Genomic DNA, 57671 nt, shown 5'->3' on the forward strand with positions numbered 1-57671 from the left:
CCGGCGGCGATCCCTTTGCCGAGGCGCTGGGCGTTCCGCACAAGGCACTTATCGAACTTGACGGAAAGCCGCTTCTTGCGCGTGTGGTGGGAGCTTTGCGCGAGGCAGGTATCGAGCGCGTCGGCGTCAGTTGCGACGACGGGCCAGTGGCGGATCTTGCTTCCGCCCTGGGCGCGGAAGTCCTCTTAGCTGGACGAGGCCCGAGCGCGAGTGTGGGGCTGGCGCTGCAGGCACTGGGTACGCCTCTTGTTGTCACCACGAGCGATCACGCGCTGCTGGAACCTCAATGGGTTCGCGAGTTGATCGGGAAGAGGGGGCCGGATGCAGACGTTTCGGTCATGCTTGCGCGCCGTGATGTGGTCGAACAGGCGATGCCTGAAACAAGACGGACCTATTTGCGCTTTGCCGACGGTCAGTGGTCCGGATGCAACCTCTTCTACCTGCAGACGCCCGCTGCGGTGAAAGCCATAGATACTTGGGCGATGGTGGAGGCCGATCGCAAGAGGCCGTGGAAAATCGCAGCACGGCTTGGGCCGGGCACGCTGATTTCCATGCTGCTGGGGCGTCTGACGCTTCAGGAAGGGCTGGACAGGCTCGGGAAAAGGATCGGCATATCCGCGCAGCTAATCGCGGCGAGCGACGGGTTGGCGGCGGTAGATGTCGACAAGCAGGCCGATCTGGAGGTGGTACGCGAGTTGCTTGCCCACCGGCGCTAGCGAAAGGACGGAGCGCGGCGGGTTACCAAGCGCCCGATATTATCAAGGACTGCCTTAGCTGCCCGCACTCTCGATCAGGCCTCTCCGCCGGCCCGGAATATTCGCACCGGCGGAGAGGGTAATAGCCTTATTCGCCGAATGTGCGCTGCCACCAGCCACGCTTGGGCTTGGCATCCGCCTTCGGCTTCTCAGCTTCAGCTGCTTCGGACTTGTCGTTTTCGGCTTCGGCTGTCTGAGCAGTCTGTTCCGGTCCAGCCACGACGGCCATGTCTTCCTTGACCTGCTCCGCCACTTCCGGCGCGGCCTTCTTTCGGCGCGTACGCTTCGGCTTTTCAGCGGAGGCTTCGGCCTGAGTTTCGCCTGATGCTGCCTCGTCAGAAGGTGCCGTGTTGGCATCGGCCTTCTTGCGCCGCGTCCGCTTGGGCTTTGGCGCCTCGTCACCTTCGCTGGTAGCCTCGGTGGTCTCGGTATCGGCCTTCTTGCGGCGGGTCCGCTTGGGCTTCGGCTTCTCTTCAGTTTCTTCCGCAGCGGTCTCGGCCGATGCTTCGGTCTCCGCAGCCTCATCCGTTTTCTTGCGCCGACGCGGAGCCCGCTTCTTGGGCTTTTCGTCGGCTGCTTCCTCGGCGGTTTCCGGGGCGTCGTCAGGCCCTGCGACGACGGTCATGTCCTCGACGATATGCTCGGAGACCTGCTCCAGCTTTTCGGCATCCTCGGACGTCACTTCATCGCCATTGGGCTTTCCGCGACCACGCCCGCCCCGACGGCGGCCACCGCGGCGACGGCGCTTCTTGGGCCGATCTTCCCCGTTATCCTCGTCGGTTTCCTCTTGGCCGTTGTCATCGGAATCGTCTTCCGAATCATCCTGGTCGTCGTTCTGATCCCGGTTCTTGTTCCGGCCGCGGCCGCCACGCCGGCGCCGCCGTTTCTTGTTCGAACGACCATCGTCGTCACGGTCGGAATCATCGTCCGAGGTGTCGACATCGTCATCCTCGTCCTCATCTTCGTCTTCGACCAGCGCTTCGAACTTCGGTGCATCTTTGGGCTTGGGGCCGTGGCTGGACGCAGCCATTTTCGCGCCTTCGTCTTCGCCTTCAGGCACCACTTCGACGATCACGCCGTAACGCTGCTCGATTTCCACGAGCTCGTTGCGCTTTTCATTGAGCAGATAGACGGCGGCCTCGGTGCTGGCCGCAAGACGGATCTTCGTGCCTTTGCCCTTGGCCGCTTCTTCTTCGATCAGGCGCAGCGCCGACAGGCCTGCCGAACTGGCCGTCCGGACCAAGCCGGTCCCGTCGCAATGCGGGCACTCGCGGGTCGTCGCTTCGAGAACACCGGTGCGCAGACGCTGGCGGCTCATCTCCATCAGGCCGAAGCTCGAGATGCGGCCCACCTGGATGCGAGCGCGATCGTTCTTGAGCGCATCCTTCATCGCGCGCTCGACCTTGCGCGTGTTCGAGTGATGCTCCTGGTCGATGAAGTCGATCACGACGAGGCCGGCCATGTCCCGGAGGCGCAACTGGCGGGCAATTTCCTTGGCCGCTTCCAGATTGGTGTGGAGCGCGGTCTGTTCGATATTGTGCTCCTTGGTGGAGCGCCCCGAGTTGATGTCGATCGAAACCAGTGCCTCGGTCGGATTGATCACCAGGTAACCGCCCGATTTGAGCTGCACGACCGGATCGTACATCGCCTTGAGCTGGTCTTCTGCGCCATAACGCTGGAAGAGCGGCACGGGGTCGGCGTATTGCTTCACCCGCCGCGCGTGGCTGGGCATGAGCATCTTCATGAACGCCTTGGCCGATTTGTAGCCCTCGTCGCCTTCGACAACGACTTCCTCGATCTCGCGGTTGTAGATGTCGCGGATCGCGCGCTTGATGAGGTCGCTATCCGAATGGATCAGCGCCGGTGCGGCCGAGGCCAGCGTCTTCTCGCGAATTTCGTCCCACAGACGGGCGAGATAGTCGAAATCGCGCTTGATCTCGGTCTTGGTGCGCGACAGGCCCGCGGTGCGAACGATCAAGCCCATGCTCTTGGGCAGGCTGAGATCGTTGACTACCTGCTTCAGGCGCTTGCGATCGCTGGCGGAATTGATCTTGCGGCTGATGCCGCCGCCATGGCTGCTGTTCGGCATGAGCACTGTGTAACGACCGGCGAGGCTGAGATAGGTGGTAAGTGCCGCGCCCTTGTTGCCGCGCTCTTCCTTGACGACCTGAACCAGAAGTACCTGGCGGCGCTGAATGACATCCTGGATCTTGTATTTGCGGCGCAGCGCCATGCGGCGGGCGCGCGCATCGTCCACTTCCTTGGCGCGGCTGCGACCACCGCCTTTGCCCTGGCGACGGCCGCGACCACGGCGACCGCGGCCTTTCGGCTTGTCCTCGCCATCGTCATCTTCATCGCTGTCGTCGTCATCGTCGCCGTCGACATCGTCGCCATCGACATGGCCTTCCTCGATGGTGGCGACATCGTCCTTGTCCGAGGTGTCGACCTCTTCCAGGCCATCTTCGGCGAGATCTTCGGCTAGGGCTTCCGAGCTTTCGTCGTCGGCGTCATATTCGTCGCCCGGCATTTCGCCGCGCTCTTCCTCTTCGGCGCGGAGACGTTGCTCTTCCTCGGCTACTTCCGCTTCAGCGGCGAGCAGGGCTTCACGGTCTTCCTTGGGGATCTGGTAATAGTCAGGATGGATTTCGCTGAATGCGAGGAAACCGTGGCGGTTTCCGCCGAAGTCCACGAAGGCTGCCTGAAGCGAGGGTTCGACCCGCGTGACCTTGGCTAGATAGATATTTCCCTTGATCTGCCGCTTGTCGGCAGATTCGAAATCGAATTCCTCAATCCGGTTTCCCTTGAGGACTGCCACCCGGGTTTCTTCCTGGTGGCGCGCGTCGATGAGCATGCGCGTTGGCATTGATTAGTCTCCATGCGCGAGTGCGCGGGCGATGCCCGCTGCAGCTTTCGCGCGTCAGTGTTGGAAATCCGCTGTCCCATGATGGATCTGCGGGATTTGTGAACCGGCTCGCTCTCTCTGCAGAGGTCCGGGATTTCGTGTCTGCGAGGACTTCCTTCCGCAACTCTTGCGCGGTCCGTCCCGCCATGGCTGCGAAGTGCTGGCGCACCTGCATCACATGCGTCGGGAGGGAAAGGGAATTGTCCAGCATCAACCTGTTCATTCTTTGCCGCCACCGGAATGGTGGAAGCGTGAGCCGGATCAAGTGACCCTCTTCGTCACGAATGAAGCGCGCCGATCGGAGGCACTTTGGGTTCGGCTTCCCAATTCGCTAGCACCGTGGGTATCCAACGGCAACTATATTGCACTGTCATGTGCTTAGCCCCTAACCACTGCCGGTCATGACGCGGCGCCTCAAGCTTCTGTCGATTTTCCTGGTTCCGGCGGTATTGATCGCCGGCCTCGTGCTGCTCGCGAACGGCAATGGCCTTGCGGGGAAGGGCGCAGGGTTCATCATGCGGACCGATTTGCCCGGCTACGAAGATGGGGCGGCGCTGCCGGATGTTTCGGGAGCCGCCGATCTGCCGCTGGTCGTAATCGATCCTGGCCACGGCGGTGTCGACCCGGGGGCGACATCGGGCGGTTATGTCGAAAAAAAGCTCGTGCTGGCGCTTGCCATGGCTTTGCGTGACGAGCTCGAGGGTCAGAAGATCGCGCGTGTAGCGCTGACCCGCGACGACGACAAATATTTGCTTCATAACGAGCGCTACCGGATCGCGCAGCGCCTTGGCGCCGACCTTTTTCTTTCAATCCATGCCGACAGCGCAGGCGACAGCGCGGATGTAACCGGCGCGAGCATCTATACGCTTTCCAACGAGGCATCGAGCCGGGCGGCCGCTCTGTATGCCGCTCGGGAAAACGCGTCGGACACCATCGGCGGGGTCGATCTTTCCAAGGAGAGCGACAGCGTCACCAACATCCTGGTGGAACTTTCCCAGCGCCGTACACAGGAGCGGTCGGATCAGTTTGCGCGCCTCATCGAGCAGGAAGGGGAGGGGGTGATCCAGTTCCATCCCCAGGCGCGGCGTTCGGCATGGCTGGCGGTCCTGCGCGCGCCCGATATTCCTTCCGTTCTTTTCGAAAGCGGCTTCATCTCCAATTCGCAGGATGCCGAAAGGCTTGCTTCGCCCGAAGGACAAAGGCGCTTCGCCCAGACGATGGCACGCGCCATCAGGATATTCTTCGTCCGCCAGTCGGAAAGCTGAGAACGGATGATTCTTGTTCTGGCAATGTCCAGATTACAAGTGCTAGAGGCGTCGTCCATATATGGTTGCCATTCCCGATCTTGCATATGTCCGCCAGCGCCTGACCGGCGATCCCGTGCACCTGTTCACCTGGATGAAGGAAAATTGGCAGGACAGCCGCCGGCTGCGCGTGTTGACCTACCTCATCGGTATCGGGCTTATTCTGTTGGTACTGGCTTGGGCATCGCTGGCACGAAATTTGCCCGAAGCGGATTCGCTGCTCGAATACGAAACGCCGTTGCCCACGGTCGTTCGCGGCGTGGACGGGGAAATCGTTCATTCCTATGCGCGTGAACGGCGCGTTCAGCTTCAATACGTTGATTTCCCGCAGCCGCTGGTCGAGGCTTTTCTGTCGGCGGAGGACAAGACCTTTTTCAGCCACAGCGGTGTCGACTTTACCGGCACGCTTAATGCGGTGTTCGATTACGCCACCAAATATGGCTCGGGAGAGCGGGCTGTAGGCGGATCCACCATCACCCAGCAGGTAGCGAAGAACCTTTTGCTCGGTGACGAATATTCGGTAACCCGCAAGCTCAAGGAGATGATCCTTGCGCAGCGCATCGAGCAAGTCCTGACGAAGCAGGAAATTCTCGAGCTTTATCTCAACGAAATTCCGCTGGGACGTCGCAGCTTCGGCGTACAGGCAGCGGCACGCGCCTATTTCGATAAGGACGTCGGTGATCTCGACCTGCACGAGACGGCGTTCCTCGCGATCCTGCCCAAGGCGCCCGAGCGATACGGCCGCGCGCGGTACGAGGATCTGGCAGTATCGCGCCGCAATTTCGTTCTCGACCAGATGGTGGCCAACGATTTCGTCAGCGCGGGTGAAGCTGCTGCAGCGAAGAGCGAGCCGCTCGGACTGGTGCAGCAGCGCTCGGAACGGTCTGCGGATGCGGGCTATTTCCTCGAGGAAGTACGCCGGCAGCTGATCGACAAGTTTGGCGAAACTGCCGAGGATGGCGGCAACAGCGTTTACGCTGGCGGTCTATGGGTGCGCACATCGCTCGACACCGAGTTGCAGGATGCCGCCCGTGATGCGCTGCGCGCGCAACTGCTCAGCTATCACGGCAATCGCGGCTACACCGGGCCGATCGCAACGCTGAATCCGGAAAACGGAGATTTGCACGGCCAGCTTGCCTCCTCGAATATCTCGATCAATTACAAGGACTGGCAAATCGGCGTAATCACCACGGGTGGGTCCGGCGCCAAAGTCGGCATGACCGATGGGCAGGACTACGATCTATCAGGCGCCCCGTCGTCGGTGAAAGTTGGCGATGTCGTGGCGGTCGAAAAATCGGGCTCGGGATATGCCATTCGCGGCGTGCCTGAAGTGTCCGGCGCCTTCCTTGCTGAATCGCCCAAAACGGGCCGCATCCTGGCGATGCAGGGCGGCTTCGACAGCCGCCTTGGCAGCTTTAACCGCGCTACGCAGGCGCTGCGGCAACCTGGTTCGACCATCAAGCCCTTCGTCTACGCCTCTGCGCTCGATCACGGCATGACGCCAGCTACCATGGTGCCCGATCAGACATTCTGCGTTTGGCAGGGTGCGAACCTCGGCGAAAAGTGCTTCCGCAACTTTGGCGGCGGCGGCGGGGGTGAGCACACCATGCGCTGGGGTCTGGAGCAGAGCCGCAATCTGATGACGATCCATATCGCCGACGATACCGGCATGCAGAATGTGACCAAGACGATCAAACGTCTCGGTATTGGCGATTATGAACCATATTATTCTTTCGCGCTGGGCGCAGGGGACACGACGGTTGCCAATATGGTCAACGGCTATGCGGCGCTTGCGAACTGGGGCCGGCAGCATGAAGGTTCGGTGATTGATTATGTCCAGGATCGCCGGGGCAAGGTGATCTTCCGCAGCGACAATCGCGAATGCAGCAGCTGCAATATGGACGAATGGGACGGCCAGCCCATGCCGCGCTTCGAGCCGGGCGGCAGGCAGGTGCTAGATCCGCGGACAGCGTTCCAGGTAGTCCATATGCTGCAGGGCGTAGTCACGCGCGGTACTGCCGTGCGGCTGCGCAGCCTGGAGCTTCCTCTGTTTGGCAAAACCGGCACGACAAATGGTCCGACGAATGCATGGTTCGTGGGCGGCACACCGGACATCATCGCAGGCATGTATGTCGGATTCGACCAGCCGCGTAATCTCGGCGGATGGGTGCAGGGGGGCAACACCGCCGCGCCGATCATGAAGCGGTTCATCGAAAGCACCCGCGAACGCTGGACCTCGGACGATTTCATCGCGCCCCCCGGCATCCGGATGGTCAAGATCGACCGCCGGACCGGCAAGCGCGTGTTCGAAGGAACGCCGTCAAATGATCCGAAGGCTGCGGTTATCTGGGAGGCATTCAAGCCCGATACCGAACCGGCCCGGTCGACCCGCTCCGATGAACTGGCTGCGCGTCGCAGCGAAATTCTTGATCTGATACGCCGTGCGAGAGAGGGTGTTCGAGCCCCACGCCGGGCAGCGCGTGAGGAAGTTCAGGAAGATTTCGTCGAAGACCAGGGCGGCATCTACTAGACTTAGCCGGCGCGGCTGCGCCTTCGCTTTACAATCAACGCCCGCACGCTAGGTGGGCGGACATATCGTTTTGAGGAAATGTCTATGCGTGCCGAGGGGCAGGCCTATATCGACCGTATCGAAGCTGCGCTGGCGCTGGTGCGCCAATCGCTCGACTGGGAGCGCGCATTGCGCCGTCTCGATGAACTCGACGCACGCGTCCAGGACCCGACGCTGTGGGACGATCCCAAGCAGGCGCAGGCGATCACACAAGAGCAGAAGCGTCTCGAGACCGCAATCAACACCGTGCGCGAGATTGAGAGCGAGATGAAGGACGCCATCGAATTCGTCGGCATGGGGGAAGATGAAGGCGATGATGAGATCATTCGCGAAGGCCTCACCAGCCTGGAAACACTTGCCGATCGCGCCGATCGCGACAAGGTCCAGGCGCTGCTTTCGGGCGAGGCCGACGGCAATGATACCTATCTCGAAATTCATGCCGGCGCTGGCGGAACGGAAAGCCAGGATTGGGCCGAAATGCTGTTCCGCATGTATGCTCGCTGGGGCGAGCGGCGCGGTTTCAAGGTTGAGACGGTCGAGCATCAGTCGGGCGATCAGGCGGGCATCAAGAGCGCGACGCTGCTGCTAAAGGGCGAGAACGCCTATGGCTATGCAAAGACCGAGAGCGGCGTTCACCGTCTCGTGCGCATCAGTCCCTATGACAGTTCGGCGCGCCGCCACACCAGCTTCAGCTCGGTCTGGGTATATCCCGTCATCGACGACGATATCGACATCGAGATCAATCCATCGGATTTGAAGATTGATACCTATCGTGCGTCGGGCGCAGGGGGACAGCACGTCAACACCACCGATTCCGCCGTTCGCATCACCCACCAGCCGACCGGCATTGTGGTGGCGAGTCAGAACGACCGCAGTCAGCATAAGAACAAAGCCACGGCGATGAACATGCTCAAGGCGCGGCTTTTCGAACGCGAGATGGCGGAGCGTGAGGCGGTAGCGTCCGGAGAATATCAGGAAAAAAGCGACATCGGGTGGGGACACCAGATTCGCAGTTATGTCCTGCAGCCCTACCAGATGGTCAAGGATTTGCGCACTGGCGTGACGTCGCCAACTCCGGACGATGTTCTCGACGGGGCACTGGATCCCTTTATTTCTGCCGCCCTCGCTCAACGCGTTACCGGCGAAACGGTCGAGGTCGAGGACGCCGACTGATGCGGTTTGCGCCGTTAGCCCTGACGGTGGTCCTGCTTGGTGCATGCTCGGGTGCGAACGATACCGGGTCGGTTTTTCCTGCGCCCGACAGGCCGGTTTCCCAAGCCGGATCCAATCAGTTCTCGACAGAGACCCAGCGCGACAGCCGGGGCGAGGCGCAAACGGTAATGGAGCTTGCGGAAATCCGGCCCGGAATGACAGTGGCGGATATTGGGGCCGGAAACGGTTACTATACGGTTCGTCTGGCCGAGCAAGTAGGCCCGGAAGGCCGTGTTCTTGCACAGGATATCGACCAGAAGGCGCTTGGCCGACTTGCCCGGCGTGTGGAGCGTTACCGTCTGGATAATGTCTCGATCAGGCAGGGCGAATTCGCCGACCCCAAGCTGCCGGATAACAGCTTTGATCGTATCTTCATGGTTCACATGTACCACGAGATCGAGCAGCCCTACGAGTTCCTATGGCGTATGTGGCCTGCCTTGCGCGCGGGTGGGCAGGTAATCGTAGTCGACATAGACCGCCCCACCGACGCTCACGGGATCGACCCACTGCTCCTGTCGTGTGAATTCAGCCGCGTCGGTTTTGAATTGGTGGCGTTCAGGGATGCTCCCGAATTGGCGGGGTACTATGCACAGTTCAAGGCAACGGCTAACAGGCCCAAGCCAGGAGAGATCAAGCCCTGCCGCAACGAAAGCATGGCGCAGGGCTGAGGCCGCATCGCGGTCGAATGCTGAAAGAGAGAAATTGCATGAGTTTCAAGGGTCTGACCCCGATTGTTTACGGTGGACGTGAAGTCTGGCCGCTAATCGAAGGTGGGAAAGGTGTTTCGGCCACGAATCATCTCAGTTCGGGCGCCTGGGCTGCGGCCGGCGGCATCGGCACCGTCAGCGCGGTGAATGCCGACACCTATGATGAGGACGGAAATCCCGTCCCGCAGGTGTATCCGCAGGCAACCCGCGTCGAACGCTTCGAGCAGCTCGTCCGCTACGGGATCGACGGCGCCACCGAGCAGGTGAAGCGCGCCTATGAAATTGCGGATGGCAAGGGCGCGATCAATATCAACGTGCTGTGGGAAATGGGCGGTGCCCAGCGGGTCATGGAGGGCGTGCTGGAAAATTGTCCCGGCATGGTCACCGGTGTGACTTGCGGCGCCGGCATGCCGTATAAGCTCGCCGAAATCGCCGCCCACCACAAGGTTTACTATCTGCCGATCGTAAGCTCTGCTCGCGCTTTCCGCGCGCTGTGGAAGCGGAGCTATTCGAAGGTCCCCGAATGGCTGGCAGCAGTGGTTTACGAGGATCCCTGGCTTGCCGGCGGACACAATGGCCTTTCCAATGCCGAAGATCCCACCAAGCCGGAAGACCCATACCCGCGCGTAAAGGCATTGCGCGAAACCATGCGCAAGGAAGGCGTTTCGGAGGAGGTCGCCATCGTGATGGCGGGCGGCGTCTGGTTCTTGCGCGAATGGAACGACTGGATCGACAATCCCGAACTCGGCAAGATTGCCTTTCAGTTCGGTACGCGCCCACTGCTGACGCATGAAAGCCCGATCCCGCAGGTGTGGAAGGACATGCTGCGCACGGTCGAGCCGGGTGATGTCCTGTTGCACAAGTTCAGCCCTACCGGCTTTTATTCAAGTGCGGTGAAAACGCCGTTCCTCTATGATCTGATGCATCGCAGTGAGCGCCAGATACCGATCTTCAAGCGTGACGAGGAAGAGGGCACCATCCCGCTGATGGACCATGGTAAAGCGAAATACTTCTTCGTTCACCCGGGCGACCAGAGGAAAGCCCAGGCATGGATGCACGAGGGCTTTACCGAGGCACTCAAGACACCGGACGATACGGTAGTTTTCGTCACTCCGGAAAGCGCGGAACAAATCCGCGCGGATCAGCAGGCTTGCATGGGCTGTCTTTCGCACTGCCAGTTCTCTAGCTGGAAGGATCACGACAACCACACCACAGGACGTCTGGCCGACCCCCGCAGCTTCTGTATTCAGAAGACGCTGCAGGATATCGCGCATGGCGGCGACCCGGACGAGAATCTCGCTTTCGCTGGACACGCAGCCTACCGGTTCAAGCAGGATCCCTTCTATTCGAACAATTTTACGCCAACGGTGGCGCAATTGGTCGAGCGGATTCTGACGGGAGATTGATTTGAAGGGGAAGGGCGCCAGGAATGACATTCGGGCGCCCTCTCTTTCGGACTGGCTGGCCGAGCCGCTGGCAATTCCGAAAATGGTGTTGGCACCTTATCGACGGCCGGTTTTGACAAGTAGAAAAGGGGCCGGCCGCGCTGTGCTCGTTCTGCCTGGAATGGCGTCTGGGGACCGCTCGGCGGGGCTTCTCAGGCATTCTCTCGCTGAAGCAGATTACTGTCCTGTCACTGGTAATCTCGGTCGCAATCTTACTGTTTCTCCTGAAAAATTCGCAGCACTCGAAAGCCGTCTTTGCGACATAGCCACGGGTTCGGACCGCAAGCCAGTCCTCATAGGCTGGAGTCTCGGCGGTTTCTACGCCCGCGTTCTTGCTCAGCGTCATCCTGACAAGGTGGCTATGGTGGCCACCATGGGAACTCCATTCTCAGGAAGCCGCAGGGCTAACAACGCGTGGCGATTGTACGAATTTCTGGCCGACCACTCCGTAGATGATCCGCCATTGCCCGATGATCCAGCCCGCAAGCCTCCCGTTTACACAATCGCGTTTTGGTCGGCGATTGATGGGATTGTCGCTCCCGCCAGTGCGCGGGGCAGAGAGACTGAATGTGACGAGGCGATCGAGCTTTCGGTCCGTCACTTCGAGATGGGCTGTTCCCGCTCCGCCGTCCGGACAGTCATCGAAACCGTCAGTTCCCGGCTCGAAAGACTGGAACAGTGAGCGGGGCATTTACATATATTACGAGTTCCTAATCACTTATTTACCATTGTTCGCTTAGAAGCTCCGGTGACTGAAGTTCAGCGGAGCCGATCAAGTGAATGAAACTCTGAAATTTCGATCCGCATGGGACGCGGTCTGCCGCTCGCAAGCGGTCGCCGAGTTTACGCCTGGCGGCCATGTGCTGTGGGCGAACGATCTATTCTGTTACGCGATGGACTATGATCTCGACGACATTGTCGACCGGCACCATTCAATGTTTTGCGAAACTGCCCTACGCAACTCGGAAGACTATAGGCTGTTCTGGGAGAAACTTGGCAAGGGCAATTACGACGAAGGTACCTATAGGAGAGTTCGGCGGGATGGATCTGCGATCTATCTCCGCGCCACGTACAATCCGGTGTTCGACGAGAATGGGCAGTGTGATCGCATCCTGAAGATCGCAGCGGATGTGACCAGCGAATTCGAGGAAGCCGCCGATACCGCTGGAAAAACCCAGGCTTTTGATCGATCCTATGCAGTCATCGAATTCGGGCTCGACGGCACCATCCTGTCCGCAAATACGAATTTTCTCGACCTGATGGGCTATCGCCTGGAGGATGTTGTGGGCAAGCACCATCGGATTTTCTGTGAACACAGTCATGCTGCGAGTGCAGAATATGCTCGGTTCTGGGAGCAATTAGGTCAAGGTCGCTTCGATGCCGGTCTTTACTGCCGTAAACGCCGTGATGGCAGCAATGTCTGGCTGCAAGCGACCTATAATCCGGTGATGAACGCGGACGGCAAGCCCGTCAAAGTCGTTAAGCTGGCAACGGATGTAACTTATCAGATCGGCCTGGAGCGTGAAGCCAAGGATGCGCTGGAAGACAGCCGAACACTGGAAGCCCGCATCGGTCAGCAGAATCAGCGCCTTGAGGAGACGATGAGAGAGGTCGCAAATATCGTGTCGACAATTGACGCGATCGCGAACCAAACGACTATGTTGGCCTTGAATGCGACCATCGAGGCTGCGCATGCGGGTGAAAATGGACGCGGTTTCGCGGTGGTTGCAAGCGAAGTGAAGAAGCTTGCGCAGGACACCCGGGACGCGACAACGCAAGCCGCGCGCATGATCAAGGGAAGTGGGCGGAAGGAATTGGCGGCCTAGCGCCAGAGCTGCATCGACCGGATCGCATCGGGCATTTTAATGTCCGTGTCGGGGCGTGATATTGTTCGTTCGACAATCCGCCATTTGTGCCGGACTTTGCTCTTCTGCCAAAGATCCATCAGCCAGGTTTCACCGGACCACTCGTCGGAACCCATGGTGGCATCCAGTGTCATCCGGGTGGCAAAAACCGCAATCGATCCGTGGCGTCGTACGTAGACTTCATCGAATCGATACCCATTGCAGCGGAAGCGTGTTGTCGCGGCTTCGAGCCAACTCGCACGGTCAAGTATCGCTGGACTTTTGGAACCCAGGAGAAAGATGAAATCGCGCGCGGCGAGCGATTTCATCTGGTTGCGGTCACGCTGCACCCAGCTGCGCATCCATTGATGTTCGAGAGCTTCGATGCGGGTTGCGAATTCATCCATGAGGCCAGCCGCTTACAGTATAGCTCGAGATCGGCAAGGCTTCAGGCGAGGCCGCTAAGCACCTGATCCGATGGCCGGTGACCGTCGGCCCACATGCGGATGTTGGCGATGACTTTCATTCCCGAATCCTCACGCCCTTCGCGTGTGGCACTGCCAATGTGGGGAAGCGTCATGACATTGGGATGCCGAATCAAGCGCTCGTCTACATGCGGTTCATCGGGATAAACGTCGAGCCCCGCACCTGCCAGTTTCCCGCTTTCAAGGGCGGCGATCAGTGCTTCCTGATCGACCAGATCTCCACGAGCCGTATTGATGAGGCTGGCCTCCTCTTTCATCAATCCGATACGCCGGGCATCGATCATATGGTGATTGTCCGGCCCCGCAGGACAATGAAGGGTGAGGATATCTGCCAGGGCAACAAGTTCGTCCAGATTGCCAATGTATGTCGCGCCAAACATGCGTTCCACAGCTTCCGGCAATCGCTTCCGATTGTGGTAAACGATCTGGAGTCCGAACGCGCGGGCACGATGCGCGACAGCTTGGCCAATCCGGCCCATACCGACAATGCCGAGAGTTTTGCCACCAAGCTTGCGTCCCAGCAGGGCGGTGGGGGCCCACCCGCTCCATTCTCCGCTGCGGATCAGTTCGACGCCTTCGCGAACGCGGCGGGGGACCCCGATGATCCCTGCCATCGTAAGATCGGCGGTATCGTCGGTGAAAACACCAGGCGTGTTGGTCACCATGATTTTCTGTGCGGCCGCGGCCTTGAGGTCGATATGTTCAGTCCCGGCCCCGAAATTCGCAATAAGGCCAAGATCTTCTCCGGCCTCGGCCAACATGTCTCCGTCGATCCGATCGGTAACCGTTGGGACGAGGACATCGCACTGCTGCATTGCCTCGACCAATTGTTCGCGGGTCAAAGGCATGTCGCTCGCATTGGTTCGTGCGTCGAATAGCGCGCTCATGCGATCTTCCACGGCAGGGCCAAGCCGCCTCGTCACGATAACGCGGGGTTTGCGAGCAAGACGCTTTTCGGGGGCGGAGCCGGGCAAATCTGACGTGTTCATACCAATGCCACCGCTACGCTCTTGGCGGCGGACGGGTCAAGCAGCGCTTGTGGCCAAAGATGTCCGAGGGTAAGGCAAGCTTATCATGATCAGCAAATTAACCTTTGTTTTGGCAGCTTTTGTGTTGGTAGTTACGCCGGCCCAGGCGCAGGATCGTGAGGTTCCTTACTGGGCCACGCTGCGAGCTAGCGAAATCAATTTACGGGTTGGGCCGAGTGCCGATTATCGGATCGAGTGGGTCTACCGCAGACCCGGTCTGCCCGTTAAAGTCATTCGCGTCATGGATGGTTGGCGCCTGATCGAAGATCCCGATGGGACGAGAGGCTGGGTCGCTTCACGGCTGCTGAGCCCTGATCTCGGCGTGATCGTAGTCGGTAAGGGTAACGCGACCATTCACGAGGACGCCGACGCTTCATCCAAGATCAAGTGGCGTCTGGAGCCGGGAGTGGTTGGCGCTCTGAAGGACTGCGCAAGCGGTTGGTGCGAAATAACGATTGGCAACCGAAGGGGATGGGTACGGGCAAACCGTCTTTGGGGTGATGGCAAGCCATAGGGGCACCGACAATAACGGAAAGGGCGGTTATCAAACCGCCCCTTCTTTTGCACATAACAGGCGTGAAATTTAGTTGAGCGGGGCCATGTTTCCGGTGCCGGAATTTTCGATCCGGCGGATTGTCGCGGTTTCCGCGCCGTCGCCACTTGTCGCCTCGAAGGTTCCGTCTGCTCCCGGGGTACCACCGGTCCAGCATTCCTCCGGCTCTGCGCCCTGCGGATCATAACAAAGCTGGCTTCCCTCTTGACGCCAGGTCCCGCGCTCGAGCTCTGTGCCCTGGAGATCGGTATCGACATAGGTGCCATCGGCATTGACCTGTTGGCGAACAACTGTGCCATCCTCCATCGTCATTTCATATGTCCCAGCCATCTGGCTGGCTGACGCTGTGTCGGTTGTCCCTACCTCGGTTGCATTCGTCGGTGCCTCGACAGTTTGCTCGGCCTCGTTCGATCCGCACGCGGCCAGGAACCCGCAAGCAGCGACTACAAGAAATCTCTTCATGATATCTTCCCTTCTGCCCGCACCAACGCTGTCGGTGCGGGGAGGGTCCCGACTACGTCAGAAGAGTTCCACGGCTACTGCCGTCGCTTCACCACCGCCGATACAAAGGCTTGCCACGCCGCGCTTTTTGCCCTGCCGCTTCAGAGCGTTCAGGAGGGTGACGATAATCCGCGTACCGCTTGCTCCGATCGGATGACCCAAAGCCGTGCCGCCGCCATTGACGTTGATCTTGTCGTGAGAGATACCAATGTCGCGCATGGCGAACATGGCGACGCAGGCGAAAGCTTCGTTGACTTCCCACAGATCCACCTCGTCGGCCGACCATCCTGCTTCGGCAAGTACCTTCTCGATAGCGCCGATCGGAGCTACGGTGAACTCTGACGGTTCCTGGGCGTGTGCAGCCATGGCAATGATCTTAGCTACAGGCTCCTGCCCGTTTTCTTTGGCCACGCTTTCACGGCTCAGGACCACGGCAGCAGCACCGTCCGAGATCGATGAGGATGTGGCTGCCGTTATCGTTCCGTCTTTCGCAAAGGCGGGGCGAAGCTGGGGGATCTTGTCGGGATTGCCGCGGCCTGGCGCTTCGTCCGTATCGACCGTCGTTTCGCCTTTGCGAGATGTGTAAGTTACCGCAGCTATCTCATCGGTAAATGCACCGCTCTCGATTGCTGCATTGGCCCGGCGCAGAGATTCGATGGAATAATCGTCCATCTGCTCCCGCGTGAGTTGATACTCGTCCGCGGTATCCTGTGCGAATGTCCCCATCGCACGGCCTTCTTCGTAGGCATCTTCCAAGCCATCGAGGAACATGTGATCATAGGCAGTGTCATGCCCGATCCGCGCGCCGCTGCGATGTTTCTTCAAGAGGTATGGCGCATTTGTCATGCTTTCCATTCCCCCTGCGACCACGTAATCGATCGCCCCGCTGGCCAACGCTTCAGCTCCCATGATGACGGTTTGCATACCGCTACCGCACACCTTGTTTACAGTCGTAGCCTGAACCGATTTCGGCAATCCTGCCTTGATCGAAGCCTGGCGCGCCGGTGCCTGGCCCAGGCCGGCGGGGAGCACGCATCCCATATAGGTGCGATCGAATTGATCGACAGGAACGCCAGAGCGTTCGACCGCAGCCTTGACCGCCGTTGCGCCAAGATCGGTGGCGGATACCGCGGCAAGGGCGCCCTGCATGCTCCCCATCGGGGTCCGAGCGTAAGAGAGGATGACGACTGGGTCGGATGCGCTGAACTGGGGCATGCTTGTGCTGGTCCTTTTAGTCTGGAATATCTCTCAGGGCAGATAGGATGTGCGTCGCTAGGGCGCAACACGAAGCGGGAGTGATCTATATGGCTGGTGACCAACGAACTGCGATGGAAGATATGCTGCGCAAGCAGCGCGCGGTGGCGACGCGGTCTCGTCCGGAGGATCTGTCAGCCCGCAAGGACCGGCTTGGCCGGGCAATCAAAATGCTGAAAGATCACGCCAACGACTTTGGCAAGGTGATGAGCGCGGACTTCGGAAATCGATCGCCGAAGCAATCGATGATCACAGACATTACCAGCACTGTGAATTTCGGAAAATATTGCCGCAAGCATATCGATAAATGGACGAGACCGGAAAAGCGCAGCGTTCAATTTCCTCTCGGTTTGCTGGGCGCAAAAGCGGAGGTGCGGTACGAGCCCAAGGGGGTGGTCGGAATTCTCAGCCCGTGGAATTTTCCCGTCAATCTGACCTTCGGACCATTGATGCAGGTTTTCGCAGCCGGCAATCGGGCGATGATCAAGCCGAGCGAGTTTACACCCAAGACCAGTTTGATGATGAAAGAGTTGGTGGAGGAATATTTCTCCCTTGACGAATGCGCTGTCTTCACCGGCGGCGCCGACGTGGCGGCCGCTTTCTCCGAACTGCCGTTCGATCACCTGGTCTTTACCGGATCGACTGCAACCGGGCGCAAAGTGATGGAATCGGCGGCGAAGAACCTCGTGCCGCTAACGCTGGAACTTGGTGGCAAGAGCCCGGTACTGCTCGGCGAAAGTGCCGATTTCTCCACTGCAGGAGAGCGCATCGCGCTTGGGAAAATGATGAACGCGGGACAGATATGTCTGGCCCCGGACTATCTGTACGTTCCGGAAAGCCGCCAGGACGAGGCTATTCACGGTGTCTGGCAGGCGACCGCCACTATGTATCCCAGCCTTCTCGAAAACGAAGATTATGCCAGCCTTGTCTCCGATCGGCATTTCGATCGCTTGCAGGAAATGGTTGCGGATGCGCGCGACAAGGGCGCCGAGATTATCGAGGTAAACCCTGCCAACGAGGATTTTTCCTCAAGCAATGCGCGCAAGATGCCGCTCACGATCCTGAAAGGCGTGACCGAAGACATGAAGGCCATGAACGAGGAAATTTTCGGGCCAGTGCTTCCAGTGAAGACATATGCCCACATCGACGAGGCGATAGATTATGTGAATGAGCACGACCGTCCGCTCGGGCTCTATTATTTCGGCAAAGACAGCACAGAGCGGGAGCAGGTGCTCACCCGAACGATCAGCGGGGGCGTGACTGTAAACGATGTCGTTTTCCACGTCTCAATGGATGATTTGCCATTCGGCGGCATCGGCCCGAGCGGTATGGGGAGCTATCACGGCGTGGAGGGCTTCCGCGAATTCAGTCACGCCCGCAGCATCTACACTCAGCCAAAGATCGATGTGGCAAAATTGGGCGGATTGAAGCCGCCCTACGGTTCCGCCACCGATTAGAGGCTAATTAAAGCGTAAAGTAAGGCAGTTTCTGCGCGGCGCGGGAAAGCGCGCCGCGCGTTTGTCTTCGGCTCTCATTCATCGCGGTCTGCAAGAGCAAATTCCGCGAAGCTGACCGTGATCGCTTCCCAGTAGGCCAGATTATCCATGAACAGCGCTTCGGACATTCCGCCTGCTTCTAGGTCGATGTCCATCTCGATCGCAGGGTCGCCTTCATGGTCGAGGTATATTCTTCCGAAACGGTTCGCGGCGGCATAGCTATTCATCTCTTCCAATGTCGGGCTCTTTTCCGGGTCGAATGCCGTGTAGAACTGTACCGACTTGCAATCTGTGCCGTCATCTTCGCAGCTGAAAGGCAGTATAACGAATGTGTAGCCTGCCATGCCCGTCTTGATGGAGCGGTCGTTGCCTTCACCCTCTAGCTTCGCCTGATACCCGTGATCGTGAAGGACTTCGGCAATCTGATCGAGGTCGGCCGTAACGTTCTTCGCCAAGGTTGGGGTGGCGATAAACAGCGATGCGGCAACCACGGAGAAGGATAGGCATTGTTTCAACATTCATTCATGTCCTCTAGCTTCGGATTTCGCGCCTCATCGTGCTGAGGTATTAACACCGGTTCAACATCGCTTGTGAAAATCGCAGGAAACACATCGGGGCAAGCCCTTGCGCCATCGGGGCGAGGGGCCTAGAGGCTGGCCCGAAACCTATTCCCAGACGGAATCATACGTGGTCGATCTCGAACAATATCTTCCGATCCTCATTTTCCTGTTCATCGCAGCAGGGCTTTCTGCCCTGTTCGTGTTCCTGCCCATGGGTGTGTCGCGCCTTACAGGCGCGCATCAGCCGAATGCAGAAAAATACAGCGAGTACGAATGCGGCTTTCCTGCATTCGAAGATCCGCGCAGCCAGTTCGACGTTCGCTTCTATCTGGTGGCGATCCTGTTTATCATCTTCGATCTCGAAGCGGCGTTTCTGTTCCCTTGGGCTGTTAGCCTGGACCTGACCGGATGGCCGGGCTGGATCACCATGATGGTGTTCCTCGGCGAATTGATCGTCGGCTTCGCTTATGCCTGGAAAGTCGGCGCGCTGGAGTGGGAGTAACCGCATGAGCCAGCAAATGACATCTTCACCTCATGGCCGTGACCCACTGGTCCAGCCAACTGCTCAGGCAGGCGAAGTCCGCCAGCCTGATGCGGATTATTTCAACGCCATGCAGACAGAGGTCAATGATAAGGGATTCCTTGTCACTTCGACCGAGGACTTGTTTCAATGGGCGCGAACCGGTTCCCTCTGGTGGATGACGTTTGGCCTCGCTTGCTGTGCGGTCGAGATGATCCACGTTAACATGCCGCGTTACGATATGGAGCGCTTCGGCGTCGCTCCGCGCGCCTCTCCGCGCCAGAGCGACGTGATGATTGTTGCTGGCACGCTTTGTAACAAAATGGCCCCTGCGCTCCGTAAGGTTTATGACCAGATGTCGGAGCCCAAATACGTGATTTCGATGGGCAGCTGCGCCAATGGCGGTGGCTATTACCACTACAGCTATTCGGTGGTGCGTGGATGTGATCGCATCGTACCGGTTGATATCTATGTTCCCGGCTGTCCGCCGACGGCCGAGGCTCTGCTTTATGGTGTCATGCAGCTGCAGCGGAAGATCCGCCGCATCGGCACGATCGAGCGTTGAGGGTTAGAGTTATGGCAACACTCCACTCTGCACCGCGCTTCACCCTTATCGAAGGGCTGAAGGCGACACTGTCCCAAGCGCTTGGCGAGCACCTCATCGAGGCGCATGAAGAGCACGGCGAATTGCTTCTGCGTGTGAAGCGGGAAAGCATTGCTGACGCGCTCAAATTGCTGCGTGACGATCATGGCTATCAGCAGATGATGGAGATCGCCGGGGCTGACTATCCGTCGCGGTCCGAGCGTTTCGAAGTCGTCTATATGCTTTTGAGCCTGACGAAGAACAATCGCATTATGGTGAAGTGCACCGCCAGCGAAGATACGCCGGTGCCGACTGTCACGGGTCTCTGGCCGAATGCTGGCTGGCTCGAGCGCGAAGTGTTCGACATGTATGGCGTGCTGTTCGATGGAAACACCGATCTGCGCCGTATCCTCACCGACTACGGCTTTGAGGGGCATCCCTTCCGCAAGGACTTCCCGCTTACTGGTTATGTCGAGTTGCGGTATTCGGAAGATGAAAAGCGGGTTGTCTACGAACCGGTGGAGCTTGCCCAGGATCTTCGTCAATTCGATTTCATGAGCCCGTGGGAGGGTGCGGATTACGTGCTTCCCGGTGACGAAAAAGCAGATAAGCCCCCGGTCGATGAGCCGAAGACTACTGAGAAGCCTTCGGAGACCGGTGCGGGGAAAAAAGCCGACGACAAAGCTGCCGACAAGGTGAGTGCCGGGGCTCCGGCTGAAGAGGATGGCGGCACCGACGCTCCGCCACCCGAGCCAACTGAAGATCAGCCGGACCGTAAAGCCCGCAAGGGGAAGGCTACGGACACGGCAAAGGCCACGCAGCCTAAAAAGGCTCCTGCAGCTAAAAAGAAGGCGGCGCCTGCAAAGCGTTCCACTGCGAAGAAAAAGAAGGGCGAATGATGCGTTTTTTCCTTCTTCCTTTGACGGCGCTTGCGCTCTCGGCATGTTCGTCGGAACCTACCGGGCAGCAGGAAAGCGCGGATGATTTTGCAGGTCGTATAGGCCAGCAGGATGGCGGTTCGGCTGCCGTGGATCCTGCTGTACGGGCTGAGCAGCCGAATACCGTAGAGGCCTCTGTTCCTCAGGGCACTGACGTCACCCAGCTTGAACAGCTCGCCGATATCGGCGGGGTCGATTTTGGTCCCCGCGATGGAGGTTGCACCTTCATGGACGGAAATCGCGAAATCCTCATCGCATCGGGTCTCAACGAGCCGACATTGTCGGGTAAAGCGGTGGTCCGCGTTGGCGGTCGCCTTGTTATGCTGGACGGACAGCCAGGTGGATTGGCTGCCATCAGAAACGGCACGAGCTTCTCGGGTGAGGGTGTAGCCGTTCAGGTGGCTCCGGCAGAAGGTAGCGCACAGGCACGCCCGGCAAACCTTTCGGTCGCGTCGACCGATGGCAAGACTGCAACATATTCCGGCAATTGGATCTGCGCATGAGTAGTGCAATGCACATCGAGGAATCGCCGACCACTGGCGACGAAACGATCACCAATTACACGATCAACTTCGGTCCCCAGCATCCCGCGGCGCACGGCGTGCTGCGTATGGTTATGGAGCTCGATGGTGAAATCATCGAACGCATCGATCCGCATGTCGGCCTGCTGCACCGCGGCACAGAGAAGCTGATCGAACACAAGACCTACCTGCAGGCGCTGCCCTATTTCGACCGGCTCGATTACTGCAGCCCCTTGGCTCAGGAATACAGCTACATTCTCGCGATCGAGAAGCTGCTCAACGTCGAGGTGCCAGAGCGCGCGCAGTATATCCGCGTACTGTTCGCTGAGCTCACCCGCATCTGCAACCACATGCTCAACATCGGTGCGCACGTCATGGACGTGGGCGCGATGACGCCGAACCTTTGGGTGTTCGAACTGCGCGAAGACTGCATGAATTTCTTCGAGCGAATGAGCGGTGCGCGCATGCACCACGCCTACCTGCGCCCGGGCGGTGTCCACCAGGATGTGCCAGAGAAGCTGCTGGTCGATATCGGCGAATGGATCGACACGCGCCTGCCGGAACTGTTCGGGGATGCGATGAGCCTCGTGCTCGACAATCGTATCTTCAAGCAGCGCAATGTTGATATTGCCGTCGTCAGCAAGGACGATGCCGTGGCTTGGGGCTTCTCCGGCCCGATGATCCGTGCGGCCGGTATCCCGTGGGACCTGCGCAAATCGCAGCCTTATGACGTTTACGACCGGATGGAGTTCGACATTCCCGTCGGCACCAATTCGGACTGCTACGACCGTTTCGTGGTGCGTGTGAAGGAAGTTTACGAAAGCGCTAAGATCATCAAGCAGTGCCTGGCGCAAATGCCGACCGGGCCCATCGCAAGCACCGACCGGAAAGTAAGCCCTCCCAAGCGTGCCGAGATGAAGCAGTCGATGGAAGCGCTGATCCACCACTTCAAGCTCTACACCGAAGGCTTCCACGTGCCCGCCGGCGAAGTGTATGTCGCCACGGAAAGCCCCAAGGGCGAATTCGGGGTGTATCTCGTCAGCGACGGTTCGAACAAACCCTATCGCTGCAAGATCCGCCCGACGGCCTTCAGCCACCTGCAAGCAATGGATTTCATGTCGAGAGGCCACATGCTGCCTGATGCCACCGCCATCCTCGGCGCGATCGACGTCGTGTTCGGGGAGTGTGATCGCTAATGGCTGACCGTTCACCCGCACCCGATACCCCCGAACTGCGCGAGCGTTGGGGCGCTTTCGAGTTTACCGAGAGCTACCGCGCCAAAGCGGACAGGGCGATTGCGCGCTATCCGGAGGGGCGTCAGCGCTCTGCCGTGATGCCGCTGCTCGATCTTGCCCAGCGGCAGGTCGGCGAGGAAACCGATACGCAAGGTTGGTTGCCGCTGCCTGTGATCGAATACGTCGCCCACTATCTCGACATGCCGGTCATCCGCGTGCTCGAAGTTGCAAGCTTCTATTTCATGTATAACATGAAACCGGTGGGTAAGTATCATGTGCAGGTTTGCGGCACGACTCCCTGCATGCTTCGGGGATCGGACGTGCTCATCGAAACCTGCAAGAAGCGCGGCATGAGCAAGGGCCATGTCTCGGAAGACGGCCTCTGGACCCTCACCGAAGTAGAATGCATGGGCAATTGCGCCACCGCGCCGATGGTCCAGATCAACGACGACAATTACGAAGATCTGACGCCCGAGCGCCTCGACGAGATCTTGGACGAACTGGCCGCGGGCAAGCAGCCCAAAACCGGTACTCAGATTGAAGGCAAGCACACGAGCGAGCCGGAAGGCGGCCCGACCACGCTGAGGGAAATGGTCGACGCGAACTACGATTACCGGGGAGAATGGAAATGAGCGCTGACTGGCTCACCATCATACTCGCCATCGTGGGCGTGGTCATCGCGTGGAAAGTGCTCAAGGGCGTCGTCAAGACCGTAGCACTCGTGGCAATCCTGATTGTCGCAGCTATCGTAGTGTTCGGGGGAGGCTTCTGATGCTTGCCGATAAGGATCGCATCTTCACCAACCTGTACGGCTTCCAGGATTGGGGGCTTAAAGCGGCGCAGCACCGCGGCGACTGGGACGACACTAAGTCGCTCATCGCGCGCGGTCATGACAATATCATCGAGGAAATGAAGGCATCGGGCCTTCGCGGTCGCGGCGGAGCCGGCTTTCCTACTGGCCTCAAGTGGTCTTTCATGCCCAAGGAGAGCAAGGACGGACGTCCCAGCTTTCTTGTCATCAATGCCGACGAGTCCGAACCTGGTTCCTGCAAGGATCGCGAGATTATCCGCCACGATCCGCACAAGCTAATCGAAGGCGCACTGGTTGCCGGCTATGCCATGCGGGCGAGGGCGGCCTACATCTACATCCGCGGCGAATATATCCGCGAGGCCGAGACGCTTCAGGCCGCGATCGACGAAGCCTATGACGCAGGACTGATCGGCAAGAACGCGTCGAAGTCGGGCTATGATTTCGACGTCTTCCTGCACCGCGGCGCGGGCGCCTACATTTGCGGCGAAGAAACCGCGATGATCGAGAGCCTCGAAGGCAAGAAGGGCCAGCCGCGCCTCAAGCCGCCATTCCCGGCAGGTGCGGGTCTTTATGGTTGCCCGACCACGGTCAACAACGTGGAATCGATCGCTGTCGTCCCGACCATTCTTCGCCGTGGGGCGAGTTGGTTCAGCAGCTTCGGGCGCGAGAACAACAAGGGCACCAAGCTCTTCCAGATCTCGGGCCATGTCAACAAGCCCTGCGTAGTCGAAGAAGCGCTCAGCATTCCGTTCAGTGAACTGATCGAGAAGCATTGCGGCGGCATTCGCGGCGGCAAGGATAACCTACTCGCCGTGATCCCGGGCGGTTCTTCAGTCCCGCTGGTTCCGGCAGAGCAGATCTGGGATGCGCCGATGGATTTCGACGGGCTTAAGGAGCTTGGTTCGGGACTGGGAACCGCAGGCGTCATCGTAATGGACAAGTCGACAGATATCGTCCGTGCAATCAGCCGTATCAGCTATTTCTACAAGCATGAGAGCTGCGGCCAGTGCACGCCGTGCCGCGAGGGCACGGGCTGGATGTGGCGCATGATGGAGCGCCTGCGGACCGGCGATGCCGCGGTCGATGAAATCGACATGTTGCAACAGGTGACCAAGCAGGTGGAAGGCCACACCATCTGCGCGCTGGGCGATGCGGCTGCATGGCCGATCCAGGGTCTCATCCGCCACTTCCGCCCCGAGCTCGAACGCCGGATCGAAGAACATAATGCCAAGTTTGCAGAGGCAGCTGAATAATGCCTAAGGTCACCGTCGACGGAAAGGAAATCGAGGTTCCGGAGGGCGCCACCGTCCTTCAGGCTTGCGAGCTTGCGGGTAAGGAAATTCCGCGTTTCTGCTATCATGAGCGGCTCTCGATCGCTGGTAATTGCCGGATGTGCCTAGTCGAAGTGAAACCCGGACCGCCGAAGCCGCAAGCAAGTTGCGCGCTTCCTGCGACAGATGGGCAGGAAATTCGTACGGACAGCCAGATGGTCAAGACTGCGCGCGAAGGGGTGATGGAGTTCCTGCTCATCAATCACCCGCTCGATTGCCCGATCTGCGATCAGGGCGGTGAGTGCGATTTGCAGGACCAGTCGGTCGCCTATGGCCGCGGCGCAACGCGCTATGAGGAAAATAAGCGCGCCGTCACCGAGAAATACATGGGCCCGCTGATCAAGACGGTCATGACCCGCTGTATCCACTGCACCCGTTGTGTTCGCTTCAGCGAGGAGATCGCTGGGGTTGACGAAATCGGCGCAGTGGGTCGCGGCGAGGACATGCAGATCACGACCTATCTGGAGCAGGCCGCCGAACACGAGCTGTCCGCCAATGTGATCGATCTGTGCCCGGTCGGTGCGCTCACTTCGCGCCCGTACGCCTTCGAGGCAAGGCCGTGGGAACTCAAGAAGACACTCAGCATCGATGTATCCGACGCGGTCGGCGCAAATATACGCCTTGACAGCAGGGGGCGTGAAGTCATGCGAGCGCTCCCACGCGTCAATGACGCGGTCAATGAGGAATGGCTGTCGGACAAAGGGCGTTATATGGTCGACGGCCTCTCCAAGCGCCGCCTGGACAAGGTGTTCATGCGCAAGAAAGGCGGCCTGAAGCCTGTTAGCTGGGACGAGGCTCTCAAGGCGATCGCTAAGGCCAAGCCGGGCAAGGACATTGCTGCGATCGCTGGCGATATGGTCGATTGTGAGACCATGTTCGCAGCCAAATCGCTGCTCAAGGCTTGTGGTTCAAGCCTGATCGAGGGGCGGCAGACCGGCATGGATTATGATGTGTCGAACCTTGCTGCGGTAAATTTCAATTCGACCTTCGAAGGTCTGGAGCAAGCCGAGGCGATCCTCATCGTGGGCAGCCACATCCGCTGGGAAGCGCCGCTCGTGAACGTGCGTATCCGCAAGGCGGTGAAGCGTGGCTCGAAGGTGTTCGTTGTCGGCCCGCATTGGGACACGACGTATCCGGCTGAATTTCTCGGCACCGACCTTGCGGTCCTCAACGATCTTCCCGGACATATTGCCGATGCGTTCAAGGGCGCCGAGCGCAGCGCCGTTATCGTCGGCGGCGGCGCGCTGAAAGGCGCTCACGGTAAGGCTCTCGCATTGGCGAGCGAGTGGGGCGCGGATTTCAACGTGCTGCACTTTTCGGCTGCGCGCATGGGCGGGCTCATGCTCGGCTTTGCGCAGAATGGCGGGATGAACGACATTGTCGCTGCCAAGCCCAAGGTGGTAATTAGTCTCGGCGCGGACGAGATGGATTTCGAACCGTTTGCGGACGCGCTCAAGGTTTATATCGGCCACCACGGCGACAAGGGGGCGCATGCTGCCGACATCATTTTGCCGGCCGCCAGCTTCGCCGAGAAAGACGGGACCTACGTCAACACCGAAGGGCGCGTACAGTTCGCTGAGAAAGCTGTCTTCGCTCCCGGGGATGCGCGTGAAGACTGGACAATCTTGCGAGCACTCGCTGACGCACTGGGCGTTGCCGTCGGCTTCGACACCTTTGCACAACTTCAGTCGGCCATGATTGCTGAGGTGCCTGCATTGGGCGAAGAAGGCCTCGCCGATTATGGCGCGCTGCCCAAAGCCGATGCCAAGGCGAAGGCTCAAGGCACGATCGGTGCTTATCCGATCAAGGATTTCTACCTCACCAATCCGATCGCGCGCGCAAGTGCAGTAATGCAGCATTGCTCGAGTGAACTGCTCCACGGCGGCGAGCTGGCGGAGGCCGCAGAATGACCGAATTTTTTCAATCACTTGGCATGTCTTATGAATGGGCATGGGGTGTCGCGACGATCGCCGGTATCCTGCTGATTGCTTTGCCACTCATGCTGTCGGTGGCGATGATCATTTATGCGGACCGCAAAATCTGGGCGGCGATCAACCTTCGGCGCGGGCCCAATGTGGTCGGACCCTTCGGCCTTCTGCAGAGCTTTGCCGACGGCCTGAAGGTCATGCTTCAGGAAACGATCATACCGAGCGCCGCCAACAAAGGGATTTTCATCCTCGCCCCGATCGTGACGTTCACGGTGGCCCTTGCGGCGTGGGCGGTAGTTCCGTTCAGCGCCACTGCCGTGCTGGCAAATATCAATGTGGGCCTGTTGTACATTCTGGCGATCAGCTCACTGTCGGTTTACGGCATCGTAATGGCGGGCTGGGCGTCGAACTCCAAGTATCCGTTCTTTTCCGCCATGCGCGCAGCCGCACAAATGATCAGCTATGAAGTCTCGATTGGCTTCATTCTCGTTTGCGTGATCCTCTATGCTGGCACCTTCAATCTGAACGAGATCGTTCTGGCGCAAAAAGGCCACGGTTTTGGGATCGTGAACGGGTACTTCTTCAATCTGCTCCTGTTTCCGATGTGGGTGATGTTCTTCATCTCCAGCCTGGCGGAGACCCAGCGCGTTCCATTCGACCTGACGGAGGCCGAGAGCGAGCTCGTCGCGGGATACCAGACAGAATACAGTTCGATGAGCTTCGCACTATTCTGGCTTGGTGAATACGCCAACATCCTTCTTATGTGCGTGCTCAACGCTCTGCTGTTCTTTGGTGGATGGCTCCCTCCGATCGACTGGGCTCCGCTTTATTACGTGCCGGGTATCGTCTGGTTGTTGCTGAAGGCATTTTTCTTCTTCTTCATGTTCAGCTGGGTCATGGCGACCGTCCCACGCTATCGTTACGATCAGCTGATGCGACTGGGCTGGAAGGTATTCCTGCCGATCAGCCTGCTGTTCGTCGTTCTCATTTCCGGTTGGCTGATGGCAACCGGCCACTACGGAGCCGCCGCATGAGCGTCGCGCAACTCGTAAAATCTTTCACTCTCTGGGAGTTCGTGAAGGCGCATGCTCTCACCTTGAAGTATTTCTTCAAGCCCAAGGTGACGATCAACTATCCGTTCGAGAAAAATCCACTGTCCCCGCGCTTCCGCGGCGAGCACGCGCTGCGCCGTTATCCCAACGGGGAGGAACGGTGCATCGCTTGCAAGCTATGTGAAGCTGTGTGCCCGGCTCAGGCAATTACGATCGAGAGCGAACCACGCGAAGATGGCAGCCGCCGGACCACCCGTTACGACATCGACATGACCAAATGCATCTACTGCGGCTTCTGTCAGGAAGCCTGCCCAGTCGATGCTATCGTCGAGGGACCGAATTTCGAATATGCTACCGAAACCCGTGAGGAATTGCTTTACGACAAGGCAAAGCTCCTCGCAAATGGTGACAAGTGGGAGCGTGCCATAGCCGCGAACCTTGAAGCCGACGCACCCTACCGCTAACCGCGCCGCAAACGAATCCGGGGCATCATGATACAGACTATCGCCTTTTATATCTTTGCGGTGCTTGTGATCGCGTCCGCCGTGATGGTGATCACGGCCCGCAATCCGGTGCATTCGGTCCTGTGGCTGATCTTGGCCTTCTTCAACGCAGCGGGCCTTATGGTGCTTGTCGGTGCGGAATTCATCGCGATGCTGCTGGTCATTGTTTACGTCGGGGCCGTGGCAGTCCTGTTCCTGTTCGTGGTCATGATGCTCGATATTGACGTCGCAGCCTTGCGGGCCGGTTTCGTGAAGAACTTTCCGCTGGGTATCGTCATCGCTCTAATCCTCCTGGCTGAGCTCGTCCTGGGGCTAAGCGCTTATCGCGTGGGCGCTATCGAGCTCGGAACGGCTGCAGCAAGCGATGCGCCTGCGATGGTGGCAAGCAACACAGGTGCCATCGGCGGTTTGCTTTACACGAGGTATCTCTTCCTGTTCGAGGCCGCGGGCATCATTCTGCTCGTCGCGATGATCGGCGCGATCGTGCTGACCCACCGTCCTCCGAAGAGCAAGCGCGGTCATCAGGATATAGGCAAACAGGTTCGCCGTAATCCGGACGAGGCCACTGTTATGAAGCAGCCTACCGTGGGTGAGGGGGTCGAACTTTGATTGGCGTCGAACATTATGTCATCGTCAGCGCGATTCTGTTCGTGCTTGGCGTGCTGGGCATCTTTCTCAATCGGAAAAACATCATCGTCATCTTGATGGCTATCGAACTCATTCTGCTGTCAGTGAACCTCAATCTTGTCGCCTTCAGTGCCTTTCTCGGTGATCTTGTGGGACAGGTCTTTGCGATGTTCGTCCTGACAGTTGCCGCGGGCGAGGCCGCTATCGGGCTGGCCATTCTGGTGATTTATTTCCGTGGCCGCGGCACCATCGCGGTCGACGATGCCAACCGGATGAAGGGATAAGCATCCGTGCAGACCTCCATTCTTTTCATTGTCTTCCTGCCCCTGCTTGCTGCGATCGTGGCAGGGTTGGTCAACAAGGGTGCGCCGAGCGTCTTTGCTAAGGCGATTACCACCGGTTCGCTGTTCGTTGCCTGCAGCCTGAGCTGGCCGATTCTTCTCGGCTTCGTAAGCGGTAGTGCCGAAGCAACGGTCGTGCCGGTTCTCACATGGATGCAATCCGGTGAGCTCGCTTTCGACTGGGCTTTACGTGTCGACACGCTAACCGCGATCATGCTGGTTGTGATCACGACGGTATCTGCTCTCGTACACTTGTACAGCTGGGGCTACATGGATGAAGACCCGGATCAGCCCCGGTTCTTTGCATATCTCTCTCTGTTCACCTTTGCCATGTTGATGCTCGTGACAGCAGATAACCTGGTCCAGATGTTCTTTGGTTGGGAAGGGGTGGGCCTCGCCAGCTATCTGCTGATCGGATTCTGGTTCAAGAAACCAAGCGTCAATGCCGCCGCAATGAAAGCTTTCGTGGTCAACCGTGTTGGTGACCTTGGCTTCATGCTCGGAATTTTCGGCACGTTCTGGGTATTCGGAACAGTGTCTATCCCCCAGATCCTGTCTGCCGCACCTGGCATGAGCGGTGCGACGATCGGCTTCCTTGGCATGCGCGTGCATACCATGGATGTCCTCTGTATCCTTCTCTTCATCGGCGCCATGGGCAAGTCCGCGCAGCTTGGGCTGCACACCTGGCTCCCCGACGCAATGGAGGGGCCGACGCCGGTTTCCGCCCTTATTCACGCGGCCACCATGGTAACTGCTGGCGTGTTCATGGTCTGCCGTTTGTCCCCGATGTTCGAGACGGCTCCCGCTGCGCTGGCGATGGTCACCTTTATTGGCGCGGCCACCTGCATATTCGCGGCGACCGTGGGCACCACCCAGTGGGACATCAAGCGCGTCATCGCCTATTCGACGTGTTCGCAACTGGGTTACATGTTCTTCGCTGCGGGCGTGGGAGCCTATGGCGCTGCGATGTTCCACCTCTTTACCCATGCATTCTTCAAGGCGCTCTTGTTCCTGGGCGCTGGCTCGGTCATCCATGCGATGCACCACGAGCAGGACATGCGTTATTACGGTGCGTTGCGTAAGCATATCCCGCTGACCTTCTGGGCCATGATGTTCGGCACGCTCGCCATTACGGGCGTTGGCATTTACCATCTTGGGGCTGGCTTCGCCGGGTTCTGGTCAAAGGATGCAATTCTTGAGGTGGCTTACGGGCGTGGTACCGACCTTGGCAATTTTGCGTTCTGGATGGGAACACTGGCAGCCCTGCTGACGAGTTTCTACAGCTGGCGCCTGATGTTTCTCACCTTCTGGGGTAAACCGCGCTGGGCGGATAGTGAGCATATCCAGCACGCGGTCCACCACGGTCATGAAGAGCCGGAGGAGCATAATCCGCCAATTCAGGAAGATTCCGGGCATGATGTGAGTCATCATGTGCCGTCGGATGACTATGAGTCAGGCACCGCCGGGTATCACCCGCATGAGAGCCCAGTCAGCATGCTGATCCCGTTGGGCGTTCTGTCCCTCGGGGCGATCTTAGCGGGGCAGGTCTTTGCACCTACCTTCCTTGATAATGCGGCCTTCTGGAACGGCGCGATCTTCTACAATGAAGATCTGATCCATCGGATGCATAACGTGCCTTACCTTGTGAAGTACGCGGCATTCATTGTGATGGTCATCGGGCTGCTCGTGGCGTGGCTTGGTTATATCAAGGATACCTCGGTTCCGGGTAAGGCGGCCGAACAGCTTGGGCCGGTCTATCGGTTCTTCTACAACAAGTGGTATTTCGATGAACTGTACCACTACCTTTTCGTGGTCCCCGCATTTTGGCTGGGCCGACAGTTCTGGAAGCTTGGCGATATGGGGACCATCGATCGCTTCGGGCCCAATGGTGTGGCTTGGGTGATCGAAAAGGGCTCGGTCGGGGCCAAGCGGTTCCAGACCGGATATCTGTATAGTTACGCGCTGGTGATGCTCCTCGGGCTTGTCGCCGCCATCACCTGGGTGCTGTTCTGATGGAGTTTCCCATCCTCTCGATCATGCTCGCAGTGCCGCTCGTCGCGGCCATAGCCTGCCTGTTCCTCAACGCCTCGGCCGCGCGCATCGTTGCGCTGGTCGCTACTCTTGTCGATCTTGCGCTCGGAATTCTGCTTTGGCTCAATTACGACATCGGTGGTGCCCAGTGGCAGTTCACTGAGCGAGCGGGGCTCTTCGCAGGCTTCCAATATGCGCTCGGCATCGACGGCATTGCGTTGATGCTGATCATGCTCAGTGTATTCCTGATGCCCATCTGCATCTTGGCAAGCTGGACTTCGATCACGAAGCGTGTCGGCGAATATATGGCAGCTTTCCTGCTGATGGAAATGCTGATGATCGGCGTCTTTGCCGCTCAGGACATTTTCCTGTTCTACATATTCTTCGAAGCAGGCCTCATTCCGATGTATCTGATTATCGGGGTGTGGGGCGGCGACAACCGCATCTACGCATCGTACAAATTTTTCCTCTACACCTTGCTCGGCTCCGTACTGATGCTGATCGCAATGCTGTGGATGGTGAACGATGCAGGGACCACCGAAATTCCTGCTCTGATGCAGTATGATTTCCCGGCAGACGCTCAATTCTGGTTGTGGCTTGCCTTCTTCGCGAGTTTTGCTGTGAAGATGCCGATGTGGCCGGTCCACACTTGGCTTCCTGATGCTCACGTTCAGGCACCGACCGCCGGTTCGGTCATCCTTGCCGGTGTACTTCTGAAGCTCGGCGGCTATGGCTTTATCCGTTTCAGCCTGCCGATGTTCCCCGATGCTAGTGCAGATCTTGCTTGGCTTGTCTTTGCCCTGTCCATGGTAGCTGTCGTCTACACTTCGCTCGTTGCCTTGGTGCAGTCGGACATGAAGAAACTGATCGCCTACTCGTCGGTAGCTCACATGGCGATTGTGACGGTGGGCCTTTTTGCATTCAACGTACAGGGCCTTGAAGGCGCGATGATGGTCATGCTGGGTCACGGACTGGTTTCCGGAGCGCTGTTCTTGTGTGTGGGTGTGATCTATGACCGCCTCCACACCCGTGAGATTGCTCGCTATGGCGGTCTCAGCATCAACATGCCGAAATATGCCTTGTTCTTCCTGCTCTTCACCATGGCGAGCGTGGGCCTCCCGGGTACAAGCAATTTCGTTGGAGAATTCCTGGCGCTTGCAGGCATCTACGAAGTGTCGACTTTCGCGACGCTGGTGTGCACTACCGGCATCATCCTCGGTGCAGCCTACATGCTCTATCTCTACCGCCGTGTCGCGTTTGGCGAGCAGAAGAATGCTGATGCTGCCGCCATGACCGATCTTAACGCCCGCGAATGGGCCATGCTCGCCCCCATCGCAGCCGCAGTGTTGTGGATGGGCATTTATCCCGAAAGTTTCCTAGCTCCCATGCGTCAGGACATCGCCGCCCTCGAAACGCGCCTTGCTGGTGTCGCACCGCGCTATGATAGCCCTCTCAATCAGGGGACGCCGCGCGAACACGCTGCGAATTACGTAGCTCCGGTCCACGCCGAAGAAGGGCATGAAGGGGAGGGGGCGCACTAATGTCCTATTCGACATCCCTCTACCTGACCGGGCCGGAAATTGCTCTTTCCCTGTCGGGCCTGGTTCTTCTTTTAGTGACAGCTTGGACCGGTGAAAAAGCCGCACGCGCAATCACCATTGCAGCCGCGGCCGCTCTTTTTGGCGCCCTGTTCTTCAACGTATCTCTTTTCGGCCAAGGGGCGGCCGGCATTGCTTTCGGCGGACTGTTTCTGGCCGACGGATTTGCAGTCTTCGCCAAAAGCCTGGTCTATATCGCAACGATTGCCTGCCTGATCGTCGCTCCGCGCTATTTCGACGCGCGCGGACAATATCGCGGCGAATATCCCGTACTCATGCTTTTCAATGCCGTCGGCATGGGCATGATGGTTTCGGCAACAGACTTGATGACGCTGTACATCGGTCTCGAGATGTCGAGCTTGTCATCATATGTGCTCGCAAGCTTCGCACGGACCAATGAAAAGTCGAGTGAGGCTGGCCTCAAGTACTTCGTGCTTGGTGGGCTCGCATCAGGAATTATCCTGTACGGTGTGAGCTTGGTCTACGGTTTTTCGGGGACCACCAATTACGAGGGCATTCGCGCAGCATTCGCGCTCGATTTCTCCACGGGTGCGATGTTTGGTGTGGTCTTTGTGCTCGCCGGACTTGCTTTCAAAATTGCTGCCGTGCCGTTCCACATGTGGACGCCGGATGTGTATGAAGGTGCACCAACTCCAGTTACCGCCTTCTTCGCGAGTGCTCCGAAGGTCGCAGCGGTTGCCATGTTGGTTCGAATGGCGACCGGTCCCTTCGGTGGACAGATCGAGGCTTGGCAGCAAATCGTAATTTTCGCAGCGCTTGCGTCGATCGTGGTGGGGGCATTGGGGGCAATTGGTCAGTCCAATCTGAAGCGTCTCCTCGCCTACTCCTCCATCAACAATGTCGGATTCATTCTTATCGGACTTGCTGCTGCGACCCCGGAAGGAATGTCAGGCGTCCTGGTTTATCTTTCGATTTACGTCTTCATGACGATTGGCAGCTTCACTGCGTTGCTGATGTTGCGCGACAAAGATGGCAATGCTCTGACATCGTTCGATGACATTTCCGGCCTCTCGACAACGAGCCCGGCGCTTGCTTGGTGCTTGCTCGCCCTCATGTTCAGCTTGGCTGGCATACCTCCGCTCTTCGGTTTTTGGGGCAAGTTCGCAGTGTTTCAGGCGGCTGTACAAGCGGATATGATCGCCCTTGCTGCGATCGGCATCGCGGCCAGCGTGATCGGGGCATTTTATTACATCAAGTTCGTGAAGGTCATGTTTTTCGATGACCCGAAGGGCTCGGGTCCTGCGGCAGCTCCGATCTCTCACTGGATTGTTCTCGGTCTGAGCGTGTTGATAATTTCGCCCCTCGGCTACCTGTTGACACCTTGGCTTGGCGACGTGGCCGATATGGCGGCCCGGGCCTTGTTCATAGCGGTTTGATCCGGACGATTTCCGAAACCGGGAGCACTAACGCCGATCTCGCTTCTGCGGTTCGCGCAGGGGAGATTGTAGCTGAGGGCGATTGGATTGTAGCCGACCGCCAAACCACCGGACGAGGCCGACAGGGGCGTAGTTGGTTTGACGGTCTTGGCAATTTCATGGGTTCGACTCTCGTCCGTCTGAATGAGCGAGACCCGGCCCCTGCTAGTTTGGCGCTCACGGCTGCACTCGCGCTCTACGAGACTGTTCAGCCACTGCTCTCAAATGCTGCTGACCTCAAGTTGAAGTGGCCGAACGACCTCCTGCTTGGCGGCGCTAAAGTGGCGGGCATCCTTCTTGAACGTGAAGCCCAAGCGATCGTCGTAGGGATAGGGGTCAATCTGGCGATCGCGCCGGACCTTACCGACCGTCGCACGACCGCTCTTTCAAAATTCGGACCAGCCCCTGATCGCGATCTCTTTGCGAACTCACTCGTCAACCACTTCGCCCGTGAAGTCGAGAGATGGCGGACTTATGGGATTGAGCCACTGGTTCGCCGATGGGAAACCGTAGCACATCCGCCGGGCTCGGAGTTGGTCGTCAATACTCCGGGTGAGGAACAGATCAGGGGGACATTCGCCGGATTGACTGAAACTGGCGCCCTGCGCCTTCGTTTGTCCAGTGGAGACGAGCGTATCATTCATGCAGGCGACGTAATGCTCGCCAGTGAGGAAAGCTGAACCATGCTGCTTGCTGCGGATGTCGGAAATACCAACGTGGTCTTCGCCCTGTTCGACGGGCGTGAAATTAAGGCACGCTGGAGAATTGCGACCGATGCCAGGCGAACCGGCGACGAATATGCCGTCTGGCTGTTGCAGTTGCTTAATCTCGAGGGCTACGAGCGGGGCGCCATCACCCAGATCATCATCGGTTCGGTCGTCCCAAGATCCATCCATAATCTCACGGTGCTTTCACAGAAATATTTTGGCGTGGAACCCGTGATAGCCGGACAGGGGAATGCGGAATGGGGTTTCGAACTCGATATCGAACAGCCCAGCTCATTGGGTGCTGATCGTGCTCTCAACGCCTTGGCCGCGCATGCAAAATACGATGGCGACCTCATAGTGATCGATTTCGGTACTGCCACCACCTTCGATATGGTCGATTTCAATGGCGCCTATAAAGGCGGCATAATTTCGCCCGGGATTAATCTCTCCCTTGATGCTCTCGTCGGCAACACCGCGAAACTCCCCCGCATTGCGATCGAGAAGCCGGCTAGCCAGAGCGTCATCGGCAGAAACACCGAGCAGCAGATGCTGATTGGCGTCTTCTGGGGGTATGTCAGTTTGATCGAAGGCTTGATCGAAAGGATGAAGCGCGAAATCGGACGGCCCGCAAAAGTTGTCGCCACCGGTGGGCTGGCCTTACTTTTTGATGAGCACACCAATCTATTCGATGCCGTCGATAGCGATCTAACGCTCGACGGCCTTGCCATTCTAGCGGAGCGTGCATCCCCTTGAAAAAGAACTTTACCCCCGAAGACGAACTCCTTTTCCTTGCACTAGGGGGATCGGGCGAGATCGGCATGAATGTCAATCTGTACGGTTGTCAGGGCCGCTGGCTCATGGTCGATCTGGGCATGACGTTCTCTGGGGGACAGTATCCCGGCGTTGATCTGGTTTTTGCCGATCTCGAATTTATCGAGGATCGGGTGAAGGATCTGGATGCGATCGTGCTCACCCACGCTCATGAGGATCACATCGGTGCGGTGCCTTATTTCGCGGCCGATCTCGGTGTCCCGATATTCGCGACCCCGTTTACGGCAGAACTCGTGAGGAGAAAGCTTCAGGAAGCCAATCTCGAACGCGAAGTCGAGGTCAACATCATCGAAGAAGACCATGGCGGTTTCCAGGTCGGACCTTTCGAAGTCACCTATATCCCGCTCGCGCACTCGATTGCGGAAGGCAATGCCTTGCTTATCGACACCCCGCACGGACGGATTTTCCATACCGGCGATTGGAAGCTGGATGAAGATCCAATCATCGGCGAACCAGCGACCGCGGAAGAGCTGACGGAGATCGGAGACGACGGAGTTCTCGCGCTTGTTTGCGACAGCACCAACGTATTCAATCCGTCCCCCAGCGGTTCCGAAGGCGCGGTATTCAAAGGCCTTCTCGAGGAGATTCAGAAGCATTCCGGCAAGCGGGTACTGGTTACTACCTTCGCAAGCAACGTTGCGCGATTGCACACCTTGGGAGAGGTTGCCCGCGAGACAGGGCGCCAGTTGTGCGTTGCCGGACGTTCACTCGACCGAATAATCGAAGTCTCGCAAGCTAACGGCTATCTGTCCGATTTTCCTGAACCGGTCGATTTCGACACGGCCATGGGCTTACCGCGTGGCGAGGTGCTGATCCTTGCAACCGGTGGGCAGGGCGAGCCTCGGGCAGCGCTTTCGCGCATTTCCGAAGACAATCATCCGCTCAAGCTGGTTGCGGATGATGTCGTCCTTTTCTCCAGCAGGCAAATCCCTGGGAATGAACTGTCTATCGGCGCGGTGCAGAATAGGCTTGCTGCCAAGGGTGTGACCATGGTCACCGACAGACAAGGTATAATCCATGTTTCGGGTCATCCGGGGCGTCCGGAGCTAGAGTCACTTTACGGTTGGCTGCGACCTGAAGTTCTCGTGCCGGTTCATGGTGAAATGCGGCACATGCAGGAACAGGCACGGCTCGGCCTTGCGAATGGCATTGCTGATGCCGTCGTTCAGCAAAATGGCGATATCGTGAGGCTCGCTCCAGGAACGCCAGGCAAGATTGCAGAGGTAAGGGCGGGGCGGCTTGTCTTGGATGGCGACATAATCACTCCAGCGGATGGCGACAGTATTGTAATGCGCCGCCGCATCATGCAAGAGGGCGTCGTCGTTGTTGCCCTTGATGATCGTCTCAACCCGGTCATCGACAGCGTGGGCCTGCCGCTGGACGAAGATTATGACGACTTCGTCCGCGAAGGCATCGAAGATATTCGTACTGCTATCACGAAACTGAAAGGGGCAGATCGCAAATCGCGCAGCAGCGTCCATGAAGCAGCTCGTTTGGCTGCACGTCGCGCCGCACAGCGATGGTCAGGCAAACGCCCTCAGGTTCGCGTTATTCTTCCTTCGACGGGACTGAGTTGATCCGATGAATTTGCCGATGGAATGGACGTCGATCCTGGCAATCTATGCGCTATTCTGGGTTGTAAGCGCGTTTGTGCTGTTGCCATTCGGCGTCCAGACACATGACGAAGCAGGCGTCGAGAAAGTACCCGGACAAGCAGACAGTGCCCCCGCCAATTTCCGGCCGAGCCTGATCGCCAAACGTGCGTCCTTGCTTGCTGCGTTACTGACCGTGGCTTACTTACTCAATTACGCTTTCGGATGGATCGAGGCTGAAGACCTGATTTTTTGGGGCCCGACTGCGGGCTGAGACTTACTGTCTCAGCCGTTCGAGGGCTTGGGCAAGGACCACGTACAATTTGCCCATATCGCTCGAGAGAAGTGTAACGCTGACGGCGTTGCCATCCCGCGTCGATAGCAATGTCCTCAACATAGCCTCGAAATCGTGAATGTACCGGTTGACGTGTTCTCGGAAGTCACTGTCTGAGTCGTAAATTGAGGCAATTTCCCGAGCTTCGGAACTGTCCAGAAGTCGAACCGCACGGCGGGTAAAGATACCGCGATCTCCACGAAGATAGCTGGCCCAGGCCGTGTCCGTGACTTCGCTAGACAGCGCCTTGGCAATGTCAATGGAGTTTGAATTCAGACTCTCGGTAATCAATGCGACGCGTCTTGCGAAATCGCTATCGATCGTATCCGTCGCTTTATCGCGAGCGTGGGCCACGCGAGCCTCGAGATTGCTGGTGAGGTCATTAAGCCTGGCGAGTTGATCACGCAGGTTCTGAGCCATTTCTCGAGTAGCAACGTTCGACCTGTCGCGCGCCGCATTGAGTTCCTCAAGCGCGTTCTCGGTTTTTTCGGACAGTGCCTGATCGATGGCGTCGGCACTGCGCGATCCGATTTCTTCGGCCAAACGTGAAATTCGCTCTGCCTGATCGGTCTCGATAGAAGCGAGCGCGTTGCGGGCCTTCCCCTCCAGTGCCGTGAGCGCATCATGTAGTTCGCCCTGCACCTGCTTTGCGAATGTATCGCTGTCGGATGCCAGAGATGCGAGAGAGGCTCGAAGTCGCTCGACTTCCTCTACTTGTCTTGCCGCCGAACCGTCAAAGTCGGTTTGGAAAGAACCGATCTCTTCAATCGTATGCTGTATGCGGCCAGCTATGAGCTCCATTTTGCCTTCGAGAGTTTCGCCCGACGATCTTGCGTCTTGCAAGAGAACATGCACCTTATCCGCACGGACTTCGAGCTCTTCAAGGCTCGCCTCGGAAATCGCCATCGCCTTGGGGAGTTCTTCGCCAGTCTTCTTGGCAGTTGCCTGGATGAGTTCCAGCAAGCGAACACTGGCGTCGGTCAGCCGCGCGATATGTTCATCCGTGCCCTCGAGCGCTTCACGGCTGCTGCGCAGCTGATTGCCCAACGCATCGATACCGCCTCCAAGCGCTTCGCGCGCTTCATGACCGTGGGCAGCAACCTTGCTAAAGGTCAAACCGAGGGAATTGATCCGTTCGGCGAGTTCATCGCCCTCGGCAGCAAGAGCGGCAAGCTGTTCGCGTTGTGCATCGCGCCGAGTGCCGATCGCTTCATCCAATAGCGCCATCTGCTCGTTCATCTGGCGAGCGATGGCATCGTACGCGTCGGCAAGGGCTTGGGTACGGGCTGCAGTATCATCTTCGAACTGGCGGTTGCGCTCGGCAATGCGGGCATCCACAGTTTCAGCCTGTTCAAACAGGTCGCGCAGCTTGGTGTTGGCAGAATCCAGAGCCGCATCGTCGATAGCCTTGATTTCGGCAACTGCCCTTACAAGGCGTTGCTTCATCTGGTCGATCTGACGCGTCCATGCCCCGATGGCGAGATCTTCTCCTTCTCGAACAGCGGACGCAACTTCCACCGCCTCCCTGCGCAAGGTTTCCATTCGATCCCTGATCGCCGAAATAGAAGCTTCTTCCTGCGTGGTCGCTTCTGCATGGGCCTCTCCGAGTTCGCTTCGCAAAGCGAGGCTTCTCGCCCGCAAGGCCGAGAGAGCCTCGACCTCCTGAGCCTGCAGATCGCTTCGAATGGCGTCGCTTCCTTCGGCCAGCGTCGCAAAACGCTCGTTCGCGATTGCCTCCAACTGGTCTGCTTGGGAAGAAAACGCGGAGAGGGCTTCATCCACTCTCTGTAAAAGAGCATCTATCTGGCGCTCGCTCGCTTCGCCGAACTCGTTCAGTCTCTCGAACGCCGCGACGAGCGCACCTAGTTGGTCCTTCGCCGTCCGGCCCGCACCGACGATCTGGTTGGAAACATCCTTGGCTGAATTGGCGACAACAGGAAGATCACTGCGCAGCCTGCGCATATTCTCCAGAGCGGTTTCGCTAGTGGCCGCGATGGAATTCAGATGATCGCCATTTTCGGCTATCAGGCTTTGCAGGCTTTCAGCATGACCGGAGATGCGTTCCGAAGCGCTACGCCCAAGATATTCCAGATCGCGCGATTGATTGCCGAGAAATTCCCTCGCGAGGCTGAGTTCACGATTTACCGTTACAAGACGCTGTTCGAGCAGGGCAGTCTCTTTTGATAACGCGGCTGCGACATTGCCATACCGGGAAGCTTCGCGCGTGGCAGTACGCGACGCAAGTACCCAGCCCACCAAGATCACCATCACTGGGACAGACCAATCTGCCACGAGTGCAGCGACTTGTCGTGGTGCTGGCGAGACTGTGATTGCCGAAAGGTTGGCCCAGATGAAAAAGCCGGTCCAGCCGATGATGGCGATCGCTATGAGGACCTTTCCCATCCAGGCGCTCGATCGCTCGGCGGGCTCCTCTTCTAACCACTCGGTTTCCGCAAATTGATCTTCTTCGAAACTGGTATCGCGTATCTCTCCCGCGACCGTTTCTGTTGGATTGCCTTCAATGGCATCCGATCCTTCGACCACCGAAATATGCGAGCGTTTTTTCATCGCTCTGTCCTACCACATGTCCCGCTATCATAAACCCTTGTTAACCATTGGAACCCGCTAAATATGAAGCTTGTAAGCGTTTCGAGGCCAAACCGGGCACGTTATCGTAAGGAACGGCCCGACAAGCACCCATTTGCGCCGCCGCATTTTGCACGGTAGCGGGACGAAACGCTTTCGAACAAATTTTGTTAAAAGGAGAAACCGTGCGGATCGCAGTGCTGTCTACTACGGATACAGATAGCTCAGGAGGCGAAGCACGGGCAGCGTTTCGTACGCTCGCTGGCGCAACGATTGCGGACCGGCAACTTGATCTCGCTTTGCGGCTTGGATGTGAACGCATTGTCTGTTTGGCCGATTCCATCGGTCCTGAGATCGTGGGTCTTCAATCCCGAGCGGAAACGGCCGGCGCAAAATTCAGGGCTGTCAAATCCAGCAGTCGCCTGCCGGGAATGATTGGCCCTGACGACGAAATGCTGCTTATTTCGAACGGATTATTGGTAGACGATGATGCTGCCGTTGCCGCTCTCGAAGAGCCCTCCGTCCTCGCATTTCCGGCGGACCTTGCTGTTCCTCTCGGATTTGAGAGGATCGATCTCGGTCTCGCATGGAGCGGCATTCTTCTTGCTCCGGGCAAACTGACAAGCGATCTTCAACACTTGCCGGGTGATGTCGATGCCGTGTCGTCCTTGCTTCGGATAGCTCTGCAACACGGAGTTCCGCCAGTCTTACTGGATAGAAAACTGCTCGCAAAAGGTGACTGGCAGCTTGCCCCGGATGCCGATGCGCTGGCGGTGAGAGAGAAGCGCTGGATAGACGCGCAGCGAGAACGGATATCGTTTCGTGCTCCAGGCATGGCGGTCGCGGAACGCGCTGGAGCGAGGCTTGCCCGAGACATCGTCGGTCGGAAAACAGAGATCGCGCCAACGCTGCTCGCAGTCGCATGCGCGATCGCAGCAATGTTCGCTGCCTGGTTCGAGCTTCCCGGATACGGACTGGTCCTGACAACTGCAGTCGCGCTTTTTAGGCACCTTGCAGTCGTCGTCCAACGGATATCAGCCGCCGGGACAGGCAAAGATCATTCGACCCATCTCCAGGCCATCCTCGACTACGGCCTTGATCCACTCTTCATCATCCTACTCGGTCTTTCAGCATACGGAGCATTGGGCTGGATGAGTTTCTTCATTCCCCTCGTTCTCTTCGGCTTGCTACGGTTGGGGGAACGCTATGCGAACGAAAGGTGGCGTCGAACATATACTGATCGAGTGGGGCTCGGCGTTTTGCTGAGCGTAACAGCATTTTTTCATCTTGCTGCAGAAGTGGCCGCTGTTCTCGCCCTCATCGTTCTGGCCTCACGCTTTTTCAACGGCGCTCGTGCAAGCTAATTTCGAATTAACCGCGAACGCATAGAGGAGCAGCAGCCGGCTAAAGGCAAGTCAAGTTGCGAAGCCGTCTCTCGTCGTACTAAATTGAGGATGCGCAGTTCGTTGAACGCCAATTTCGGCCGATCAATAGAGAAAGCGAAGATAATGGGAAGCCGTCAAATGCAGGAGCTTGGCTGTGCAACGACGGATTACGCCGACCGTCTGCTGATAGCCGATGGGCGTCTCGAGCGTTTGAACGAAGACTGCGGAGGAGGGGTCGGCTCGACCCTGGCGATCCCCGAACTTCTCGACATCGTGGTCAAGGCTAGAGAATACGAGCAATGCCTCTCCCGCCAATTCACTGCGATTGAAGGCGGGGAGCGCGTTTCTGCCTGGGTCGAGGTCGAACCAAAAGGCGGCCGGGAAACTGGCTGCTCGATTAGGGTGCTCGCGTGGCATTCAGAAACTGGCTTGGAAAGCGCAGGGCGGGACAAGCAAAGGCGTAGGGGGGAAATACTGCGCCTGCTTTCCGATCTGAGCCTTCGAATTGATCAGTCTGACCGCATTCTTTCCCTCGTCAGGGCAAGTAGCGAATTGGAGGAGTTGGAAGAGGCTGTTGGCGCAAATGTCGGCCAGAAATGGACCCGAATTTTCAGATTTCCGGATCGCGCCGCTGGCCAGACCGGTAGTGGCGAAACGCCCAAGCCCTTGATCTGCAGCTTTTCACCCACAGGCCAGGAATTGACGGCGTTCGTGGAGAATTTTGAAAGACGAGAGGGCGACGGAGCACTTTCGGCAATCCATTTCTTCGCAAAGCGAGCACCGCTTTCCCAGTCGCAGACTCCTACCGGAACACCTTCAATAGGCGGGGACCTTGCCTCCGTATTTCGCCAGCCAATCAATCGCATCATCGCGAATGCCGAAACAATACGTACTCAATTGGCAGGGCCCATAGGTGCTCAATACAGCGATTACGCTGCCGACATCGCGACTGCGGGACAGCATCTTCTCGCTCTTATGGATGACCTGTCCGATCTTGCCATCGTGGAGGCGGACAATTTTTCAACTGCACCCGATCGGATTGATCTAGGCGATGTCGCTCGACGAGCTTGCGGCATTTTGCGGGTCCGGGCGCGTGAACGAAATATCGAACTCGACCCGCCTCCTGCAGGAGAGAGCCAGCCAGCCATAGCGGAATTTCGCAGAGTGCTTCAGGTGCTTCTCAATTTGATCGGCAATGCGATTCGCTACGCGCCCGAAGAAAGCCGCATCTGGGTGCGACTGGATGCGTCGGGCGGAATGGCGATGGTGACTGTCGCGGACCAAGGTTTGGGTCTTACCGCTGAAGAGCAAGTCCGGATCTTTGAGAAATACGAAAGGCTCGGTGAGGGGGAAGATGGCGGAACAGGCCTCGGCCTTTATATCTCCCGGCGCATCGCAAGGGCTATGGGTGGCGATCTGACGGTAGAAAGCGCGCCGGGCCAGGGAGCGCGTTTCTGTCTCGCTGTCCCGATTGCGAATTAAGGCCCAGGGCGCGGCACAAGTTCAGGCTTTTCGACGACCCATGATGAACAGCGAAATGCCGAGAAGGAGTGTGGCTGAGCCAATCGCCACCCACCGGCCTTCGCTAAGCATGAAGCTGTCGGCGGGCCACGTGACCAAGCCGAGGCCCTGAAAAGCCCAAAGGCCTCCGGAAAGCATGAGCGCTATTCCGGAGACCTTGAGGATCAGATGCATATCAGCGTTGGCCGATAGGAACGTAATCGCGCTGGGTTGGGCCCGTGTAGAGCTGGCGCGGACGGCCAATGACCTGACCGGGGTCGGAAATCATCTCGTTCCACTGGGCCACCCAACCGACCGTACGGGCAAGCGCAAAGAGCGCAGTGAACATGGTGGTCGGGAAGCCAATCGCATTCAGGATAATGCCTGAATAGAAGTCGACATTGGGAAAGAGCTTCTTTTCCTTGAAGTAATCATCATTCAAGGCAAGCTCTTCGAGCTTCAATGCGGTTTCGAAGACCGGGTCGTTGACATTCAGAGCATCGAACACTTCACGCAGTGTCTGCTGCATGACGGTCGCACGAGGATCGTAATTCTTGTAGACCCGGTGACCAAAGCCCATCAGGCGGAACGGGTCGTTCTTATCCTTGGCTCGCTCGATGTAATGCGGAATACGGTCAGGAGAGCCGATTTCCTGCAGCATATTGAGCGCTGCTTCGTTGGCACCGCCATGCGCAGGGCCCCAAAGGCAGGCAATACCGGCTGCGATGCAGGCGAACGGGTTGGCGCCGGAAGAACCAGCAAGGCGCACGGTCGAGGTCGACGCGTTCTGCTCGTGATCCGCATGGAGGATGAAGATCCGGTCCATCGCTTTTTCGATCGCCGGATGAATTTCATATTCTTCAGCCGGGACGCCGAACGTCATGCGGAGGAAATTGCCAGTGTAGCTGAGATCGTTCTTCGGCTGCATGAAGGGCTGGCCGATCGAATACTTATACGCCATCGCAGCGATCGTCGGCATCTTGGCAATCAAGCGATGGCTGCTGATCGTCCGGTGTTCGGGATCCGAGATGTCCGTGCTGTCATGGTAGAAAGCCGAAAGCGCGCCGACCACCCCGCACATGATTGCCATAGGATGGGCATCGCGACGGAAGCCCTGATAGAACTGCCGCAACTGATCGTGCACCATGGTGTGGCGCGTGATCGTGTAATCGAAGTCGTCCAGTTCGTCCTTGTTGGGCAATTCGCCGTTGAGCAGGAGATAGGCGACTTCCATGAAGCTCGAATTTTCGGCGAGCTGACCGATCGGATAGCCGCGGTGGAGCAGCACGCCCTCTTCGCCATCGATATAGGTCAGCGCGCTTTCACAGCTCGCCGTCGATTTATAGCCCGGATCGTAGGTGAATTTTCCGGTCGAGCCGTATAGCTTACGGATATCGATGACGTCCGGACCCACGCTTCCCTCGAGGACGGGGAAGTCCTGGGTTTGGTCGCCTAGATTGAGAGTTGCCTGCTTGTCGGCCACGCTTGTCTCCTCAGTTCAATTCATTCGATCCTGAGGGCGCAGCCTGCGCGTCGATACGCGCGAGCGACTCTTCCTTGCCCAGCAGGACCAGTACATCGAAAATTCCGGGCGATGTGGTGGTGCCCGTTAACGCTGCCCTCATGGGCTGCGCCAGCTTGCCGAGACCCAGTTCCAGCTCTTCGGCATACGCCTTCGTAGTGGCTTCGAGAGCCTCGATTGTCCAGTGATTTTCCTTGGCAAGCCGGGCCGAGAGGCCGCCCAGTCGCTGGCGGGCTTCGCCATCAAGCAAGGCTGCAGCTTTGTCGGTCATCTCAAGTGGGCGCTGCATGAAAAGAAATGCCGCGCCTTCAACCAGTTCGTTCACGCTCTTGGCGCGAGGTTTCAACACCGGCATGGCGTCTTCAAGCAATTGTTGGTTCTCTTCTTGACCGAGCTTGGAAGCGACCAGAGTTGCAAGGCGCGCATCATCGGCTTCACGAATATAATGTCCGTTCAAGTTCTGGAGCTTTTTGATGTCGAAACGGGACGCGCTTTTGCCGACGCCATCCAGATCGAACAGTTCGACTGCTTCTTCGCGGGTTATTTCCTCGCGGTCACCGTGTCCCCAGCCGAGGCGCAACAGATAGTTGAACAATGCCTCCGGAAGGACACCCTCTTCGTAGCGGTAAGCTTCGACGCCTACAGCACCGTGCCGCTTGGACAGCTTCGCACCATCGCTGCCATGGATGAGCGGAACATGCGCGTAAACCGGATCGGGCCACCCGCCTTCGATCTCGTTCATAGCGCGAACAATAGGCAGCTGCCGAAATGCATTGTTGAGATGGTCGTCACCGCGGATGATGTGGGAGACGCCCATGTCATGGTCATCGACGACGACAGCTAACATATAGGTCGGCGTGCCATCAGCCCGCAGGAGGACATAATCGTCGATCTCTGCGTTTTTGACCGTCACCTTTCCTTGGACTTCGTCATCAATGATGGTCTCACCCTCAGTCGGAACTTTGAGGCGTATGACATAGGGCGCCCCTTCAGGCGCCTCGCTTTCGTCCCGGTCACGCCAACGGCGATCATACCGCATCGGCAGCTTGTTGGCTCTCTGCTCCGCTCGCATGGCTTCGAGTTCTTCCGGAGTGGCGAAGCATTTATACGCATGTCCCGCTTCCAGCAGCTGCTTTGCAACCTCTGCGTGCCGTTCGGCCCGATCGGATTGAAAGACCGGCGGTTCGTCGAATTCGAGACCAAGCCAGTCGAGCCCTTCGATAATCTTGTCGATGGCTTCCTGCGTGCTGCGCTTGCGGTCGGTATCTTCGATACGCAGCAGGGCTTTTCCGCCGTGGTGACGAGCATATAGCCAGTTGAAGAGCGCGGTTCGAGCTCCACCGATATGGAGGAAGCCGGTAGGCGATGGCGCAAACCTGGTGACGACCTGTTTGCTGGTTTCGCTTGCCATTGCTTCGTCTTTCCTTTCAAGTCCTTGCATGGCGACACAGCGGACGCCGATGGTGCCATTCGGCGATGGGGGGCTGCCCGCCGATGCTGCAATGCAGCGCCCTTGGCGTATGCGTGCTGCAATGTCCAGAACGGCCGGGCAAACCGAAGCATTTCTAGATCGTTCTGGTTTCGACAGGGGCCCATGGCTAACAGTCTGTTTCGCATGCGGAATTGGGATATGGTTCGCGCTTCATGATCTCTGGCAATGGGGCGCTATAGCGTTAGCCTTGGTGATTGTTACGACGGTCGCATCTGTTTTCAGAAGAGAGCAAGGCAGCCTCCCTAATCTCCGGCTTGCGGTCGCAGCCGTCGCGATAGCTATCACACTGGGGCTGATGGTGATCTGGGCGCGGTCGGCTATAGTCGGCGCCGAACCCATCGATCACCCCGCGATGATGACACTTGATGCGCGCATTCTCGAACGCGAAGAACAGCCCGCAGAGGGGCGGGTGAGGCTTATCGTCGCGGCGCGTGATGGTGAGACCGGAAGACCTATCAAGGTGCGGGTCAACGTTCCTCTTGATCGCTACTCTCCCGAATATAGCACAGGCGCTCGTATCCGGTTCAAAGCGCGTTTGATGCCGCCGGCACCGCCCCTGCTTCCCGGTGCGTATGATTTTGCACGGCGGGCGTGGTTTGAAGGACTTGCGGCGACGGGCTCTCTCGCTGGCGAGATCGAGTTGGTGGAGCGGGCTACATCCTCTTCGGGACGCATCGCGAGGATGCAAGAGGCCCTTTCCAGGCATGTCCGGGCACGGTTGGATGGTTCTGCCGGAACGATCGCGGCCGCATTTGCAAGTGGGGATCGCGGCGCCATTGCAACGCAGGATGACGCAGCGATGCGCGATGCGGGTCTGACCCATCTGCTGTCGATCAGTGGTCTTCATGTGAGTGCTGTTATCGCGGCGGCCTATTTTCTCGTCATGAAATCCCTCGCTCTTTTCCCTTGGCTAACCCTCAGAGTTCGCCTGCCCTTGCTCTCTGCCGCCGTGGCGGCCGGCGCGGGAATAGGATACACTCTGTTGACCGGGGCCGAAGTGCCGACTGTTCGCAGCTGCATCGGGGCGCTGCTTGTGCTCGGCGCCTTAGCTCTCGGACGCGAGCCGCTGTCCATGCGCATGGTCGCCATAGCTGCGGCGATCGTGCTGCTTTTGTGGCCGGAATCATTGGTGGGCCCGAGCTTCCAGATGAGTTTTGCAGCGGTTATCGCGATCGTGGCGCTCCACAATGCTGGTCCGGTGCGCGATTTCCTGGCTTCGCGGGAGGAGAGTTGGATAAGGCGACTGGGCAGGCGGATGGTGATGCTTTTCGTTACCGGTCTGGTGATCGAGATCGCGCTTACGCCGATAGTCCTCTTCCACTTCCACCGCGCCGGACTTTACGGTGCGTTTGCCAATGTCATCGCCATTCCGCTTGTGACCTTCGTGTCGATGCCGCTGATTGCGGTGGCCTTGCTCCTCGACCTGCTCGGTGCAGGCGCTCCTGCCTGGTGGCTCGCCGGCCAGTCACTCGATCTCCTTCTCTCCATAGCGCATCTGACTGCATCGCAGCCGGGAGCAGTAAAGCTGGTGCCTCATATCGGCCTTCCGGCGGTGATCTTCTTTGTGGCCGGAGGTTTGTGGCTGGCGCTGTGGCGGGGAAGGGCGCGGCTTGCAGGATTTGGTCCGGTCCTGGTCGGGTCCTTTCTACTGGTGACGACAGCTGCGCCCGACATACTCGTGGCGCGTGATGGCGGCGATGTCGGTCTGGTGGGCGAAAACGGACGGCTGTTCGTACTGCGGGACAAGCCCGGATCCTATGCCCAGGACAATCTGGTCGAGCTTGCCGGTACGGAGGCCGCGCCGATCGATCTGGAGCGGTGGCCGGGAGCGCGTTGCAGCCCGGATTTCTGCAGTCTCCCCGTGCAAAAGGGCGAAAGGAGCTGGTTCGTCCTGATCTCCCGCAGCCGCGAACTGATCGATGAGCGTGCACTCGCCGCGGCTTGCGAGAGGGCGGATATTGTCATTTCGGAACGGTGGCTGCCGAGAAGTTGCAGGCCCAAATGGCTGAAATCAGACCGCCGCTTTCTCGAGCGTAGCGGGGGGCTGGCCATCTATCTCGACAAGGGCGAAATCGAGACGGTCGCGCAGGGACAGGGCAGCCATGGATGGTGGAAAGGGGCGAGTGGCGGTTAGGCCCGCCCGCCGCCCCATTCCCGGCAGGATCAGTGATAGCGGCGCAAAAGGCCCGCAAGCTTGCCCTGAACCTGGACCCGGCCAGCCTCGTAGACCTGCGGTTCATAGCTGCCGTTTGCAGGATCGAGGCGCACCATGGTGCCTTCCTTGCGCAGGTATTTGAGCGTCGCTTCCTCATTATCGACCAGAGCGACCACGATTTCACCGTCACGCGCGGTTTCGGTCCGCTTCACGAGGGCGAAATCGCCATCGAAAATGCCCGCTTCGATCATGGAATCGCCGCTGACTTCGAGGGCGTAGTGATCGCCGGGGCCGAGCAGGGCGGCCGGGACCGGCATGGAGGACTGGCCTTCGATCGCTTCGATCGGGGCGCCGGCCGCGATGCGTCCGTGAAGCGGAACCTCGATGATGTCGTTGGCCGGTTCGGGCGCGACCGGCTTGGCGGCGTGCGCGGCAACGACGGAATCATTTGCAGCAGGCTGGGCAGGCGATGCGGGAGCCCGCACCGTGCCGGTCACCGAGTTTTCTGGCAGCTTGATGATTTCCAGCGCGCGGGCCCGGTTGGGCAGGCGGCGGATGAAACCGCGTTCTTCAAGCGCGGAAATCAGGCGATGCACGCCGGACTTGCTCTTGAGATCGAGCGCTTCCTTCATCTCTTCGAAAGAGGGCGAAATGCCGGTCTCTTCCAGCTTTTCCTGAATGAAGCGGATCAGCTCGTGCTGCTTGGCAGTCAGCATCGGAAAACTCCCATGTTCCTGTTCACAACCCTGTGAACGAATGTGGAACAATTAGGCAACCGATTTTCACAAGTCAAGCAATACGGCCATTTTCGAGACAGTTGGGGAGAACAGCTGTTCCCCTTTCAGTCCTCCGCGTTCCATTCGCCCGACTTGCCGCCGGTCTTGGACAGCAGGCGCACGCCGCCGATCACCATTGCCCGGTCGATCGCCTTGCCCATGTCGTAGAGCGTGAGGAGGGCGATCCCGGCAGCGGTCATCGCTTCCATTTCCACCCCCGTCTTGCCGGTGAGCGAGGCGCTCGCCACCACGCGGATCGCATCGTCTTCCCGCTCGAACTCCACGGTCACGCTTTCCAGCCCGAGCGGATGGCACAGCGGAATCAGATCGCCCGTTTTCTTGGCAGCCATGATCCCGGCGATCCGCGCGGTGGCGAGGGCATCGCCCTTCGCCGTGGCCCCGGCCATGATCGCGTCGAGCGCTTCGGCATTCATGCGGATACGCCCTTCGGCCACCGCCAGCCGCGCGGTTTCGCGCTTGCCGCCGACATCGACCATATGCGCCGCGCCCTTATCGTCGAGATGGGTGAGTTTGTTCATGTAGCGAACCTGCAAGCTGAAGGATGGAGCGCCTGGAGCACAGTCCTGGAGCTAAAAACCCCGGATTGCGGGAAGGGATTGCCGGACATGTGCATGCCCGACCTATGACGCGGCCAGACCGTGTAGGACAGTGTTAATTGCCGGTCAGGAGCCGGCGGGTGGCCGCCTCGACATCGTCCTGCCGCATGAGACTTTCGCCGACGAGGAAGCTGCGCACACCGGCATCGGCCAGACGCTGGCAATCCTCATGCGTGAAAATGCCGCTTTCCCCGACCAGCATGGCGTCCGCAGGCGCCAATGCGGCGAGTTCTTCCGTCGTGGCAAGATTGGTTTCGAAGGTCTTGAGATTGCGGTTGTTTACACCCAGAAGACGTGACTTCAATCCGGCTGCCCGCTCCATCTCGGCGGCATCGTGCACTTCGACGAGGACGTCCATACCCCGCTCGAAAGCCGCGGCCTCGATCTCGGCCATCTGCGTGTCTTCCAGCGCGGCGACGATGATGAGAATGGCATCCGCGCCCAGCGCCCGCGCTTCGGCGACTTGCCAGGGATCGACCATGAAATCCTTGCGCAGCACGGGAAGCGCGCAGGCTGCACGGGCGGCGACGAGATAGTCCTCATGGCCCTGGAAATAGGGCGCATCGGTCAACACGGAGAGGCAGGCGGCACCGCCTGCAGCATAGGCCTGCGCATGGTCGGCGGGCTGGAAGTCGGGGCGGATGAGGCCCTTGGACGGCGAGGCTTTCTTGATCTCCGCGATCAGGCCGAAGCCGGTCTGCTGCGCGTCTTCCAGCGCGCGATGAAAACCGCGCGGCGCGCCCTGTTCGCGGGCAATCCCGTCGAGGACAGAGAGGCTGCGCTGCGCCCTGCGCGCGGCGACTTCTTCGCGCTTGGTCGCGCAGATCTGTTCAAGCTTGTTCATTTGGCCAGTGCGATCCAGTCGATCAGCAATTGTCTTGCCCGCCCGCTGTCGAGAGCTTCGGCCGCCATCTGCGCACCCTCCGCCCAGTCTTCGGTCTTGCCGGCAACGATCAGCGTGGCGGCAGCATTGAAGAGCACCGCATCGCGATAGGGCCCGGGCGCGCCCATCAGCAGCGCTTCGAGCGCCTTGGCGTTATAGGCCGGATCGCCGCCACGGATCGCCTCTACCGGGGAATGAGGCAGATTGGCCTGGACCGCGACGACGCGCCGCATTTCGAAATCATGGCCGGTAACGTCGGCCAGTTCGTTGCCGCCCGCGAGGCTGAGTTCGTCGAGCCCCTCGTCGCCCGAGGCGATAAAGGTTCGCTCCGTACCCAGCCGCGCCTTGGCCCGGGCATAGATCGGCACATAGGCCGGGCGTGCGATGCCGATCAGCTGTCGGGTCACGCCCGCGGGATTGGAGAGCGGCCCCATCAGGTTGAAGATGGTGCGCACGCCCAGTTTCTGCCGGATGGGCTGGATACGGCCCATCGCCGGATGGTGGTTCTTGGCGAAAAGGAAGCAAATTCCCAGGTTGTTCAGTGTCTTCTCGGCGGTTCTTCCCGCCGCTTCCATATCGAGACCTAGCGCCTCCAGCGTATCGGCAGCGCCCGATTTGGAACTGGCGGCCCGGTTGCCATGCTTCGCAACAGGCACGCCGCACGCCGCCACCACCAGGCTGACTGCCGTCGAGACGTTGAGTGTGTGGTGACCGTCACCGCCGGTGCCGCAGCAATCGATCGTGCCGTCAGGCGCGGGCACCGGTATCAACCGGTCGCGCAGGGCGCGCGCAGCCCCGGCAATCTCTTCCGAGGTCTCGCTGCGGGCCGACATATCGACCAGAAAGCGGCCGATTTCCTCGTCGCCTACTTCGCCGTCGAGGATCCAGCCGAAGATCTCATGCGCATTGTCTTCGGTGAGGTGCGTGTCCGCCGAGGGAAGCTGTCTGCTCATGCCGGCACCTTGGCATCCACGCCGCAGATCGCAAGGAAGTTGGCCAGCAGGGCGTGGCCATGTTCGGTGGCGATACTTTCGGGATGGAACTGGACGCCGTGGATGGGCAGGCTTTCATGCCGGAAGCCCATCACGCTCGACCCGTCGAGACCGGGCGTCTCGCTGGTGGCGTTGACGATCAGGCAGTCAGGAATATCCTCCACCACCAGCGAGTGATAGCGGGTGGCGGTGTAGGGCGAGGGCAGCTTTGCGAAAACGCCGCTGCCGTCATGCGTCAGATCGCTGGTCTTGCCGTGCATCAGTCCGCCGCGCACCACCTTGCCGCCGAAATGCTGCCCGATCGACTGATGGCCGAGGCACACCCCGAGCAGGGGCTTTTCCGCCTTGGCACACGCGGCGACCAGATCGAGGCTGACCCCGGCTTCATTCGGCGTGCAGGGGCCGGGCGAGATGAGATAGCCCGCCGCATCCTTCGCGATGGCCTCTTCAGCAGTGATGGCATCGTTGCGCACGACATCGACCTCGGCCCCCAGTTCCATAAGATAATGGACCAGGTTGAAGGTGAAGCTGTCGTAATTGTCGACGACGAGGATCGATCTGTTGGCGGTCATGTCCTGCGGTGATTGGGCGTGAGCGGCGCAGCTTTCAAGCAAGGAAAGCTGCCGCGATCATCACCCCTCCTTGCCAGCGAGCTTGTCGGTCGCGCGGACGAGGCCGTCGATGATGCCCGGTTCGCTGGCGGCATGGCCCGCATCCTGGACGATCCACAGTTCCGCTTCGGGCCAGACCTTCTTCAGCGCCCATGCCGAGGTGGGCGGGGTGCAGATGTCGTGGCGGCCCTGCACGATGATGCCGGGGATATGCTTGATGCGATCCGCATTCTTGAGCAGCTGCGCTTCCTCGAGGAAGAAATCCTGCAGGAAGAACTTGGCGCAGATGCGGGCGAAGGGCACTGCCTTCGACGGATCGGCGAAGGTGTCGAGCAGGTCCTCGTCGGGGAGCAGTGTGGCGACATTGCCTTCCCACAGCGACCATTCGCGCGCTGCGGCGAGGCGGATCTGTTCGTTGTCGCTGGTCAGCCGGTCGTAATAGGCCTTGACCAGATCGCCGCGCTCTTCTTCCGGGATGAGGCCGGTGAAATCGTCCCATTGTTCGGCCATGATCTCGCTGGCGCCATATTTGTAGAGCCAGTCCTTCTCGGTCTGCCGCCCCAGGAAAACGCCGCGCAGGACGATTTCGGTCACGCGGTCGGGATGGGCCTGCGCATAGGCAAGCGCGAGGGTGGCGCCCCAGCTGCCGCCGAAGGCCTGCCATTTTTCGTGGCCGCACATTTCCCGCAGTTTCTCGACATCGTCGACGATGCGCCAGGTGTCGTTATTCTCGATCTCGGCGAAAGGCAGAGACTGGCCGCAGCCGCGCTGGTCGAACAGCAGGACGTCGTAAAGCTCCGGATCCCACTGGCGGCGATGCGCTGGCGACATGCCGCCGCCCGGGCCCCCGTGCAGGAACACCGCGGGCTTGGCACCCGGTGTGCCGACCCGCTCATAATACAGCGAATGGCCTTCACCGACGTCGAGCATGCCCGTCTCGTAGGGCTCGATTTCGGGATAGAGAGTGCGTTCGTATTCAATCACTTTGCTGGTCCTTCTTTCCGACCACGATGATCGGCCCTATCGGCGCGCCGGTGTCGAGGCGGCCGGTGGCGGGATTCCACAGGGCCGAGACATTGCCGTCCAGATAGAGTGCGTTCTTCACATTGAGTTCGTCGCGATAGAACCGCGCCAGCTTACCGAAGCTGACCGGTCCGTTGGAAATCACGAAATGGGCGCGGCCCTTGTCGTCCACGCCGACCGCGTTGCGGATGTAGCGCGATTCGCCGTCCTGGGTGATTTCCGGATGGAGCTTGCCCTCGATCACCAGCATCGGGCCGGACTGCGTGCCGAAATCGGGCCTCTCGCGCACATTGGCGAGAAAATCTTCGGTGGCGCGGACTTCCCATTTGCCATTGGCGCCGAAGAACACCCCATTGGGCGTCATGTGGAAATTGCCTTCGCCATCCGCCGTGTTCAGCGTCTGCAGGCGGTCCCCGTTCTCGACGTAATAGCCGATGGGCTTGCCCTCATCGTCATACATCCCGCCGTTCATCGCGAAGGCTATGCTGGCGGGCGACTGCGCCTGCGAGAACGCGGTGAGGCTGCGGTAAGGTGCTTCGCCCGACGGGCCGAGATCCATCGAGATAGTGTGCCGTGCCGGCGTGGCGAGGCAGTGGGTGAGGGGGCTGTCCTCGAAGATGATTGAGCGGCAAGCGCTTTCGACCCGCGTCGTACCCGATGCAGTATCGCTGGGTGTGGGCGCGTCGGAGGGGCTGCCCTGGCCATCGATGCGCGTGCGGGTGACGGGTTCACCCTCGGGCGCGGGCTCGCAGGCAGCGAGGAGCATCAGGGGCAGGGCGAGGATTGCGTATTTCATTGGCCGTAACCGGGTTCCTGCGCGAGGCGGACGGCTTCGCGCGCTGCAGCAAACAGTGCGCCGGCCTTGGCTTCGCATTCTCGTTGTTCATAGGCAGGATCGCTGTCGGCAACGATCCCTGCGCCAGCCTGCACATGCATGGTGCCGTCCTTTACCACCGCGGTGCGCAGCACGATACAGCTATCGAGCGATCCGTCGGGCGCGAAATAGCCGACGCCCCCGGCATAGGCGCCGCGGGTGGCAGGCTCGAGCTCGGCGATGATCTCGCAGGCGCGCAGCTTGGGCGCCCCGCTGACGGTGCCTGCCGGAAAGCCCGCGAACATCGCCTCCAGCGCATCGCGCGAAGGATCCAGACGGCCGACGACATTGCTGACGATATGCATGACGTGGCTGTAGCGTTCGACGGTAAAGCTATCGGTAACGGTGACGCTGCCCGCCTCGGCCACCCGGCCCACATCGTTGCGGCCCAGATCGAGCAGCATGAGATGTTCGGCGCGTTCCTTCGGATCGGCAAGGAGAGAGAGTTCCGCCTCGAGGTCCTCGGCAGCAGTCTTGCCGCGTGGCCGCGTCCCGGCGATGGGGCGCACGGTCACCTCGCCGTCACGCACCCGCACGAGGATTTCGGGACTAGATCCGACCACGGCAAAGCCGGGCAGGTCGAGAAAATAGAGGAAGGGTGACGGATTGACCCGCCGCAGCGCCCGATAGAGCGCAATCGGCGGCAGGGCGAAGGGCGCGGTGAACCGCTGCGACAGGACGACCTGGAAGATGTCCCCGGCGGTGATGTAGTCTTTCGCCCGCGCCACCATGGTCGCGTATTCTTCGGGCGCCAGCGTCGGCTGCGGCAAAGGCTCGGGATGATCGGCCGCGGTGGCACCCGCCATGTCTATCGCGGAGCCGAGCGAAGACAGCGCGGCGTCGATCCGTTCCTGCGCACGCTCGAGCATAGGCTCCGCCGCCTCATCGGACGGCCAGACCGGGGCGACGCAGTAGAGCGTGTCCTCGAGGCTGTCGAAAACCAGAATGAGCGTCGGGCGCACGAAGAGCATGTCCGGCACGTCCAGCGAATTATCCGGCGCGCGCGGCAGTTTTTCCACCAGGCCGATCGTCTCATAGCCGAAATAGCCGACCAGGCAGGCGAGGGCGGGCGGAAGTTCTTCCGGCACATCGATCCGGCACTGGGCCAGCAGCTCGCGCAGCGCATCCAGCGTGCCGTTATCGCAGGCTTCGAAGGAATCGCGATCGGTCTTCCACCGGCGGTTAATTGACGCTTCGTCGCCGCTCGCGCGGAAGACCAGATCGGGATCGAGGCCGAGCAGGCTGTAGCGACCGCGGATCTCGCCGCCTTCGACCGATTCGAGCAGGAAATCCCCGCGCCCTTCCTGGAAAAGGCGCAAAGCGGCACCGACCGGGGTAACCGTGTCGGCGACGATCCGGCGCCAGACGAGCGCCGGATTGCCTTGCCCCAACGCTTCCAGCGCCGAGACGGAACCGTTCAGATCCCCAGTCAAGGTGCGGCTCAGTTCGGCTCGCCGAGGAGCTGGCGACGGACCGCGGCGATGGCATCGGGATTACGCTCGACGCCGACGTCGGCGCGCATGGCGTTCAGCAGCTGTTCGCCATATTCGGCACTCCAGGCCTGACCGACCTGCGAACGGGCCTGTGCGATCAGCGGATCGTTCTCGGCCAGATCCTCAAGCTCGATCCGGTCCAGATCGACCACATAGTAACCCTGGTCGCCCTGGCCTTCGAGCTTCTTCACCGTGCCTTTGGCCATGCCGAACATGAGCGCAATCGGCGCGGGGACCCGCGTATTCTGCAAGCGGGCGAGTTCCTCGCGGCTGTAATTGACCTGCTCGGGCGCGCGAATATTCTTCTTTTCCGCAGCGACGGCTTCGGCAAGGCTCTGCCCGCCCTCGACACGCTTCACGATCCGTTCTGCAGCGGCCTTGGCCGACTGCTCGCCGCGGACCTGGCGCCACTGGGCAATCGCATCTTCGCGGATCTGCGCCAGGGGTGCGACAGCCGAAGGGGTGATATCGGAGACATCGTAGACCAGGAAGGTCTGGCCGTCGGGCAGGGCGCCGATCTGGGCTTCATTCTCGTCGGCCTGGAAAGCGAAGTTCAGGACCGGGCGCAGAACTTCGGGGATCTGCTCCTGAGTGCCGTAGATGGAGCCGGCCGCAGTGACCGGCCTGGTCGTCTGCAGGTCGAGCCCTAGTTCTTCAGCGACCGAGGAAAGCGATGCACCGTCGCCCAGCCGGTCTTCGATATTGACGGCAAGTTCGGAAATGCCGCGCTGGCGGTTCTCTTCGCGCAGCTGGTCGGCAATTTCACCGCGGACGCTGGCAAGAGTGCGTGCAGGCTGGCTGTCGACATTGGTAATCCGGGCTATGTGCCAGCCCAGCGGGCTGCGAGCAGGAGTTGTCACCGTGCCCTGAGCAGCTGCGAAATACGCGTCGGCCACGGCTGCCGAAGCGGTGCTGGCGATTTCAGCCTTTTCCTGCGCATCGACGGTTGTGGTCCGCAGACCGGCGCTGGCGGCAGCCTGAGCAAAACTTTCGCCGCCCTTGATGCGCGCTGCGATCGCTTGTGCGCCTTCGCGTGTCGGCACGATCAGCTGAGTAAAGCTGCGCAGTTCGCGAGCGGCGTACTCATCGCCATTGCTCCGATAATAGGCAGCGATATCGGCATCGCTTGGTTCGATGCTGTCGCCCAGAGCATCGCTGTCGAAGGTTGCATAACGCAGGATGCGACGTTCGGGACGCACGAAGCGATCGCGTTTGTCGGTGTAGAATTTGTTCAGCTGCGCATCGGTCGGATCGCCTTGCGGGGCGAACAGGGTGGCAGGAATGGTGGCGATAGAGCCGAAGCGACGCTCCTTGAAGCTGCGCGCATAAGTCGTCGCGATGCTATCGGGAAGCTTCGACCCATAAACCGAAGGAAGGATCGACTGCTGGAAGAACAGCGAAGTGCGGATCTGCTGGCGCAGTTCGGCATCGGTCAGGCCATTCGTACGCAGAAAGATATTGTAGCTGTCGGTGCTGAAATCACCGCTGGCACCGCGGGCGGCGGGAATCTGGCGAATTTCGCTATTCACCAGATTCGTGCCCGCACGAAGCCCGTTTTCCTCGCCCCAGGCAGTCAGCGCATAGCGGTTGATGAGATCGTCAAGCACATCGTTGAGGCCATTGCCCGCGAGCAGCGTCTGCATCGTGGCTTCGGGATCCTGCTGGCGCGTGCGCTGGAGTGCGTTGTTGGCAGCAGAATTGAGGTCGGCCGTACCGATCTTTTCATCTCCAACGACGGCGACGCTGTTTCCGCCGGCCACTCCGCCGAATGCGCCCGAATTGGAGACATCCATACTGGCGAAGGCGAAACCGATCAGAACCAGGAAGGCCAGGGCCAGCGCGAGACCTATCTTGGTCTTGAAGAAATTCCGGAAAAACGTGAGCATGGCTTGCGAAGATGCCTTTTCGTGTGCTTTTGGCCATCACCTGCCGGATGAACGGCGGCAACGAACCGGTTGTGGGGCGCGCTTTATCCGCCCTGCGACCAAGCCGCAACAGGTGCCGTCCGGTTTTGACCCATTAGAGAACCACGTCTAGCGATCTCACGCATACGACCTATATAGCCACGCGCCCGAACAGCGTTTCAGTACAGGAAGACCTAATTTATGGCCGAACGGCCCTACATCGTCGGCAATTGGAAAATGAACGGAACGCGCGCCATGCTGCCCGAAGCGCGCGCAATCGACCGTGCCGCACAGCGTTACATGAAGGCGGAAGTCGCCGTTGCT

At 59.2% G+C, this 57671-nt stretch carries 52 protein-coding genes and 1 pseudogene (2 of these 53 running past the window's edge); 34 read left to right on the forward strand and 19 right to left on the reverse strand.

The annotated features are described in order from the left end of the window. Window positions 1–716: the 3' portion of a nucleotidyltransferase family protein gene (locus ACI2I1_RS10080; protein WP_404678986.1), read on the forward strand. Its footprint begins 34 nt before the window's first position; 716 of the gene's 750 nt are visible here — the last part of the coding sequence; the start codon falls outside the window, past its left edge; its stop codon occupies window positions 714–716. 127 nt (window positions 717–843) lie between these two features. Here the strand turns inward: ACI2I1_RS10080 and ACI2I1_RS10085 are convergent, their stop codons facing one another. Further along, a complete protein-coding gene (locus tag ACI2I1_RS10085; RefSeq protein ID WP_404678987.1) occupies window positions 844–3618 on the reverse strand; it encodes an Rne/Rng family ribonuclease in 2775 nt (924 codons plus the stop codon). 440 nt (window positions 3619–4058) lie between these two features. Between ACI2I1_RS10085 and ACI2I1_RS10090 the strand changes: the two genes are divergently transcribed. The 6 genes and pseudogenes from ACI2I1_RS10090 to ACI2I1_RS10115 all read left to right on the forward strand — a co-directional run. Further along, on the forward strand, window positions 4059–4922 hold the full coding sequence (locus ACI2I1_RS10090; RefSeq protein WP_404678988.1) for an N-acetylmuramoyl-L-alanine amidase: 864 nt from the start codon (window positions 4059–4061) through the stop codon (window positions 4920–4922). Between the two features lie 133 nt (window positions 4923–5055). Then, the gene (locus tag ACI2I1_RS10095; RefSeq protein ID WP_221542316.1) at window positions 5056–7491 is read left to right on the forward strand and encodes a penicillin-binding protein 1A; all 2436 of its coding nucleotides are present in this window, start codon (window positions 5056–5058) and stop codon (window positions 7489–7491) included. Between the two features lie 84 nt (window positions 7492–7575). Further along, a complete protein-coding gene (gene prfB, locus ACI2I1_RS10100; RefSeq protein WP_224811506.1) occupies window positions 7576–8703 on the forward strand; it encodes a peptide chain release factor 2 in 1128 nt (375 codons plus the stop codon). Then, window positions 8703–9410: a class I SAM-dependent methyltransferase gene (locus ACI2I1_RS10105; protein WP_404678989.1), complete on the forward strand. Its 708-nt coding sequence runs from the start codon at window positions 8703–8705 to the stop codon at window positions 9408–9410. The genes prfB and ACI2I1_RS10105 overlap by 1 nt, the downstream gene beginning before the upstream one ends. Before the next feature lie 38 nt (window positions 9411–9448). Beyond that, window positions 9449–10855 carry an NAD(P)H-dependent flavin oxidoreductase gene (locus ACI2I1_RS10110; RefSeq protein WP_404678990.1) on the forward strand — a complete coding sequence of 469 codons (1407 nt, stop codon included), beginning with the start codon at window positions 9449–9451 and terminating at the stop codon, window positions 10853–10855. Window positions 10856–11015: 160 nt separating this feature from the next. Next, window positions 11016–11255, forward strand: a pseudogene (locus ACI2I1_RS10115) (YqiA/YcfP family alpha/beta fold hydrolase); the annotation flags it as partial. 27 nt (window positions 11256–11282) lie between these two features. Here the strand turns inward: ACI2I1_RS10115 and ACI2I1_RS10120 are convergent. Continuing rightward, the gene (locus ACI2I1_RS10120) at window positions 11283–11585 is read right to left on the reverse strand and encodes a hypothetical protein (RefSeq protein WP_404679178.1); all 303 of its coding nucleotides are present in this window, start codon (window positions 11583–11585) and stop codon (window positions 11283–11285) included. Window positions 11586–11670: 85 nt separating this feature from the next. Here ACI2I1_RS10120 and ACI2I1_RS10125 point away from each other — a divergent pair, with 85 nt between their 5' ends. After that, on the forward strand, window positions 11671–12720 hold the full coding sequence (locus ACI2I1_RS10125; RefSeq protein WP_404678991.1) for a methyl-accepting chemotaxis protein: 1050 nt from the start codon (window positions 11671–11673) through the stop codon (window positions 12718–12720). Here the strand turns inward: ACI2I1_RS10125 and ACI2I1_RS10130 are convergent. Together ACI2I1_RS10130 and ACI2I1_RS10135 are read right to left on the reverse strand one after the other, a co-directional pair. After that, window positions 12717–13145, reverse strand: a complete 429-nt coding sequence (locus ACI2I1_RS10130; RefSeq protein WP_404678992.1) for a nuclear transport factor 2 family protein — start codon at window positions 13143–13145, stop codon at window positions 12717–12719. The genes ACI2I1_RS10125 and ACI2I1_RS10130 overlap by 4 nt on opposite strands. A gap of 41 nt (window positions 13146–13186) precedes the next feature. Beyond that, window positions 13187–14212 carry a 2-hydroxyacid dehydrogenase gene (locus ACI2I1_RS10135; protein WP_404678993.1) on the reverse strand — a complete coding sequence of 342 codons (1026 nt, stop codon included), beginning with the start codon at window positions 14210–14212 and terminating at the stop codon, window positions 13187–13189. 85 nt (window positions 14213–14297) lie between these two features. Here ACI2I1_RS10135 and ACI2I1_RS10140 point away from each other — a divergent pair, with 85 nt between their 5' ends. Further along, entirely contained in the window at window positions 14298–14765 is a 468-nt protein-coding gene (locus ACI2I1_RS10140; protein WP_224811510.1) for an SH3 domain-containing protein, read from the forward strand. Between the two features lie 69 nt (window positions 14766–14834). Here ACI2I1_RS10140 and ACI2I1_RS10145 read toward each other — a convergent pair whose 3' ends face one another. Further along, the gene (locus ACI2I1_RS10145; RefSeq protein ID WP_404678994.1) at window positions 14835–15266 is read right to left on the reverse strand and encodes a hypothetical protein; all 432 of its coding nucleotides are present in this window, start codon (window positions 15264–15266) and stop codon (window positions 14835–14837) included. A gap of 57 nt (window positions 15267–15323) precedes the next feature. Next, complete coding sequence (locus tag ACI2I1_RS10150) at window positions 15324–16520, reverse strand: thiolase family protein (protein WP_404678995.1); 1197 nt, start codon at window positions 16518–16520, stop codon at window positions 15324–15326. 89 nt (window positions 16521–16609) lie between these two features. Between ACI2I1_RS10150 and ACI2I1_RS10155 the strand changes: the two genes are divergently transcribed. Further along, window positions 16610–18016, forward strand: a complete 1407-nt coding sequence (locus ACI2I1_RS10155) for a coniferyl aldehyde dehydrogenase (RefSeq protein ID WP_404678996.1) — start codon at window positions 16610–16612, stop codon at window positions 18014–18016. A 74-nt stretch (window positions 18017–18090) separates the two neighbouring features. Here ACI2I1_RS10155 and ACI2I1_RS10160 read toward each other — a convergent pair whose 3' ends face one another. Further along, window positions 18091–18573 carry a YbjN domain-containing protein gene (locus ACI2I1_RS10160; protein ID WP_404678997.1) on the reverse strand — a complete coding sequence of 161 codons (483 nt, stop codon included), beginning with the start codon at window positions 18571–18573 and terminating at the stop codon, window positions 18091–18093. 169 nt (window positions 18574–18742) lie between these two features. Here ACI2I1_RS10160 and ndhC point away from each other — a divergent pair, with 169 nt between their 5' ends. From ndhC to ACI2I1_RS10260, 20 genes are read left to right on the forward strand one after another with little or no spacing between them, the layout of a single operon-like run. Then, the gene (gene ndhC, locus ACI2I1_RS10165; protein ID WP_221541653.1) at window positions 18743–19117 is read left to right on the forward strand and encodes an NADH-quinone oxidoreductase subunit A; all 375 of its coding nucleotides are present in this window, start codon (window positions 18743–18745) and stop codon (window positions 19115–19117) included. Between the two features lie 16 nt (window positions 19118–19133). Then, complete coding sequence (locus ACI2I1_RS10170) at window positions 19134–19700, forward strand: NuoB/complex I 20 kDa subunit family protein (RefSeq protein WP_404679166.1); 567 nt, start codon at window positions 19134–19136, stop codon at window positions 19698–19700. Between the two features lie 11 nt (window positions 19701–19711). After that, the gene (locus ACI2I1_RS10175) at window positions 19712–20617 is read left to right on the forward strand and encodes an NADH-quinone oxidoreductase subunit C (RefSeq protein ID WP_404678998.1); all 906 of its coding nucleotides are present in this window, start codon (window positions 19712–19714) and stop codon (window positions 20615–20617) included. After that, window positions 20614–21159, forward strand: a complete 546-nt coding sequence (locus ACI2I1_RS10180) for a hypothetical protein (protein ID WP_404678999.1) — start codon at window positions 20614–20616, stop codon at window positions 21157–21159. Before ACI2I1_RS10175 ends, ACI2I1_RS10180 begins: the two co-directional genes overlap by 4 nt. Continuing rightward, window positions 21156–22373, forward strand: coding sequence for an NADH-quinone oxidoreductase subunit D (locus ACI2I1_RS10185; RefSeq protein WP_221541650.1), 1218 nt, complete (start codon window positions 21156–21158; stop codon window positions 22371–22373). The genes ACI2I1_RS10180 and ACI2I1_RS10185 overlap by 4 nt, the downstream gene beginning before the upstream one ends. Further along, window positions 22373–23044: an NADH-quinone oxidoreductase subunit NuoE gene (gene nuoE / locus ACI2I1_RS10190; RefSeq protein WP_404679000.1), complete on the forward strand. Its 672-nt coding sequence runs from the start codon at window positions 22373–22375 to the stop codon at window positions 23042–23044. The genes ACI2I1_RS10185 and nuoE overlap by 1 nt, the downstream gene beginning before the upstream one ends. After that, window positions 23041–23184, forward strand: coding sequence for a hypothetical protein (locus ACI2I1_RS10195; RefSeq protein WP_221541648.1), 144 nt, complete (start codon window positions 23041–23043; stop codon window positions 23182–23184). Before nuoE ends, ACI2I1_RS10195 begins: the two co-directional genes overlap by 4 nt. After that, window positions 23184–24476 (forward strand): NADH-quinone oxidoreductase subunit NuoF, encoded by a 1293-nt coding sequence (gene nuoF, locus ACI2I1_RS10200; protein WP_404679001.1) that lies wholly within the window; start codon window positions 23184–23186, stop codon window positions 24474–24476. The genes ACI2I1_RS10195 and nuoF overlap by 1 nt, the downstream gene beginning before the upstream one ends. After that, window positions 24476–26464, forward strand: a complete 1989-nt coding sequence (gene nuoG / locus ACI2I1_RS10205) for an NADH-quinone oxidoreductase subunit NuoG (RefSeq protein WP_404679002.1) — start codon at window positions 24476–24478, stop codon at window positions 26462–26464. Before nuoF ends, nuoG begins: the two co-directional genes overlap by 1 nt. Then, window positions 26461–27516: an NADH-quinone oxidoreductase subunit NuoH gene (gene nuoH, locus ACI2I1_RS10210; protein WP_224811520.1), complete on the forward strand. Its 1056-nt coding sequence runs from the start codon at window positions 26461–26463 to the stop codon at window positions 27514–27516. Before nuoG ends, nuoH begins: the two co-directional genes overlap by 4 nt. Continuing rightward, window positions 27513–27998 (forward strand): NADH-quinone oxidoreductase subunit NuoI, encoded by a 486-nt coding sequence (gene nuoI, locus ACI2I1_RS10215; protein WP_221541644.1) that lies wholly within the window; start codon window positions 27513–27515, stop codon window positions 27996–27998. Before nuoH ends, nuoI begins: the two co-directional genes overlap by 4 nt. 27 nt (window positions 27999–28025) lie before the next feature. After that, window positions 28026–28646, forward strand: coding sequence for an NADH-quinone oxidoreductase subunit J (locus tag ACI2I1_RS10220; protein ID WP_404679003.1), 621 nt, complete (start codon window positions 28026–28028; stop codon window positions 28644–28646). Next, window positions 28643–28948 (forward strand): NADH-quinone oxidoreductase subunit NuoK, encoded by a 306-nt coding sequence (gene nuoK, locus ACI2I1_RS10225; protein ID WP_221541642.1) that lies wholly within the window; start codon window positions 28643–28645, stop codon window positions 28946–28948. The genes ACI2I1_RS10220 and nuoK overlap by 4 nt, the downstream gene beginning before the upstream one ends. A gap of 6 nt (window positions 28949–28954) precedes the next feature. Further along, window positions 28955–31018: an NADH-quinone oxidoreductase subunit L gene (gene nuoL, locus ACI2I1_RS10230; RefSeq protein ID WP_404679004.1), complete on the forward strand. Its 2064-nt coding sequence runs from the start codon at window positions 28955–28957 to the stop codon at window positions 31016–31018. Then, entirely contained in the window at window positions 31018–32577 is a 1560-nt protein-coding gene (locus ACI2I1_RS10235; RefSeq protein WP_404679005.1) for an NADH-quinone oxidoreductase subunit M, read from the forward strand. The genes nuoL and ACI2I1_RS10235 overlap by 1 nt, the downstream gene beginning before the upstream one ends. Continuing rightward, entirely contained in the window at window positions 32577–34031 is a 1455-nt protein-coding gene (nuoN, locus tag ACI2I1_RS10240) for an NADH-quinone oxidoreductase subunit NuoN (RefSeq protein ID WP_404679006.1), read from the forward strand. Before ACI2I1_RS10235 ends, nuoN begins: the two co-directional genes overlap by 1 nt. Continuing rightward, window positions 34028–34750: a biotin--[acetyl-CoA-carboxylase] ligase gene (locus tag ACI2I1_RS10245; protein ID WP_404679007.1), complete on the forward strand. Its 723-nt coding sequence runs from the start codon at window positions 34028–34030 to the stop codon at window positions 34748–34750. Before nuoN ends, ACI2I1_RS10245 begins: the two co-directional genes overlap by 4 nt. A 3-nt stretch (window positions 34751–34753) precedes the next feature. Then, a complete protein-coding gene (locus ACI2I1_RS10250; protein WP_404679008.1) occupies window positions 34754–35530 on the forward strand; it encodes a type III pantothenate kinase in 777 nt (258 codons plus the stop codon). Next, window positions 35527–37185 carry a ribonuclease J gene (locus ACI2I1_RS10255; protein WP_404679009.1) on the forward strand — a complete coding sequence of 553 codons (1659 nt, stop codon included), beginning with the start codon at window positions 35527–35529 and terminating at the stop codon, window positions 37183–37185. The genes ACI2I1_RS10250 and ACI2I1_RS10255 overlap by 4 nt, the downstream gene beginning before the upstream one ends. A gap of 16 nt (window positions 37186–37201) precedes the next feature. Beyond that, window positions 37202–37474: a DUF1467 family protein gene (locus tag ACI2I1_RS10260; RefSeq protein WP_404679167.1), complete on the forward strand. Its 273-nt coding sequence runs from the start codon at window positions 37202–37204 to the stop codon at window positions 37472–37474. Window positions 37475–37477: 3 nt separating this feature from the next. Here the strand turns inward: ACI2I1_RS10260 and ACI2I1_RS10265 are convergent, their stop codons facing one another. Further along, complete coding sequence (locus ACI2I1_RS10265) at window positions 37478–40102, reverse strand: ATPase (RefSeq protein WP_404679010.1); 2625 nt, start codon at window positions 40100–40102, stop codon at window positions 37478–37480. 449 nt (window positions 40103–40551) lie between these two features. On the opposite strand from ACI2I1_RS10265, the gene ACI2I1_RS10270 reads away from it, so the two are divergent. Both ACI2I1_RS10270 and ACI2I1_RS10275 read left to right on the forward strand, forming a co-directional pair. Beyond that, window positions 40552–41484: a hypothetical protein gene (locus ACI2I1_RS10270; protein WP_404679011.1), complete on the forward strand. Its 933-nt coding sequence runs from the start codon at window positions 40552–40554 to the stop codon at window positions 41482–41484. Between the two features lie 144 nt (window positions 41485–41628). After that, complete coding sequence (locus tag ACI2I1_RS10275; RefSeq protein ID WP_404679012.1) at window positions 41629–42987, forward strand: sensor histidine kinase; 1359 nt, start codon at window positions 41629–41631, stop codon at window positions 42985–42987. A gap of 214 nt (window positions 42988–43201) precedes the next feature. Here the strand turns inward: ACI2I1_RS10275 and ACI2I1_RS10280 are convergent, their stop codons facing one another. After that, a complete protein-coding gene (locus ACI2I1_RS10280) occupies window positions 43202–44488 on the reverse strand; it encodes a citrate synthase (RefSeq protein WP_221541631.1) in 1287 nt (428 codons plus the stop codon). Between the two features lie 10 nt (window positions 44489–44498). Continuing rightward, the gene (gene gltX, locus ACI2I1_RS10285; protein WP_404679013.1) at window positions 44499–45938 is read right to left on the reverse strand and encodes a glutamate--tRNA ligase; all 1440 of its coding nucleotides are present in this window, start codon (window positions 45936–45938) and stop codon (window positions 44499–44501) included. Window positions 45939–45966: 28 nt separating this feature from the next. On the opposite strand from gltX, the gene ACI2I1_RS10290 reads away from it, so the two are divergent. Beyond that, window positions 45967–48153: a ComEC/Rec2 family competence protein gene (locus ACI2I1_RS10290; RefSeq protein WP_404679014.1), complete on the forward strand. Its 2187-nt coding sequence runs from the start codon at window positions 45967–45969 to the stop codon at window positions 48151–48153. Window positions 48154–48182: 29 nt separating this feature from the next. Here ACI2I1_RS10290 and lexA read toward each other — a convergent pair whose 3' ends face one another. The 9 genes from lexA to ACI2I1_RS10335 all read right to left on the reverse strand — a co-directional run bounded on the left by lexA (window position 48183) and on the right by ACI2I1_RS10335 (window position 57329). Next, the gene (gene lexA, locus ACI2I1_RS10295) at window positions 48183–48890 is read right to left on the reverse strand and encodes a transcriptional repressor LexA (RefSeq protein WP_404679015.1); all 708 of its coding nucleotides are present in this window, start codon (window positions 48888–48890) and stop codon (window positions 48183–48185) included. Between the two features lie 125 nt (window positions 48891–49015). Beyond that, a complete protein-coding gene (gene moaC, locus ACI2I1_RS10300) occupies window positions 49016–49489 on the reverse strand; it encodes a cyclic pyranopterin monophosphate synthase MoaC (RefSeq protein WP_404679016.1) in 474 nt (157 codons plus the stop codon). A 133-nt stretch (window positions 49490–49622) separates the two neighbouring features. Then, window positions 49623–50411, reverse strand: coding sequence for an indole-3-glycerol phosphate synthase TrpC (trpC, locus tag ACI2I1_RS10305; RefSeq protein WP_404679017.1), 789 nt, complete (start codon window positions 50409–50411; stop codon window positions 49623–49625). After that, window positions 50408–51403, reverse strand: coding sequence for an anthranilate phosphoribosyltransferase (gene trpD / locus ACI2I1_RS10310; protein WP_404679018.1), 996 nt, complete (start codon window positions 51401–51403; stop codon window positions 50408–50410). Before trpD ends, trpC begins: the two co-directional genes overlap by 4 nt. Continuing rightward, a complete protein-coding gene (locus ACI2I1_RS10315; RefSeq protein ID WP_404679019.1) occupies window positions 51400–52014 on the reverse strand; it encodes an anthranilate synthase component II in 615 nt (204 codons plus the stop codon). The genes trpD and ACI2I1_RS10315 overlap by 4 nt, the downstream gene beginning before the upstream one ends. A 60-nt stretch (window positions 52015–52074) precedes the next feature. After that, window positions 52075–53037, reverse strand: a complete 963-nt coding sequence (pip, locus tag ACI2I1_RS10320) for a prolyl aminopeptidase (protein WP_404679020.1) — start codon at window positions 53035–53037, stop codon at window positions 52075–52077. After that, window positions 53030–53872 (reverse strand): phosphodiester glycosidase family protein, encoded by an 843-nt coding sequence (locus ACI2I1_RS10325; RefSeq protein ID WP_404679021.1) that lies wholly within the window; start codon window positions 53870–53872, stop codon window positions 53030–53032. Before ACI2I1_RS10325 ends, pip begins: the two co-directional genes overlap by 8 nt. After that, window positions 53869–55383 (reverse strand): anthranilate synthase component I, encoded by a 1515-nt coding sequence (gene trpE / locus ACI2I1_RS10330; protein WP_404679022.1) that lies wholly within the window; start codon window positions 55381–55383, stop codon window positions 53869–53871. The genes ACI2I1_RS10325 and trpE overlap by 4 nt, the downstream gene beginning before the upstream one ends. A gap of 8 nt (window positions 55384–55391) precedes the next feature. After that, window positions 55392–57329 carry a peptidyl-prolyl cis-trans isomerase gene (locus tag ACI2I1_RS10335; RefSeq protein ID WP_404679023.1) on the reverse strand — a complete coding sequence of 646 codons (1938 nt, stop codon included), beginning with the start codon at window positions 57327–57329 and terminating at the stop codon, window positions 55392–55394. 219 nt (window positions 57330–57548) lie between these two features. Here ACI2I1_RS10335 and tpiA point away from each other — a divergent pair, with 219 nt between their 5' ends. After that, window positions 57549–57671, forward strand: partial view of a triose-phosphate isomerase gene (gene tpiA, locus ACI2I1_RS10340; RefSeq protein WP_404679024.1) — the 5' portion only. It continues 639 nt past the right edge of the window; 123 of the gene's 762 nt are visible here — the first part of the coding sequence; the start codon lies at window positions 57549–57551; its stop codon lies off the right edge, out of view.

It is taken from the genome of Qipengyuania sp. NPDC077563 (assembly GCF_044901345.1).
In the GTDB taxonomy this organism is placed as follows: domain Bacteria; phylum Pseudomonadota; class Alphaproteobacteria; order Sphingomonadales; family Sphingomonadaceae; genus Qipengyuania; species Qipengyuania aestuarii.

Coding starts and splice junctions, on each gene's coding strand:
- ACI2I1_RS10085 (WP_404678987.1), bottom strand. CDS start 3,618: ATGCCAACGCGCATGCTCATCGACGCGCGCCACCAGGAAGAAACCCGG.
- ACI2I1_RS10090 (WP_404678988.1), top strand. CDS start 4,059: ATGACGCGGCGCCTCAAGCTTCTGTCGATTTTCCTGGTTCCGGCGGTA.
- ACI2I1_RS10095 (WP_221542316.1), top strand. CDS start 5,056: ATGAAGGAAAATTGGCAGGACAGCCGCCGGCTGCGCGTGTTGACCTAC.
- prfB (WP_224811506.1), top strand. CDS start 7,576: ATGCGTGCCGAGGGGCAGGCCTATATCGACCGTATCGAAGCTGCGCTG.
- ACI2I1_RS10105 (WP_404678989.1), top strand. CDS start 8,703: ATGCGGTTTGCGCCGTTAGCCCTGACGGTGGTCCTGCTTGGTGCATGC.
- ACI2I1_RS10110 (WP_404678990.1), top strand. CDS start 9,449: ATGAGTTTCAAGGGTCTGACCCCGATTGTTTACGGTGGACGTGAAGTC.
- ACI2I1_RS10120 (WP_404679178.1), bottom strand. CDS start 11,585: ATGCCCCGCTCACTGTTCCAGTCTTTCGAGCCGGGAACTGACGGTTTC.
- ACI2I1_RS10130 (WP_404678992.1), bottom strand. CDS start 13,145: ATGGATGAATTCGCAACCCGCATCGAAGCTCTCGAACATCAATGGATG.
- ACI2I1_RS10135 (WP_404678993.1), bottom strand. CDS start 14,212: ATGAACACGTCAGATTTGCCCGGCTCCGCCCCCGAAAAGCGTCTTGCT.
- ACI2I1_RS10140 (WP_224811510.1), top strand. CDS start 14,298: ATGATCAGCAAATTAACCTTTGTTTTGGCAGCTTTTGTGTTGGTAGTT.
- ACI2I1_RS10145 (WP_404678994.1), bottom strand. CDS start 15,266: ATGAAGAGATTTCTTGTAGTCGCTGCTTGCGGGTTCCTGGCCGCGTGC.
- ACI2I1_RS10150 (WP_404678995.1), bottom strand. CDS start 16,520: ATGCCCCAGTTCAGCGCATCCGACCCAGTCGTCATCCTCTCTTACGCT.
- ACI2I1_RS10155 (WP_404678996.1), top strand. CDS start 16,610: ATGGCTGGTGACCAACGAACTGCGATGGAAGATATGCTGCGCAAGCAG.
- ACI2I1_RS10160 (WP_404678997.1), bottom strand. CDS start 18,573: ATGTTGAAACAATGCCTATCCTTCTCCGTGGTTGCCGCATCGCTGTTT.
- ACI2I1_RS10170 (WP_404679166.1), top strand. CDS start 19,134: ATGACATCTTCACCTCATGGCCGTGACCCACTGGTCCAGCCAACTGCT.
- ACI2I1_RS10175 (WP_404678998.1), top strand. CDS start 19,712: ATGGCAACACTCCACTCTGCACCGCGCTTCACCCTTATCGAAGGGCTG.
- ACI2I1_RS10180 (WP_404678999.1), top strand. CDS start 20,614: ATGATGCGTTTTTTCCTTCTTCCTTTGACGGCGCTTGCGCTCTCGGCA.
- ACI2I1_RS10185 (WP_221541650.1), top strand. CDS start 21,156: ATGAGTAGTGCAATGCACATCGAGGAATCGCCGACCACTGGCGACGAA.
- nuoE (WP_404679000.1), top strand. CDS start 22,373: ATGGCTGACCGTTCACCCGCACCCGATACCCCCGAACTGCGCGAGCGT.
- ACI2I1_RS10195 (WP_221541648.1), top strand. CDS start 23,041: ATGAGCGCTGACTGGCTCACCATCATACTCGCCATCGTGGGCGTGGTC.
- nuoF (WP_404679001.1), top strand. CDS start 23,184: ATGCTTGCCGATAAGGATCGCATCTTCACCAACCTGTACGGCTTCCAG.
- nuoG (WP_404679002.1), top strand. CDS start 24,476: ATGCCTAAGGTCACCGTCGACGGAAAGGAAATCGAGGTTCCGGAGGGC.
- nuoH (WP_224811520.1), top strand. CDS start 26,461: ATGACCGAATTTTTTCAATCACTTGGCATGTCTTATGAATGGGCATGG.
- nuoI (WP_221541644.1), top strand. CDS start 27,513: ATGAGCGTCGCGCAACTCGTAAAATCTTTCACTCTCTGGGAGTTCGTG.
- ACI2I1_RS10220 (WP_404679003.1), top strand. CDS start 28,026: ATGATACAGACTATCGCCTTTTATATCTTTGCGGTGCTTGTGATCGCG.
- ACI2I1_RS10235 (WP_404679005.1), top strand. CDS start 31,018: ATGGAGTTTCCCATCCTCTCGATCATGCTCGCAGTGCCGCTCGTCGCG.
- nuoN (WP_404679006.1), top strand. CDS start 32,577: ATGTCCTATTCGACATCCCTCTACCTGACCGGGCCGGAAATTGCTCTT.
- ACI2I1_RS10250 (WP_404679008.1), top strand. CDS start 34,754: ATGCTGCTTGCTGCGGATGTCGGAAATACCAACGTGGTCTTCGCCCTG.
- ACI2I1_RS10260 (WP_404679167.1), top strand. CDS start 37,202: ATGGAATGGACGTCGATCCTGGCAATCTATGCGCTATTCTGGGTTGTA.
- ACI2I1_RS10265 (WP_404679010.1), bottom strand. CDS start 40,102: ATGAAAAAACGCTCGCATATTTCGGTGGTCGAAGGATCGGATGCCATT.
- ACI2I1_RS10270 (WP_404679011.1), top strand. CDS start 40,552: ATGATTGGCCCTGACGACGAAATGCTGCTTATTTCGAACGGATTATTG.
- ACI2I1_RS10275 (WP_404679012.1), top strand. CDS start 41,629: ATGGGAAGCCGTCAAATGCAGGAGCTTGGCTGTGCAACGACGGATTAC.
- gltX (WP_404679013.1), bottom strand. CDS start 45,938: ATGGCAAGCGAAACCAGCAAACAGGTCGTCACCAGGTTTGCGCCATCG.
- ACI2I1_RS10290 (WP_404679014.1), top strand. CDS start 45,967: ATGGCGACACAGCGGACGCCGATGGTGCCATTCGGCGATGGGGGGCTG.
- lexA (WP_404679015.1), bottom strand. CDS start 48,890: ATGCTGACTGCCAAGCAGCACGAGCTGATCCGCTTCATTCAGGAAAAG.
- moaC (WP_404679016.1), bottom strand. CDS start 49,489: ATGAACAAACTCACCCATCTCGACGATAAGGGCGCGGCGCATATGGTC.
- trpC (WP_404679017.1), bottom strand. CDS start 50,411: ATGAACAAGCTTGAACAGATCTGCGCGACCAAGCGCGAAGAAGTCGCC.
- trpD (WP_404679018.1), bottom strand. CDS start 51,403: ATGAGCAGACAGCTTCCCTCGGCGGACACGCACCTCACCGAAGACAAT.
- ACI2I1_RS10315 (WP_404679019.1), bottom strand. CDS start 52,014: ATGACCGCCAACAGATCGATCCTCGTCGTCGACAATTACGACAGCTTC.
- ACI2I1_RS10325 (WP_404679021.1), bottom strand. CDS start 53,872: ATGAAATACGCAATCCTCGCCCTGCCCCTGATGCTCCTCGCTGCCTGC.
- ACI2I1_RS10335 (WP_404679023.1), bottom strand. CDS start 57,329: ATGCTCACGTTTTTCCGGAATTTCTTCAAGACCAAGATAGGTCTCGCG.